This window comes from Mitsuaria chitosanitabida ATCC BAA-476 = NBRC 102408 (genome assembly GCF_001598255.1).
Classification (GTDB): domain Bacteria; phylum Pseudomonadota; class Gammaproteobacteria; order Burkholderiales; family Burkholderiaceae_C; genus Roseateles; species Roseateles chitosanitabidus.
In genome coordinates this window covers 108,120-157,993 of record NZ_BCYP01000017.1, presented here as the reverse complement: position 1 = coordinate 157,993, position 49,874 = coordinate 108,120, and the positions used below count along the sequence as shown (strand labels likewise).

Here is a 49,874-nt window from a genome sequence, read left to right as displayed (position 1 = left end):
GCATCAGCATCAGCATCAGCATCAGCATCAGCATCAGCATCAGCATCAGCATCAGCATCAGCATCAGCATCAGCATCAGCATCAGCATCAGCAGGAGCAGGAGCAGGAGCAGGAGCAGCAGTCTCCATCGTTCCCAGATCGCCCTGTTCAGGGCGATGGCGCCGCGAGCCGATCCACGCATCTCCGCTACGGCGTCGGCATGGCCGCCTTCTTCTACGGCTGTGGCAACACCGCCTCACCCAATCCGTCGACGATGCGCATCGGGCTCCGGCCCGACGGCACGCTGGTGCTGCACCAAGGCGCCGTCGATGCCGGCCAGGGCGCCAACACCGTCATCCCGCAGATCGCCGCCGACGCGCTCGGCGTGCCCATCACGCGGCTGCACATCGTCGGCGCGGACACGCATCTGACGCCGGACTGCGGCCGCACCTCGGCGTCGCGCCAGACCTTCGTGACGGGGCGAGCGACCTTCCTCGCCGGCACCGCCCTTCTGCGCCGCGTGCGCGCGCTGCTGGACGCGCCGGCCGACGCGCCGGTCGTCTTCGGGCCGGGTTGGGTCGGCGTCAAAGGCCCGCCCGATGCCGATGCCGATGCCGATGCCGATGCCGATGCCAATGCCAATGCCGATGCCGATGCCGATGCCAATGCCGATGGTCGACGCCAGTCCCCGGAAGCGGGCGCGGCGCGCGCCGGAGATGGGGCCATCGTGCGCCGCCTGTCGCTGGCCGAGCTCCCCGTCGACGCCCACGGCTACGCCATCGCCGCCGAGGAACGTTTCGATCCGCCCACCGTCGCGCTGAACGCCACCGGACAAGGGCGGCCCTACGCGACCTATGCCTTCGGCGCGCAGATGGCGGAGGTCGAGGTGGATCTGGAGACCGGTCGCGTGCGCGTGCGCCGGGTCGTGGCGGCGCACGACGTGGGCCGCATGGTCAATCCGACCCTGCTCGAGGGCCAGATCGAGGGCGCCGTCGCGCAGGGCGTGGGCCTGGCGCTGATGGAGCAATACCTGCCCGGTCGCAACGACAACCTGCACGACTACCTGATCCCGACCGTGCACGACATGCCCGAGGTCGAGACGGTCTTCGTCGAGGCGCCGACCGCGATCGGCCCCTACGGCGCCAAGGGCATCGGCGAGCCGGCGCTGGTGCCCACCGCCGCGGCCATTCTCAACGCGATCCACCACGCCACCGGCGCCCGCGTGCGCGAGGCCCCGGCCACGCCCGACGCCGTGCTGCGCGCGCTGGCGGCCACGGGTCGCGGCGTGCACGCCCGGTCGACCTCCGCCTGACGAGCCGCCATGCCTCCCACGCCCACGCCCACGCCCACGCCCACGCTTACGCCTACGTCTACGCCGACGTCCCCGGCATTGCCTTCGACTTCGACATTGGAGTCGTCGTCGTCTTCGTCCTCATCCTCGTCGGAGGCGGCGGCGGCGGCGGCTTCGGCTTCGGCTTCGGCTTCGGCTTCGGCTTCGGGTTCGGGTTCGGGTTCGGGTTCGACACCGTCGACCGAGGCGAGCTCGCGAGGCCAAGCCGCCGCGGCCGGACGGCGAGCCTCGCGCCTGCCCTGGCTCGCCCTGCTGCCGGTGGCGCACGCCGTGCTGGGCGTGCTGATCGCCGACCGCGTGCGGCCTTTCATCGCGGGCCTGCCCTTCTTCATGGCCTGGATCCTCTCGGGCACCCTGCTCTGCTCGGTGGTCATGGCCATCGTCTACCGGCTCGATCCCGCCAACCGCGTCGACGAGGAGCCCGGACCATGAACCTCGCCGCTGTCGTGATCCTGCTGCCTCTGGCGCTGTCCATCGGCATCGCGCTGCACGCGCGACGCGGCGTGAAGATGGACCTCGCGCAGTGGAGCGTCGGCGGCCGCGGCTTCTCCGCGCTGCTGGTCTTCGTCCTGATGGCCGGCGAGCTGTACACGACCTTCACCTTCCTCGGCGCCAGCGGCTACGCCTACGGCCACGGCGGCGCCGCGCTCTACATCCTGGTCTACACCTGCCTGGCCTTCGTGATGTCCTACTGGCTGCTGCCGCCGATCTGGCGCCTGGCCCGCCGTCATGGCGCGATGACGCAGCCCGAGGTCTTCGCCAAGGCCTACGACAGCCCCGCGCTCGGCCTGCTGGTCGCCGCGGTCGCGCTGCTGGCGCTGGTGCCCTACCTGGTCGTGCAGATGAAGGGCCTGGGCCTGATCGTCGAGCTCACGTCCTACGGCGCGCTGTCCCCCGACGCCGCCGTGTGGCTGGGCGCGAGCGCCATGACGGTCTACGTGATGCTGTCGGGCATCCACGGCTCGGCGCTGACCGCCGTGGTCAAGGACGTGCTGGTGCTGGCGGTCTGCGTCTTCCTCGGCCTGTACCTGCCGATCCATCACCACGGCGGCATCGGCGCGATGTTCGAGCGCATCGAGGCGGCGCGTCCCGGCTTCCTCGCGCTGGCGGAGCCCGGCCGCAACGGCACCTGGTTCCTGTCGACCGTCGCGCTGTCGGCGCTGGGCATGTATCTCTGGCCGCATGCCTTCAGCGCGGTCTTCACCGCCCGCACCGAACGCAGCTTCCGCAAGAACGCCGTCGTGATGCCGCTCTACGCGCTGGTGATGCTGTTCGCGATGCTCGCCGGCTACGCAGCCGTGCTGAAGGTGCCGGGGCTCACCGGCGGCCAGATCGACCTGGCGCTGCTCAAGCTCTCGCTGCAGACCTTCGATCCCTGGTTCGTCGGCGTGATCGGCGCGGCGGGCATGCTCACCGCGCTGGTGCCGGGCTCGATCATGCTGATCTCGGCCTCGACGCTGCTCGCGCGCAACCTCTACCGGCCGCTGCATCCCGACGCCGACGACGCGCGGCTGGTGCGCGTCTCGCGCCTGGGCGCGCCGCTGCTGACCCTGGTCGCGGTGCTGCTCACGCTCAAGGGCGGCTCCAGCATCGTGGCGCTGCTGCTGATGGGCTTCGGCATCGTGACCCAGCTCGCGCCCGCGCTGCTGTGCGTGCTGATCGGCCGTCCCCGAGCCAACCACCTCGGGGCGATGGCCGGCATCGTCGTGGGCGTGGGCTTCGTCGCGGCGACCGTGGTGACCGGCGCCACCACGCGCACGCTGCTGCCGATGGCGCCCGCCTGGGTGCACGACCTCAACATCGGCCTCGTCGGCCTGGCGCTGAACACCGCGGTGCTGCTGATCGTCAGCCGCCTGACATGGCGCGCTGCACCCATTCCTCGAGCTCTGCCGCATCGATCGGCTTGTCGATGACGCACAGCGCGCCCTGACCCAGCGCGCGTCGCCGCACGGTCTCCGAGGTCAAGGCGGTGATGAACAGCGTGGGCGGCGCGACGCCGTCCCGCTGCAGCCGCGCCAGCAGGCCGATGCCGTCGAGCCGGTCCATCTGGATGTCGCAGACCAGGCAGGCGGTGCGCGGCGCGAGGCCGGCCGCCAGGTAGTCCTCCGCCGACGCGAAGGTGTGGGCCGCCCAGCCGAACGCGCGCACCAGGCTGCCCGTGGCGGCGCGCACGAAAGGGTCGTCATCGACGATGGCCACGATGGCCTCGGGCGCGGCCGCGACAGGACCGCCCCGCGCGGCGGTGCTCGCGGGCGGGTCCGAGGCGGTCATCGGGACCGGGGGATGGATCGACACGGGCGGCGGCTCCGGCGCTCAGACGGTCTCGCGGATCACGCCGAGCGCCTGCATCTTGCGCACCAGCTCCGCCACCGAGCGCGAGCGCATCTTGCGCATGCCCTGCCCGCGGTGGATCTTGGCGGTGATCTCGGCGATGCCCATTTCCCCAGCGATCTGCTTGTTCAGCCGGCCGGTGGCGACATGGCCCAGCACCTCGCGCTCGCGCGGCGTCAGCGCGGCCCAGCAGCCGCGCAGCTCCTCCAGCGAGCGCTCGACGGTCAGGCGCTTCGCGTCGACCTCCAGCGCCGCGATGACCGCGTCGATCATGTCCTGGTCGCGGAAGGGCTTCTCGAGGAAGTCGCGGGCGCCGGCCTTCATCGCCCGCACCGTCATCGACACGTCCCCGTGGCCGGTCATGATGATCACCGGCAGGTGGCCCAGGCCGCGGCCGGCCAGCGACTGCTGGAAGGCCAGGCCGCTCTCGCCGCGCAGGCGCACGTCCAGCACCAGGCAGGACGGACCGGTCACCTTGGGTGCCGCCAGGAAGGCCGCCGTTGAGGGGAAGTCCTTCACCTCCAGCTCCATCGAGCGCAGCAGGCTGGCCAGCGAGCCGCGGAGCAGATCCTCGTCGTCGACGATGAAGACGGTGCGGCGCACCGCCGCGTCCGTCGAGCCGGCGGCATGAGGGGCCGGCTTGCCGGGCTGGGAAAACACTTGCTGCATGACGGACACCTGTTCGCGCTGGCGCGCACGGTAGCACTGCGGGCGACTCCCTGGGGGCCGCCCTATACGAAGAGATGAGCGCGTTATCCGAAGGTGAAGGCATAGGCGCGCGCGCCCCCGCCCAGGAACCGGATCTCGACGCGCCGGTCGCGCTGCACCGCCCGCTGGCGCACCAGCTGATAGAGCCGCGTCGCGTCGACGACGCCGTTGCCCTGCGCGTCGATGTCGACGCCGTGGTCCTCGCCCGGCGGCTGGCCGTCGATCGTCACGAGGATCTTCACCGGACCGCCGTCGGGCGGCGGTCCCATCACCAGATTCATGTCGCGGGCGTGGAAGCGCACGCCGATCGCGCCGTTGACCTCATCGACAGTCGCGTACTCGGGGCCGACGATCCAGTTGCCCGACAGCGACCACTCGTTCGCGTCGAGCCGGCTCATCACGTAGCGCTTGGCGCGATCGCGGGCCAGCGCGCCCGGCGCGGCCATCGCGGTCGCCTGGGCGTAGCCGATGTAGCTCTCCGGCGATTGCAGGTGGTCCAGGTCGGCCGGCATGCCGACGCCGCTCAGGTCGGTCTCGACGGGCATGGGCGTCGCGTCGGCGGGGGCGGCGGCGACAAGACCGCCCTTGCCGCCCGCGGACGGCTTCGCGGCCTTGGCCGGCGCCGCGGCGATGGCGGTCGAGGCCGACGTCGGGGCCGACGGCATCGCCTCGCGCAGCAGGGACTGGATGACCTGCTCGGTCTCGGCGGAACCCTCCTCGCCGAACTGGTGATGCCGGATGCGCCCCTGGGCATCGACGATGTAGAGCGCCGGCCAGAAGCGGTTGCCATAGGCGCGCCAGACCTTGAAGCCGTCGTCCAGCGCGATGGGGTAGTTCAGCTTGAGGTCCTTGACCGCGCGCGAGACGTTGGCCGGATCCTTCTCGAAGGCGAATTCCGGCGAGTGCACGCCCACCACCACCAGGCCCTGCTTCGCATAGCGCTGCGACCAGGCGCGCACATAGGGGAGCACGCGCAGGCAGTTGATGCAGGAGTAGGTCCAGAAGCTCACCACGACGACCTTGCCGCGCTGCGCGCCCAGGTCGATGGGCGGCGAGTTGAGCCAGCCGGTCGCGCCGCTGAGCGCGGGCGCGGGGCCCTCGATCGGCGGCGAGGCGGCCTGGCTGCTGCTGGCGATGCTCGACACCGCCAGCAGGATCAGGGTGAAGGAGCGCCGCGGCCATTCGGCCAGCACGGCGCCGGCGGCAAGGGCGAGGATCAGCGCGCAGGCGCCGAGGGCAAGCAGGGAGAGCGTCATCGCGGGCTCCACGGGAAGATGGGATCAGGACAGGGAAGCGGATGCGGGAGCGGGGCACCGGCCCCACGCCCCGCCCTCTCCCGCCAGCGGGAAAGGGAATCACGCCAGGCCGGCCGGACGTCGGCTGTTGTTCGAGTTCTCGGACGTTCGGCCAGCATGGCGAGGGTCGACCGGCGGTCGTCGTTCAGCTCGACTTGCCCAGCGCCATCACCAGGTGCTGGTAATGGCCGTCGCGCCGGAGCTGCTTGTAGCGGGCCAGCGCCTGCTGGTAACCCGGGCTGCTGCGCGACACGTCGCCTTCGCTGCGATCGTAGGCGGCCAGGCCGGACTCGCGATAGACCTGCAGATCGGCCAGCACCTCGGCGCGGGTCAACGGGCGGTCCATCATGTCCATCATCGTCAGGTGGTCGTAGCGCTCCTGCGCGGCCAGCAGGGAAGCGGACTGGTTGGACTCCTCGCCGTCGCGGCGCTCGGCGTCGGCCAGGCCGGACTGCTGATAGAGCTTCAGGTCGGTCAGGACCTGTGCCCGCGTCAGGGGAGCCTTCGCCACGCCGTCGGCCGGGATGCCGCGCAGCGCCAGGTAGCGCACGCGCGCCGCGCGCCAGGCCGGCGTGCCGATCTCCGATTGCGACTCGTCCGACTCCAGCGCGGCCAGGCCGGAGTCCTGATAGGCCTTCAGGTCGGCGACGACCTGGTCACGGGTGACCGCGGCGGGCGCGGCCGGCTCGGCCAGCGCGACCGACATCACGCCGGCCATCAGGGCGCAGCCCAGCGTGGCCGCGATCAGCAGGCGCTGCGGTTGGAAGCGCCGCGGCGGGAACAGGGGGATTTCATGGTGGTTCATGGTCAAACTCCTTGGGTCAGGGACGCCCGGCGTCCCGGTCCGCTCGCGTCATGACGGCGGCCGGCCGACGGGTCGGCGGATCGCGGTGTCCGGGCCATCCGGGCTCGTGTCCGCGATGGGTTTCACTGGACCAGAGCGCCCCGCGCCGACCAATCCAACCAAACGGCGGATCCGCCCATACGACGGTTTCCACCGCCGTGCCCGCCGTATGCCCCGCCGCCGTCCGTCCGGCGGCCCCGCCTCATCCTTCCTGCTGAGGCGTCGCGCCGAAGCTGGGCAGGCTCAGCGTGACCCGCGTGCCGCCCACGTCGCCCGGCGCGAAGCTCAGGCTGCCCCCATGCGCGTCGACGATGGACTTGCAGATCGCCAGCCCCATGCCCATCCCGTGCGCCTTGGTGGTGAAGAAAGGCTCCAGCACCTGCCGCACCGCGTCGACGGCGATGCCCACGCCGCGGTCCTCGATGAGCACCTCCACCAGGTCGGGCCGCGTGACCGACCACTGCATCGACAGGCGGCGCAGGTCGGTGGGCAGATCGGTCATGGCCTCGGCCCCGTTCATGAGCAGGTTGATCGCGACCTGCTGCAGCTGCACCCGGTCGCCGCGCACCGGGCAGGGCCGGGTCGGACCGGTCACCGACAGCGTCACGCCCAGCTCCGCGAGCGAGCCGCCGACCAGGGTCGCGCACTCGCGCAGCGCGTCGCCCAGGTCCACCTCGGAGAACTGCGGCTCGGCCTTGCGGGCCATGGCGCGCAGGCCCTGGATGATGCTTTTCGCGCGCTTGGCGCTCAGGCTGACATGCGAAATCATGCTCAGCGCCTCGCCGATGTCGGGCTCGGCGCGGCGCAGCCAGCGGCCGGCCGCGCTGGCCGAGGTGTCGATGGCGCTCAGCGGCTGGCCGATCTCGTGGACGATGGAGGCCACCAGCTCGCCCATCGCCTTGAGCCGGCTGGCGCGCGCGAGCTCCTGCAGCGCGTTGCGCAGGCGCTCCTCGGCCTCGGCGCGCTGGCGGTTCTGGTCGACGAGCTCCTCGTACAGCCGCGTGTTCTCGAGCGAGAAGGCCGCCTGCGACGCGATCACCTCCAGCAGCTCGGCCTTGGCCGTCGTGAAGACGCGCGGCGCCAGCGAGTTCTCCAGGTAGAGCACGCCGATCAGGCGCGCGTAGCGCATCATCGGCACGCACAGCAGCGAGCGCGGCCGCGCGCGCTGGACGTAGTCGTCCTGCGCCAGCGCCGGCACATCCCGCGCGTCGTCGTGATGCACCGCGTGCTGGGTGCGCGCCACCGCGTGCGCGATGGCCACGGGCAGCACCTCGCCCGAGAAGGGCGCCGCTTCCTGCGTCACGACGAGCTCCTCGCCGCTCAGCCGCGCCCGGGCGCGCACGATCCACTGCCCGTCGCGCAGCAGCGCCAGCGCGCCGTAGTCGGCGCCGGCGGCCTCCAGCGCGGTGCGCATCGTCGTCTCGACCAGGCGCTCCGGCACGATGTCGCTGGCCAGCGCGTGGGTGATGCGCAGCACCGCCTGCACGTCGAGCTGATGCAGCCGGCTGGTCGGGGCCGAGGGCTGGTCGGCGTCGCGCAGCTCGGGATGGCGCTGCAGCAGCTCGCGCGCCTTGGCGGCCGCGCCCCAGCGCTGCCACGCGGCCAGCGCGTGGCGCAGGTAGGCGCGGCTCTCGATCTCGCGTCGCTGGTCGGCGTGGAAGCCGGCGGCCAGTTCCGCCGCCAGGGCCTCGACCTGCGCGAAGCCGTGGCGGCGCGCCTGGGCGACGGCGCTCGCGTAGAGCTCGGCGGCCTCGGTCACATGACCCAGCGCGCGGGCCTGTTCGGCCAGCACCAGGGCGCGACGGGCGCCGAAGTTCTCGGCGCAATCCGCGGCCCAGGTGTCGAGCGCGGCGACGTGTCGACGCAGCGCGTCTTCCTGCGCCGCGTCACGCTCGCGCACGCGCAGCAGCGCCAGCGCGCCATAGAACGGCAGGTCCGCGTACTCGGCGAACGACCGACCAGCCCGCTGGCAAGCCTCGGCGCGCCGCCGCGCCTCCAGCGCTTCCGCGAGATCCCCGAACAGCAGCCCGAGCTGCAATCGATAGACCCAGTAGGCGAAGTCCACCAGCGTGGTGGGCGCGCCCTCGACCGGCTCGGCCATGCGCTCGGCCTCGACCGCGGACGCCGACCGCGGGGCGGCCGGCTCGCGCGGCGCGTCGCCGTCCTGCAGCACGGCCAGCAGCGAGCGCTGCGCGAGCAATGCGTCCACCACCAGCTTGAAGTTGGCGTCGCGGGCGCGTTGCAGCGCGCGGTCCACGGTCTGCCGCACGTCCTCCAGGAAGTCGCCCGCGAACAGCATGCCGGTCGCCTGGTTGCGTCCGCAGTACAGCGCGAAGGTGTGATCGCCGACGCGGGTCGCGATCTCGAACGCGCGCAGGTGATGCTCGCGCGCGCTGCGGGCCGGCGCGGTCCAGGGCACGACGAAGGTCGCGTAGGTGTGATGCACGCGTTGCTGGTAGCGGCGCAGGCCGTGCGCGTCGATGAGGTGCAGCGCCAGCTCGCCGAACTCGCGGGAGCGGGCGTAGTCGCCGTAGCGCTCGCCCAGCACGCGGATCATGCAGACATAGCCGTTGACCGAGGCGTCGGTGTGACCGTGGGTGACCGCCAGACCGACCATGCGCATCAGCATCAGGTCCTCGAGGTTCTGGTCCGAGTACATCGCCGGCGGCAGCAGGTCCGCGAAGATGTCCACGATGGCGCGGCGCAGCGGATCGGTGTCGGCGGGGATGTCGCGCAGGCCGGCCACGCCGCGCTCGTCCAGCCAGGTGCGCAGGCGGCGGTGCTCCTCGTCGACCTGGGCGTCGCTGGGCCGGCGCGGCAGCAGGATGCCGGCGCGCGCCAGGAAGGCGAAGCCCACGTCCAGCGCCAGATCGAAACGGCCCAGCGTCGTGTAGAGCGCCACGCGCAGCCGCGCGACGTCGGCGCCGAACAGCCCATCGCCCGCCACGCCCTGCAACGCCGCGAGTCGGCCCTCGGCGGCCTCGAGCGCGCCGGTCATGAACTCCGCCTCGCCGCACAGCAGGCTGGCCTCGAGGGCGTCGGCACTGGCCTGCTCGTCGCCGAACCAGTGCAGCGCCCATCCGAGGAACTCCAGCGCCGAGTGATGCGCCGTCGCGGCCTTGGCGCGCCTGCCGGCGTCCAGGTTGATCAGCGCGAAGCGGCGCCGCTCGGCGACGTCGTCCACCGCGGGGGCGGCGAGGTTGACCTGCGTCGCGATCGAGAACACGGGCCGCTCGGCCATCGCGGCCTTGGCCGCGGTGCGGCCGTCGCCGAGCACGACGCCGGTCCCCACGGTCATCAGGCGCCGCGCGATGTCCAGGTGCAGCGCCGCGCGCTGCGCGGTCGGCAGCGCGGCGTGCACGGCCTCGCGCACGTGGTCGTGGACGAAGGCCCAGTGGTCGCGCTCGCTGGCGACGAAGCCGGTGGCGACGGCGGGCGCGAGGCGCTCGGCCAGCGCCGTCTCGTCCAGCCCGGCGGAGAAGGCCAGCAGGCAGTCCGCCGCGCGGTCGCCCAGGCAGGCCAGCGTGTGCAGCAGCGCGCGGGTCGGCTCCGGCAGCGCGGTGAGCTCGCCGGCCAGCAGCTCGCCGACGTCGCGCACGGCGGGATGCGCGGCGATGCGCTCGATCGCCCAGGTCCAGCGCGCCGTGGCGGCGTCGTAGGCCAGCAGCCGCTCGCTGACCAGGCGAGCCAACAGGCGGCGGATGAAGAAGGGATTGCGGCCGGTCCAGGACTCGATCAGCGCGATCAGCTCGCCCAGTTGGTCGGCGTCCTGCTGCAGCGCGCGGGCGACCAGCTCGCGCGCGGCGGCCGTGTCCAGCGGGCGCAGCGACAGATGCAGCGCGTCGGGCTGCTGGAACAGCGGCGTCGCGCGCAGCGGGTGCGCCTCCTGCGACTCCTGCGCCCGCACGGAGCCCAGCACCAGCAGCGGGGCCTGCGCGTGGTCGATCAGCAGGCGCTCCAGCACTTGCAGCGTGTCGACGTCGGCCCATTGCAGGTCGTCGATCAGCAGCACCAGGGGGCGCTCGGGCCGTGCGAAGCAGGCGATCAGCCGCGCCATCGCGCGCAGGACGATCTCGCGCTCGAAGATCAGCGCCGCGTCCGCCAGCGCCGGGGCCTGGGCGTCCTCGGGCAGGGAGAGGATCTGGCGCAGGCCCGGCACCAGGCCCGCCACCGTGGCGCCGACCGGCTCGGTGGCCTGACGCAGGCGGTCGCGCCAGACGTCGAACTCGATGTCCGGGCTGCCCAGCACCAGCTGCAGCAGCGGCTCCAGCGCGCGGGACAGGCAATCGAAGGGCAGACCGCCGCGCGCGGCGGCGCACTTGCCGGTCGCCACCAGCGGCGCCACGCCGCCCGGCGCCGCGCCCATGCGAGCCACGGCCTCGCGCAGCAGCGAGGACTTGCCGATGCCGGGCGCGCCCCAGACCCAGCCCGTCCGCGCGCCGTCGCCCGCGAGCACGCGCTCGTGCAGCAGGCGCAGCTGGGCCAGCTCGTCGCCGCGACCGACGAGGGGGCCGTCGTCGCGCACGGCGGCGATCGCCGCGCCCGCGTCGAGCGCGAAATCAGGGATCCCGCCATGGCGGCGCAGCAACTCGTCGCAGCTGCGCAGGTCGGCGAGCAGGCCGCCGGCGTCGGCATAGCGCTGGTCGGGGGATTTCTCCAGCAATCGCATGACGATCCTCGACAGTTGCGCCGGTAGCTCGGGGCGCGACTCGTGCGGCGGCGCGGGCCGTCGGGTCGCGTGGGCATGGATGCGCGCGGCGGTGTCGACGCCTTCGAAGGGCGGCGCGCCGGTGAGCAGCTCGTGGAAGATGCAGCCGAGCGCGTAGAGATCGGCCCGCGCGTCGACGTCGACGTTCATGCGGGCGCCCAGCTCGGGCGCCATGTAGTCGAAGCAGCTGTCGTCCCAGGCCAGGGTCTCGTCGGCGCGCGCGCCGCGCTCGTCCAGGCGCAGCGCGAAGCCGAAGCCGGTGAGGGTGGCGCGCTCGGCGGGCTCGTCGATGAAGATGCGATCGGGCGACAGCGCGCGATGGATCACGCCGGCCGCATGCATGCCGGCCACCGCGCTGGCGATGGCCCGCGCCAGGCGCAGGAAGTCCGCGGCGGCGAGCGGACCTTGCCCCTCGACGCGCTCGCTCAGCAGGCGGCCGCCGGGGTCGCGCAGGAGCAGCAGCGCGCCCTCCCCGGCCGGCAGCATGGATTCGGGGATGGCGGCCCAGTCCGGATGCAGCGCGGCGCGGAAGGCGTACTCGCGCTGCAGGGTGGCCAGGGTCGCCGGCGCCTCGCTCCCGCGGCCGGCCACGAGCGTGGCGGCCCCGCGCTCCGGATGGACGCGATGCAGGCGCGCGCCCCGGGGGGACAACTCGATGGAAGGCAGGTGGGCGAGGTCGTTCATGGGTACTTCAATGTAGGGAACACTACATGAAATACCATCATAGGAGCCGGCCCCTCGGCGGCGCAAGACGCGGGACCGCCGGGACATCCCTCGAAAGAGTTAGTCCGACCGTTTCGGCAGCCCCGTCCCCTCGGCCGGCGCGAGGGCCGCCCAGGCTGGGCGAGGGCCCGACCGTTTCGCTACATGAGGAGACACGAGGGCCTCAGACCGGCAGCGCGGCGGTGGCGTCGATCTCGAAGAGCATCCCGTCCAACGCCAGCCGCGGCACCGGAATCAGCGTGCAGGCGGGCGTCGGTCGACCACCCCAGCGGCCCTTCAGGGCCTCGCCGATCAGCGCCAGCCTCGCCTCGGAGTGGTCGACGACCAGCACCGTCAGTTTCGCCACGTCGCCGACCCGCGCGTCGGCGGCCGCGAGCGCGGTCTCGAGGTTGTCCAGCGCCTGATGAACCTGGGTCGCGAAGTCCTCGGACAGCAGGCCGTGGACATCCTCGCCGCCCTGGCCCGCGATGTAGACGAGACGGATCGGCCGATCGACCGTGGCCACGTGCGAGTAGCCGTTGGGCGCCGGATCGTAGAGGCCGGCGGGATTGAGAAAGCGCAGCGGGAAAGCCATGTCGTGAGCGGGTGCCGCACAGGGGCGGTCATCGGGTGAAGGAACGGGGCCTACTATCCGACCTCAACTTCACTTGAGGTCAAGACATGACCCCGGATTCCCCTCGCAAGGACGACCGGCTGGGCGTCGGCGAGATGGCGCTGCGCAGCGGACTCGCGGTGTCCACCCTGCACTTCTACGAGCAGCGCGGACTGATCCGCAGCGAGCGCAACGCGGGCAACCAGCGCCGCTATCGGCGCTCGGTGCTGCGGCGGCTGGCGGTGATCAAGGTGGCGCAGCGCATGGGCATCGGCCTGGCGGAGATCGCCGCGGCGCTGGCGGTGCTGCCCGACGGCCGCGAGCCGACGAAGGCGGACTGGCGGCGGATGTCCTCGGTCTGGGCGACGGCGCTGGACGAGCGCATCCGCACGCTCACCCAGCTGCGCACGCAGCTGGACGGCTGCATCGGCTGCGGCTGCCTGTCGCTCAAGGCCTGCCCGCTGAGGAATGACGGGGACAAGCTCTCAGGGGAAGGCCCAGGGCCCCACTTCGAGTGAGCATGCCCATAATGGTCCGTCGTTGGAGGCGTGACCGTGAGGCAATTACCGCCCGTCGTGGATGCCGATGCCTGCAGATCCTGGCTGGCCGCCGAATCGCGCGCCTATGCCGATGACCCCTGCAGCGCCCAGGACCGCCTCGCGCCGACCCAGGCGCTGTTCGAGCGCGTCGTCTCCGGCGACCCCAGTGACTTCGGCGTGGAGCTCGCCTGGTACCTGACGGACCTGTGCGGCGAGCTGTGGCGCTCCGAGCAGATCGAGGCCGTGCTGGACGCGGTCATGTCCTGGGTGGAGGCCGGCTTCGGCGAGAGGGCCGCCGTGCCCGTGATGTCGCTGCGATGCCGCATGCACCTTCGCTTCGGCCGGCTGGAGCCGGCCCTCGTGCTGCTGGACCGCCTGACGCGCCGCGCCGCCGCCAGTCCGCGGGCGGTGGACCAGGCCCACGCCGCGCGCGCGCTGGGCGGAGCCATGTCGATGCAACGCCAGTTCGCGACGGCCATCGTGGCCATGCGGGAAGCGATCTCGCTGTTCCGCGCCTGCGGCGATCGGGGCCGCTGGGTGGACATCTACGCCTCGATCTCCGTCGCCCACCGCAACCTCGGGCAGCGCGCGGAGGAGCAGCAGGTGCTGCGGGAAGGCCTGGCCATCGCGATCGAGCAGCGGCGCTGGATCTCGGCCTGCAACACGGGCTCGTCACTGGCGGAGGAACTGCTCGGCGACGGTCGCGAGGAGGAGGCGACCCTGCTGCTGCACGAGGCCGAGACGCACCTGCGCCTGGCCGGCGCCGGTGGCGAGCGCATCGCCAAGGAACTCTTCGCCGCCCAGGCCGCGCTGGCCTGGCGGCGCGGCGACGCGCCCGCGGCGATCGCGCTGATGCAGCGGGTGGTCGAGGACAGCCGGCGCTTCTCCATGCGCCGGCAGGTGGTGCATCGGCTCAAGCAGGTGGCGCGCTGGCAGCAGCTCAGCGGCGAGTCCGACGCGGCGATCGCGACGCTGCAGGAGGCCCATGCGCTGGAGCTGGAGGACACGCGCGAGAGCAGCCGGATGGACTCCGCCACCGAGCTGCAGCGCATCGAGGTCGCGCACGCGCAGCAGCTGCAGGCCCGCGCCGAGGCGCATGCGTCGGAGCTGGCCGACAAGGCCGCCGCGCTGCAGCAGGCGCTGGACCTGCAACGCCAGATGCAGGCCGAGCTCATCGAGCGCAGCAAGCTCGCCACGCTGGGGCATCTGCTGGCGGGGGTCGCGCATGAGATGAACACGCCGCTGGGATCGGCGCTGACGGTGCTGTCGACGGTGACCGAGCTCAACGCGGGACTGGTGGACCGCCTGACCGAGGGCACCGTGTCGCGGCGCCACTTCACGACGGAACTCGAGCGCTGCCAGGAGAGCGCGGAGCTGGCACGGCGCAATGTCGAGCAAGCCCTGGCCCTGGTGCAGAGCTATCAGCACATCGACGCGCGTCACGCGCAGGAGCCGACGCGTCGCGCGGGACTGCCCTGCCTGATCCGGGCCGCCTGGCAGCGGGCGCTGTCGCCGGGCACGGCCTTGGAACTTCGCTGCGACGCGGCACTCGAGCACGAACTGCCCGCGGAAGCCTTGACCGAGGTGCTGCTCCAGCTGTTCCAGAACGTGGAGCGCCACGCGTATCCGGGCGGTCGCGCCGGCGTGGTGGAGGTCGTCGCGCAGTTGGAGCCGCGCGCGGATGGCGACCATCTGCGGCTGAGCGTCACCGACGCCGGCCGAGGCATTCCGGCCGATCTGTTGCCGCGCGTCTTCGATCCCTACGTCTCGACACAGTTCGGCCGTGGTCGCAGCGGCCTGGGGCTCTTCGTCGCGCAGGTGACCGTGATCCAGCGGCTGCGCGGGCGCATCACGGTGGACTCGACACCCGGTCAGGGGTGCCGCTTCGACATCGAGTTCCCGATCGGCTGATCGACCGCCCCGCCAGCGGCGGCCAGGCAAGGGCAAGGCCGCGCGAAGCCCGCGACAAGACCTCGCGAAGGTGTCTCTTGGAGGTGCATCGCGACCTGGGCCGCGATGGGCGAGTTCCAGACGATCGGTGACCGCGTGGGAATGGGACTTGCCGCAGGCGGGCGTTGTCCCACTCCACCAAGGAATCCTCATGCCGCCGACGCGTCTGCTCCTCGCCTCCGTCTGCCTGTCCCCGCTCGCGCTGCTGCCGCTGAGCGGTCAGGCGCAGGTGACCGTCAAGCCCGACGGGCAGTGGCGATCGCTGCTCACCGCGGGCGCCAGCGTGTCCTCGGGCAACAGCGACTCGACGACGGTCAACCTCAGCGGCGAAGCCGTGAAGGCGACCGACGCCGACAAGCTCTCGCTGAATGCGCGGGCGCAGTACGTCAAGAGCGACGACGCGGACTCCGAGCAACGCTTCGCCTTCGGCAGCCACTACCAGCGCGACCTCAACGCGCGCATCTTCGGCTTCGGCCAGTTCGACGCGCTGCGCGACGAGCCGGCCAACCTGTCGTCACGCTACTCGGTGGGCGGCGGTCTGGGCTATCACGTGATCAAGCGCGACGACCTGACCTTCGACGTCTCCGGCGGTCTGGGCTACACGGCCGAGCGCTACGTGGCACCCGAGATCAAGGACGGTGTCTCGCGCGACCGCTACAACAACACCGAGCTGCTGGTGTCCGAGGAGTCGATGCACAAGATCAGCGACTCCACCACGCTGAAGCAGAAGCTGTCCGTCCTGCCCAACCTGCGCAACAGCGGCGAGTACCGCGCCGTCTTCGACGGCGGCGTGTCGGTGGCGATGACCAAGCGGCTCAGCCTGACCGCCACGGTCTCGCATCGCTACGACAGCGATCCGGGACCGGGCCTGAAGAAGGGCGACACGCTGTTCATCACCGGCGTGTCGTTCCGCGTCGATTGACGCGCCGCGCCGATCGACGCGGCGCCGCCGAGGTCACGGGATCCAGTAGAACGGGTTGGGCATCAGGAAGGCGCGCTCCGCGTGGCCGCCGTCCAGGTCGCTCTGCTGGTCCCCCATGTTGAGGACGATGCGGTAGCCCTGCCCCTCGATCTCCGCGCGCTTGCCGGACTTGTAGGCGGCGACCGTCGCGGGGCCGCCGGTCTCGGGCCGCAGGTAGAGCGCCTGATAGCCGCCCAGTCCGGCCTGCTTCAGGTTGCGCTCGGTGCCCGCGCGCTCGGTGGGCGTGTCGCGGCGGCCGGTGACGAAGAACACCGCCACGCCATGCTTGCGCGCGGCCTCGACCAGCTCGCGCGTGGGCACGATGGCGCCGGCCTTGCCGTCCTTCTCCCAGGCCTCGGACGAGCAGGCATGGCCCTTCTCCATCGAGCAGGGCCCCTTCGGGATGTAGCCGTAGTCGTTGAGCTTCATCTGCGGCAGGTTGTCCAGCGAGGTCTCGTCGATGTCCAGCACGATCGCCAGCTTGCCGGCGCTGGTGTCGCCGACGCGGCTCATCAGGTAAGCGAGCGCGTCGCCGGCCACCTTCGCCTGCGCGAGCTCGTAGCGGGTTCGACCGCTCTCGGCCTTCTCGGTGCCGTACCTGGCGAGCTCCGCCTTGAGCAGGCCGAGGTTGGTCTGCGGCGCGATCGCGCAGTCCGCGCGGGCATAGGCCTCGTTGAGGAATTTCGCCAGCCGCAGCCCGCCCAGGGCGAGCTGCCGATCCAGCACCGGCATCGCGCGGTTGACGTAGGCGTCGTCGACGTCGACGGAGGACTTGCCGTCGGCGTCCTTCTTGATCGCGTCGATCCACACGGCCTGCGCGGCGGCATGGGTCTGCTCGGCCCAGTCCTTGGGCTCGCCGCTCGCGCCCAGCGCGACGATGGCCGGGTCCTTCAGCAGGCCGGCCTCGAGCCGGTCGACGTAGCTGCCCCAGTCGTAGTAGCCGAGCCGGATCAGGCCGGAATCCCAGAAGGCATGCAGGTTGTCGTTGCCGCCACGGTCCTTCTTCGGGCCGAACTCGCAGCCGTCCTTGGGGCAGGTCGTGCCGTGCAGCGTGCCGGCGATGGCCACGCCGTTGGCGCCGCCGAAGTCATCGACCGTGTGCAGCGGCTGGTGGATGTCGCCCAGGAAGTGGATGGCGTAGCGCAGCGCGTCGCGGCGCTGGTCGACGGAGGGCGCGCAGGCCAGCTCGTTGCGCAGCCGGTTCAGCTCCTCGACGATGCAGTCCCCCTTGCCGCTGGAGGCGCAGTGCAGTTCCTTGCTGTAGGTGGCGTCCTTGATCTTGATGTCGACGAAGTGCCAGTTGGAGGTCTCGGGCCGATCCTTGCGCACGCCGTCCGGCCAGGACGCGACGGCGGACATCGAGCCGCCGAGCAGCGTGTCCACCGCGGCGCGCGGGCCGGGATCCAGGCGGCGCTGGGCGATCTCGGCCACGATGGCGTGGCCCTCCTCCCCGAAGGCCTGGCACAGCGGTGAGGAGAGCGCCAGCGCCGCGCTGGCGAGCAGGAACATGAGCCGCTTGAACATGGAACCTCCGTGGCCTCGGGCCGGCGATGGGTGGGGGATGACGAGGCGGCGAGCGTAAGGGACGGCGGGATCGCTCGGCATCCGCGAAGCTGATGTTGTACAAGCGGACGTTTGTCGCTAGCGGCCGCCGGCCGCGGGAGATCTCGCATGCATCGCGTCACCGCCAGCTGCCTCTGCGGCGATGTCCGGGTCGTGGCCACGGGCCGCCCGTACCGCGTCGGCCTCTGCCATTGCATGGACTGCCGCAAGCACCACGGGGCGCTGTTCAACGCGTCGGCGATCTTTCCGCGGGAGGCGGTGACAGTGACCGGCGAGACAGGTGATTACGCGGGCCGGTGCTTCTGCCCGCGCTGCGGGTCCTCGGTCTTCGCGCGCAGTGGGGACGAGGTGGAAGTGCACCTCGGAGCGCTCGACGCGCCCGATCAGTTCACGCCGAGCTACGAGCTGTGGACCGTCCGCCGCGAGGGCTGGCTGCCCGCGTTCCCGTTGAAGCACCGCTACGAGCGCGACCGCGAAGGACAGAGGCGCGACGAGGACTAGCGGCGTCACGGCGCCCGCTCGAGCGAAACGAGCGGGACGACCAGGCGTCGTGGTCGCGCGGGCTCAAGCGGGCGTGTCGATCAGCACTTCCCAGAACGCGAGCGGCGCGCCGCCCCAGTGCCAGAACGAGCAGCCCGGGAAGCCCTGCTCGGCGACCAGGCGCAGGAACTCGCGGGCGCGCTCGGCGCAGGCCGAGGCCGACGCGCAACCGCCATCGCCCTGCCCGATCCAGGCGGCGCCCACGGGCACCAGCGGCTTGTCGAAGCGGCGGTTGTCGTTGACGGCGCGGCCGAGGCGATTCGCCACACTGGGGCTGCCGCCGTAATAGACCTGGGGCGCATTGAACTGCGCCACGTCGACGAAGGTGGCGAACGGGTAGTCGGGGAAGTTGCTGGGAATGTCGTTGCCGCACATGGCGAGCCCGGCGCGGCCGTTCAGCGAGGTGGACAGGGCCTGCGCATAGGTCCTGGCCACGGTCGGTCCGCCGGTGAAATAGCCGGCGCCGCCTTCCGCGTCCATGAGCAGGCCGTCGAGGCCCAGGTTGAGCACGAGCTCCGCCGCGATGGCGGCCTCGGCCTGCGCGTTCTGCGTGGTCTGGCCGTAGGGCACCTGCCAGCCCCAGACGGAGAGTCCCGCGGCGCCCAGCGCCTCGCGCAGCTGCTTGAAGGTCTGCAAGGCGGCAGCGGACTGGACGTTCTCGTGCGGGCCCTTGCCGTCGGCGATCTTGATCCAGACGCCGCTCAGTCGCGCCGCCTTGGCCTTGGCCACGAGGCCAGCGACACCGAGCTCGGTCTTCAGGATGGGCGCCAGGCGCCAGATGAACATGTTGCGGCCGCTGAGCACGTGGGACATCGCGATCTCCGGTGATGGGCCGACCAGTCTGGTCGCCGCGATGTCTTGCGACATCCCACCGGTTGATGACGGCCGTCCCCTCAACGCACGGCGTCACCGTCACCCGGGACGGCCTTCCCGGCCGGCAAGCTCGGCGCCATCGCCCCCACCGTCCCGCGCAGATGCTCGACCACATGCTGCGCGCGCGCCGAGAGCGGCCATTCGGCCCGGTGGATCAGCCAGAGCGTGTCCACCACCGGCGAGCCGCAGTCCAGCACGCGGATCTCGTCCTGGCGCGGGAAGGCGCGTCGCGCATGCTGCGTCAGCACCGTGAAGCCCAGCCCGCGCGCGACCGGCTCCAGCATCAGCCCGATCTGGTTGCTGAAGCCGCGTACCGGCAGGTCCTTGACGCCCGGCGAGCCGGGGAAGTGGCGGCTCAGCAGACGGTTCGCCATGGCCTGGCCGTCCGGGTAGTCGATGAAGCCGATGCGGCGCAGGTCCTCCCAGCACTCGACCTGCTCCCCCGCGGGCATCACCAGCTCCAGCCGCTCCTCGAGGAAGGCGCAGCTCGCGAGCCGCGCGTCGTCCGGCCGCAGCGTCACCAGCCCCAGCTCGAAGCGGTTGTCCAGCACGGCCTGCAGGACCTCGGGATCCGGCGCGAAGCGGTGCCGCACCACCAGCCCCGGCCGTTGCGCCTGCAGGTCCAGCAGCCGCGGATAGATCAGCAGCCCGATGCCCCCCGGCGTGATGATGCCGACCTCCCCCTGGCAGGCGTTCTCGTCCGCGAGCCGGCCGCGCAGGCGCTGGTCGGCCTCGTCGAGCTCGCGCCAGTAGTCCAGCGTCGCCTGGCCGGCCGGGGTCAGCTCGATCGCCCGCGGGCGCCGGATCACCAGCGGTCCGAGCGAGCTTTCCAGATGCCGCACATGCTGGCTGACCGCGGCCTGGGTCAGGTCCAGCGCCTCGGCGGCGCGGGTGAAGCTGCCCAGCCGCGCCAGGGTGGCGAAGCTGCGCAGCCATTGGGGATTCAGCATGGGCGATTTGTCCAGGACATAAGGAAGTCTTATCGCGGCGATAAGGGTGCGTGGCTTTTCATTATGGAACGGACTTCCTAGACTGCCGCCTCCGCAGGTCTTTCCGGCCTGCCACCGATCCCGGCGGTCCGTGTCGACGGGGCCGCCCTTCTTCCCGAAAGTCCCCGATGTCCCAACTGTTCTCTCCGTTCTCCCTCAAGGATGTGGTGCTGCGCAACCGCATCGCCGTGCCGCCGATGTGCCAGTACAGCGCCACCGACGGTCTGGTCAACGACTGGCATCTGGCGCATTACGCCGGCCTGGCCCGTGGCGGCGCCGGCCTGGTGATCGTCGAGGCCACCGGCGTCGCGCCGGAAGGCCGCATCACGCCGGCCTGCCTGGGCCTGTGGAACGACGAGCAGGCCGCCGGCCTGGCGCGCGTCGCGGCGGCCATCTCGGCCCATGGCGCGGTGCCCGGCATCCAGATCGCCCACGCCGGCCGCAAGGCCAGCGCCCACAAGCCCTGGGAAGGGGACGACCACATCGCCGAGGGCGATCCGCGCGGCTGGGCCACGCTGTCGCCCTCGGCGGTGGCGTTCGGCAAGGGCCTGCCGCAGGTGCCCAAGGCCATGGACAAGGACGACATCGCCCGCGTGCAGGCCGACTTCGTCGCCGCCGCGAAGCGCGCCCGCGACGCCGGCTTCCGCTGGCTGGAGCTGCATTTCGCGCACGGCTACCTGGCGCAGAGCTTCTTCTCCGTCCACGCCAACCAGCGCGACGACGAGTTCGGCGGCAATGCCGAGAACCGCGGCCGCTTCCTGCTGGAGACCTTGCGCGCGGTGCGCCAGGTCTGGCCGGAGCACCAGCCGCTGACCGCGCGATTCGGCGTCATCGAGTACGACGGCCGCGACGAGGAGACGCTGGCCGAGGCCATCGGCCTGACCCGCGCGATGAAGGCCGAGGGGCTGGATCTGCTGAGCGTCAGCGTCGGCTTCTCGACGCCGACGGCCAAGGTGCCCTGGGGCCCGGCCTTCCTGGGCCCGATCGCCCGACGCGTGCGCGAGGAAGCGGGCCTGCCGGTCGCCTCGGCCTGGGGCTTCCACACCGCGCAGCTCGCCGAGCGCGCGGTGGCGGACGGTCAGCTGGACCTGGTCATGATCGGCCGGGCGCTGCTGGCGAATCCCCACTGGCCCTACCAGGCCGCGCAGGAGCTGAAGAAGGACCGTCCGACCTGGGTGCTGCCGGCACCGTACGCGCACTGGCTGGAGCGGTATCAGCCGCAGGTGGGCTGAGCAGCGGCTCGTCCAGCCGGGCGAGCCCGTCCCGCACCTTCCGGAACTCCACCGACGATCGCAGCGCCTGCGCGCCGGCCTTCTGCAGCTCGCGCACGTCGAGCGCCTCGATGGTGAAGGCGGTCGGCACGCGCAGCAGGCTGTGGCGGATCTTGTCGTCGGGCACGTCGTGCAGGCTCACGCTGACGATGTGGAGCTCCGCGTCCGCCGAGAACGGGCTGCCCGGCGTGCCGCGCGTGCGCATCAACTCCTCCTGCCAGCGGCGCTCGTCGTCGTTGAGCATCGCCAGGGTGACCTGCGTCTCCCGCGCGCCGGCGCCGAAGACCAGGGTCTCGATCACCTGGCCGGTGGTCGGCACGCGGTCGCTTGAGTCGATGCGCTCGGCCAGGTCGCGCTCCGAGTTCACCGTGATCAGCACCATCCGCCGGATCGATCCCGGCGGCGCGTCCTTGAACGAGGTCGCGATCGACCCGCCCGCCAGCAGCCGGTCCAGCAGCAGCCGCGCGCCGGTGTTGTCGGAGACGCCGCCGTCGACGAGGTGGATGAACGGACGCTCCTTCGCGTCGCGGTAGCTCTGCGCGCTCAGCGCGAGCAGCCGGGTCCGGTAGTCGTCGGCCGCCGTCGCGGTGTGGCGCGGCAGCGGGACCGGCGCGCACTCGCCCGCATGGTTCTGCAGCGTCATCGGCGACAGCAGGATGGGCACCGCCGACGAGGCCGCCACCGCGAAGGACAGCGGCGTGCGGTCCAGGTCCGAGCAGATCAGCCCGAACTGCTCGGGCGTGAAGTCGAAGGGCGTGCCCGTCGTCAGGTCGGTCGCGGTGACCATCAGGTCCGGCGCGTTCGGGCGGCGCCTCAGGTCGCCGAAGCTGCGGCCCTGGTAGAGCTCGTCCAGCCGCTGCGCGAGGATGTGGCTGCGGCCGTACCAGGGCGAGGTCAGGTGGTACAGCCGCGTGGGCGCGAAGGCCTGACGGATCAGGCCGGCCTCGAAGGGCACCATCAGGAAGTCGGGCTCGAAGCGCGTCAGCGTCTCGTCGCCGAAGGCCGCGTAGTGCGCGGCCAGGATGCTGCCGCCGGACACGCCGCTCACCAGGCCCACCTGGTCAAGCAGGGTCGTCGGGTGGCCGTCGATGTTGAAGGTCGTCGCCTTGAGTTCCCGCAGCACGCCCAGCCCGAAGGCCGCGGCCCGCGCGCCGCCGCCCGACAGGGTCACCGCGGCCACCACCGGCCCGGAGGGACGAGGGGGAGCCTGGGGCGCGACGGGCGGCGCGCCGTCCGAGGTCGCGGGCAGGCCGGCGTTCAGCCACGGGCGATAGGACGAGCACCCCGCCAATGCGGCCACGGCGAGAACGGCCGCCGCCACGCGGGCGGTCTGGAACAACTGCTTCACAGGGATCAATCGAGGACTCCGATCCGAGGCGCTCTCGCGCGTCGGCGGCGATTCTCCGATGGAAGTGTGAATGTCGCAGGAGCCCACCGCTCCCGCTTGCACGCCTCATCCGTGCGCCACGTCCAGCAGCTCGATGAGCATGCGCGCCGCGCGCGAGGGGGGCGGGTCGTTGCGATGCAGGCGCACGAAGCGGCAGTCGTAGCCGAGCAGGCCCTCGGAGACGGCCCGCAGCCGGCCGTCCTCGACGAAGGGCCGCGCGTAGTGCCCCGGCAGGAAGCCGACGAAGCAGCCGGTGAGGATCAGCAGCGCCACGCCCTCCTGGTCCGAGGCCGTGGCCTGCCGCACCAGTTGCCTGCGATGCATCAGCCGCATGTTGGGCGACTGGTACCCGAGCGCGGCCAGCGGCTGACGACGCAGGTCGGCCCAGCTCCATCGCTTCGTCGACGAGAACCACGGATGCCCCGGAGCCGCGTACAGGTGCATGGGTTCCGAGAACAGCGGCTGGTACGCGAGGCTGGCCGAGTGCCGATGCTCCGGCACGATGCCCAGCTGGAACTGGCCGTTCAGCACGCCCTGCTCGATGGCCTCGATGCCGCTGACGTGGATGTTGAGGCTCACGTCCGGCGCGGCGCGGTGGAAGCGCTCCAGCGCCTGGCTGATGCGGCTGGCCGGATTGCTGACGGTCTTCTCGAAGACGGCCAGGTGGAGCTCGCCGCCGATGCGGTCGTGGATCTCCTCCAGGCGCGTGCGGAAGTCCGTGGTCGCGGACAGCAGCTGCAGCGCCGCCGCATAGAGCTCGGATCCCTCGGCCGTCAGCGCGAAGCCGGCGCGGCCGCGGCGGCACAGCACCAGGCCCAGGCGTTCCTCCAGGTCCTTGATCTGCCGGCTGATGGTGGGCATGCCCACGTTGAGTTCGAGTTCGGCGCCCGCCATGCCGCCGCACTCCACCACCGACTTGAAGACACGCAGCAGGCGCAGGTCGACGTCGGCGATCTGGCCGGGCAGGTGGGTGGACTTTTGTTTCATGTTCCGGCAAGTCAACATTGATTCGCGATCATCTGCCGCAAGTGTCGAGGATGGCAAGATCAGCGTCGCTCACCACCCACCAGGACGCGCCATGACGGAAAACCCGACCCCGCCGAATCCTCACACCTCGGACGCGCCCCGCCAGACGGGCCCCGGCTGGATGGACGCGCATTGGATGCCCTTCACCGGCAACCGCGAGTTCAAGGCCCATCCGCGCCTGATCACCTCGGCCCAGGGCTGCCACTTCACGACGCAGGACGGCCACCGGCTCTTCGACGGCCTGTCCGGCCTGTGGTGCACGGGGCTGGGCCATGCGCGCCGGGAGATCGTCGAGGCGGTGAGCCGCCAGGTCGCGACACTGGACTATTCGCCCGCCTTCCAGTTCGGCCATCCGCTGTCCTTCGCGCTGGCCAACCGGCTGGTCGAAAAGATGCCCGCGGGGCTGAACCGGGTGTTCTTCACCGGCTCCGGCTCCGAGTCCGCCGACACGGCGCTGAAGATGGCGCGGGCCTACTGGCGCGCCCGCGGACAGGCGAGCAAGACCCGCCTCATCGGCCGCGCCAAGGGCTATCACGGGGTCAACTTCGGAGGGATCTCGGTGGGCGGCATCGTCGGCAACCGCAAGACCTTCGGGCAGGCGGTCGAGGCGGATCACCTGCCCCACACGCAGCCGCCCAACGGCAGCTTCCACAAGGGCATGCCGCCGGCCGAGGGCCCGCACGGCGCGGCCCTGGCCGACGAGCTGCTGCAGCTGATCGCCCTGCACGACGCGAGCAACATCGCCGCGGTGATCGTCGAGCCCTTCTCCGGTTCGGCGGGCGTGGTGATCCCGCCGGTGGGCTATCTGCAGCGGCTGCGCGAGATCTGCACGGCTCACGACATCCTGCTGATCTTCGACGAGGTCATCACCGGGTTCGGGCGCGCCGGCGAATGGACGGGCGCGGCGGCCTTCGGCGTGACGCCGGACATCCTGACCGCGGCCAAGCAGATCACCAACGGCGTGCAGCCGCTGGGCGTGGTCGTCGCCCGGCAGGAGATCCACGACGTGTTCATGGCCCAGGGCGGTCCCGACTACATGCTCGAGTTCCCGCACGGCTACACCTACTCGGCGCACCCGGTGGCCTGCGCGGCGGGCCTGGCGACCCTGGACCTGCTGGAGCGGGACCACGCGCTGGATCGGGTGAAGGCGCTGGCGCCGGTCTTCGAGGCGGCGGTGCACGGGCTGCGCGGCGCCAGGCATGTGCTGGACATCCGCAACTACGGGCTGGCCGCCGGCATCACCGTCGCGCCGCTGCCCGGCGAACCGGCCAAGCGCCCCTACCTGATCGCGATGGACATGTACCGCAAGGGCTTCTACGTCCGCTATGGCGGCGACACGATCCAGCTCGCCCCGCCCTTCGTCAGCACGGAGGCGGAGATCAAGACGCTGCTGGAGGCGCTGGGAGAGAGCTTCGAGGCGACGGCCTGATCAGGCGAGGGCTTCCGCCGCCGTCACCCGCAGCGCGAGCCGCAGGTGGCGCGCGCTGGCGAGCCCGGTGACGACGAGGGTCAGCACCGCGGCGGCGACCGCGGGCATCACCAGCCCGGTGGCGGGGTCGACCCGGTCGACGAAGCCGCGCAGGTAGACGCTGCCCGCGAAGGCGCCCAGCGGCAGACCGATCAGCAGGGCCGCGCCGACAGGCCACAGGAAGTCCCTCGCCAGGCCGACCGCGATCGCCGCGTCGCTGGCGCCGTGGAGCCGGCGCAGGACCAGCTCGGCGCGGCGACGCCGCAGCGAGTCCGCGATCAGCGCATAGCCGCCCAGCATCGCGATTCCCACCGCCAGCAGCGCGATCGCGCCGATCAGGCCGGTCAGGCGCTGCTCCTGCGCATAGGCCGAGGCCAGCAGCTCGTCGACCGCGCGGATCTCGTGGCCGATCCTCGGCCCGTGACGCCGCCAGACGTCCTCGATCGCGCGCTGCAGGGCCGCCAGGTCGTCGCCATGCACCATGAGGTCGCGCTGCGGCGACTCGTCGAGGAGGAAGACCTGCGGCCGCGCCTCGGTGGTGGCGCCCTCCAGCTTCACGTCGCCGACCACCGCGACCACGCGGCGTGGCGCTTCGCCCTCCTGCAGGAAGCCTCCGCCTCCGCGAAGCAGCGCGCCGACCGCGGCGACCGGCGTCGCGAAGCCGAGCGCGCGCGCGGCCTTGGCGTCTATGACCACGCGAGGCTCGCCGTCCATCGGTGCCGGTTCCACGCGCCCCGCGAGCAGCCGCATGCCGAAGGTGTCGACGAAGCCGGCGGACACGGTGGTCACGCGCATCGTCTCCTTGTGCTCGGCATGGCGGTAGATCACCATCTGGCCGCCGTTGTCGACGCCCGGCCGCGCGCTGCTGAAGGCCCAGTGCCGGACGGCCGGCTGCGCGCTCAGCGCGGTGGTGAAGTCGCGCAGGCCGTCGGCGCGATCCGGGTCGACCTTCAACCCCAGCCAGAGCCGTCCCCGCACATCGAAGCCGCGATCCGCATGCAGCAGATGCCATTGCTGTGCCGCGAGCACGCCGCACAGCGCGAGCAGCAGCGCCGCGCCGCCGAGCTGCAAGGCGAGCAGCGCCTGCCGCAGGCGTCGCCCCCACGGTCCCTCGCTGGCGGTGCGGCCCTGCAGCGCGGGAGCCGGCATGCGGCGCAGCGCGGGCCCGGCCGGGGGCAGCCAGACGACGAGCCAGACCAGCCCCAACATGATGGCCAGCCCCGCCCAGGCACGACCTGGCACCGGATCGGCGAGCGGGTGCGACGGCGGCAGGCCGACACCCGAGCCCGCCATCGGCGCGAGCCACCAGGCCACCCCCATCGCGAGCGCGCCGGCGACGATCACGACGATCGCCAGTTCCAGTCCCCACAGCGCGAGCAATTGCCCGTCGCTGGCGCCCAGGCTGCGACGCAGCGCCGTCTCGCGCTGGCGCTGCAGCAAGGCGCCGACCTGCAGGTTGATGAGGTTGAAGACCGCCATCGCCAGCAGCAAGGCGCAGGCCGCGCCGGCGGCGCCGATGCGTTGCCAGCGAGCCACGCGGGCCTCGCCCTCGAACGGCAGCCGCGTCAACGGCAAGCCTCGGAAGTAGGCCGGCTCGCGACCGGTCCGCCATTCAGCCGGCAGTTGCTGATAGCGCGGATCGGCCTGGAAGGCCGCCCGCACCCACGGGCCGACCTGGTCCACCGTGACGCCGGGACGCAGGCGCGCGAACACCCGGCCGGTCATCAGGAAGATGGCGTCGCGGGCTTCGACGTCCATGGTGTTGGCGGCCGACTCGAAGCCCGCCATCGCGTCGCGATCCCAGAGGGGATCGCGCGGATCACGGTCGGGCAGCACGGCGGTCACGGTGGCCGGCCGGCCGTCGAGCTCGATCGTCTTGCCGAGCACCTCGCGGATGGGATGCTCGCCCCACAGCCGCCGCGCCAGGTCGCGCGTGACGGCGACCGCGTCGTGGCGCCGCAGCGTCGCGGCCAGATCGCCCTCGATCGCGCGCATGCCCAGCAACGGCGCCAGATCAGGATCGGCGACCAGCAACTGGATGGGCCGCCGCTCCCCGTTCAAGCGGGAGATGGGCTCCACGATCGCGGCGCGGCTGATCTGGTCCAGGGGGAGCTGGCGCTGCTTGAGCATCGGCCCGAAGGCCACGGGCGAGCTCGTGAACCATGGCGACGTGAAGCCCGGCGGGTTGCCCTTGAAGTCGACGATGACGACGCGCTCCGCGTCGGGCACGTCCGGCGCGGGCTCGGCGAGCGCGATCGCGATCAACGCCACCAGCAGGCAGGCGCAGAGCGCGATCGCCAGCCCGCCGATGGCGACGAAGCTCATCGCGCCACGGCGATGCAGTCCGGCGAGCGCCTCGACCAGCAGCGAGCTCATGCCACCGCCTCGGCCTGCGCGTCGACCAGCACCCGGCCGTCGAGCAGCCGCACGCAACGCGAGGCCAGCGCGGCATGCTCGGCGCTGTGCGTGACCATGACCAGGGTCGTGCCCTCGTCGTTGAGCTCGCGCAGCAGGCGCATCACCTCCTGGCCATGCGCGCTGTCGAGGTTGCCGGTGGGCTCGTCGGCCAACAGCAGCGCCGGCCGGGCCGCGATCGCGCGTGCGATGGCCACGCGCTGCTGCTGGCCGCCGCTGAGCTGGCTGGGATGGTGACGGGCGCGATGGGCCAGCCCCAGCCGGTCCAGCACTTCCGCGACGCGCGTCCGCTGAGCGGCGACCGGCATCGATCCGTAGCGAAGCGCGAGCCGCACGTTGTCCTCGACGCTGAGGTCATCGATCAGGTTGAAGCTCTGGAAGACGAAACCGATGCGCCCGCGGCGCAGCGCGGCCAACTCGCGGGGCGAGCGGGTGGACACGTCCTCGCCCTGCAGGAGGTAGCGCCCCTCGGTCGGGGCGTCGAGCAGACCGAGCAGGCTCAGCAGCGTGGACTTGCCGCAGCCCGACAGACCGACAACGGCGACGTACTCGCCGGCCTCGATGCACAGGTCGACGGCGTCGAGCGCGGTGGTCTCGACATCGCCGCTGCGGTGGCGTTTGGTGATGCGTTGCAGATCGATCATGGGAGGCACGGTCGTTGAGGTCATGGGAAGTCGGGGGGCGCCTGGGCCGGCGCCTACGGCAATGCCAGCACGTCGGCGTCCGAGGGTGGTTGGGAGATGAGCACCTGGTCGCCGGGGCGCAGGCCGGCCAGCACCTCGACGCGTCCGGCGGCTCGGCCGCCGAGGCGCACCTCGCGGCGGAACAGCCGGTCGCCCTGGCGCACGTACAGCCGCGCCTGCACACCAGGCCCGTCGGGCAGCGACATCGCCTGGCGCGGCGCGGTGAAGGCGAGCTTCAGATCCAGCGCCTGCCCGGGCCTCAGCGCGGCCGCCGCAGCGGGATCGCGCCAGCGCAGCAGCGCGCGGACCTTGCCGTCCTGCACCTGCGGCAGCGTCTGGACGAGCTCCAGCGGGCCGCGCTCGCTGTCCGCGCGCAGCCCGGGCCGCAGCCGCGAAAGGTAGAACTCGTCGATGTCGGCGACCACGCGCAGACCGCCGTCGGGATCGTCGATGCGGCCGAGGCGGTCGCCGGCCCGCACGCTCGCGCCCACCTGCAGCTGGAATCCGCTGATCTGGCCCGCGATCGGCGCGCGCTGGAGCAGCCGCTCCTGGGCGCGCTCCAGGAGGCGCAGGCCGCCTTGGAGCCGCAGCACGGCGCGGTCCATCTCGGCGAGCGACTGCGCTCGGATCTCAGCCTCCGCGCGCTGGTCCTCGCGCGCCTGTGACAAGAGCGTCGTCGCGAGCCGTCGAGCACGGTCGGCCTGCTCGAGCGCGGCGGGCGAGATGAAGCCCGCGTCGGCCAGCGCGCGCTGCCGCTGCCATTCGGCCTGAGCCTGCTCGACGCCGGACGCCAGCTGGGCGAGCTCCCGGCGGCTCTGCGCGAGGCTGGTCGCCTGCGCACTGCGCTGCGCTGACGCGTTGGCCATCTGCTGCGCGACCTCGGCCCCGCGCTGCAGCAGCAGCTGCTCGCGCTCGGGGCTGTCGAGGCGGTACAGCGGAGCGCCCGCCTCGACGACCTCGCCGTCGCGGGCGAGCACGGCCTCGACGCGCCCGGACTCGGTGGCGTCCAGCTGCACCGACCGCATCGGCTCGACGCGACCGCGCAGGGCGAGCTCATCGCGGAACTCGCCCTGGGCGACGGCGGCGAACTGCGGCGTCAGCGCCACGGCCGGCGCCGGCCCGCGCCACGCCCACGCGAGTCCGCCACCGACCAGGACCGTGACAACCGCCGCCGCCGCCGCGACGATGCGCGGCCGGCGGGAACGCGCCGGCGCGGGGCGATCCATGGCGGCGCCGCTGGGCGCGATCGACGGGGGCAAGGGCAGCACGGTCATGAGGGGACGGAGCATCGATGGCCCGGCGGGCATGCGCCAGCCCCCTGTCCGCTTCCGGACACCCCTCTGGCGGCGCCTCGCGCGCGCCTGCGATGATCCGCGCCGTGATCGACCGCCCTGCCTTCCCCCCGTCCACGCCCGACGCCTCGCAGCCGCACGGCGGCATCGTCGTGCTGGACGACGATCCGGACGTCGGCCTGTCGGCGCAGTTGCTGCTGCAACGTCGCGTCGCCCCGGTGCACTGCCTGCGCCGGCCCGCCGAGCTGCGGCCCGCGCTGGATCGGCTGAGGCCCGCGGTACTGCTGCTCGACATGAACTTCGGCCCCGGACGCACAGCCGGCGAGCAAGGCCTGACCTTGCTGGCGGAAACGGTGGCGATGCCCGCGCCTCCGATCGTCATCGTGATGACGGCCTACGCGGAGATCGAGCTCGCGGTGCAGGCGCTGCGGCGCGGCGCCTGGGACTTCATCACGAAGCCGTGGGACAACGCGAAGCTGGTCGCGACCTGCCACGAGGCGATGAAGCGGTCGGCGATCAGCGCGGGGCAGGAGTCGGTGGATCCGCGGCATGGCGGCTCCTCTTCGGGAACCGCCTCACGTCCGGGCGCCGCGGCGGAAGCCGCCTCGCGTTCAACCGCGCCCGATGGCGCCATCCACTCGCTCGCGCGGCAGGAGCGCGCGGCGCTCGTCGACGCGATGGCGGCCTCGCACGGCAATCTCAGCGAGGCCGCGCGCCGGCTGGGCCTGTCGCGCGCGGCGCTCTACCGGCGACTGGACAAGCATGGCTTATGAGCGCCTGAGACTCGGCGCGGCCGCGCTGCTGTGGGCCGGCGCGGGCGCCGTGGCGCATGCGGCGGACGACGCGCGCGGGTGGACGGCGGTCGCGGCGCTGGCGGTCGCGGGCGCCGCGACCGCATGGCCGCTCGGCCGCACGCGAAGCGCGTCGCCCTCGTCATGGCCCTCCGAGCCGCCGCCGTCCTCAGCGCAGGCCCCCTCGATCCATCGGCTCCAGGCGCGGCTCGACCACCTGCCCGTCGCGGCCTGGGTGCTCACCCACGACCGCCTGCAGGCGCTGAGCAGCCGGGCGCATCGACTCGCCTCGCCCGCGGGCGTCCGAGACCGGGCGGCGCTCGAAGCCCTGTTGCGCGGTACGCGCGGCGACAGCGGGCGCGCCGACGACGGCGCCGTCGTCCTCGACACCGAGCGCGGCGAGGAGCGCTGGCTGCTGCGCCGCCAAGCGCTGTCCAACGACGGCCAGGCGGAAACGCTGATCGCGTTGATCCCGCTGGAGCACGAGCTGGAGCTGGAGTCTCTCGACGCCTGGCGCCAGTTGGTGCAGGTGCTGACGCACGAGATCATGAACTCGCTGACGCCGATCCGCAGCCTGAGCGGGACGGCGGTGGAGTTGCTGGACGATCCGGCGATCGGGAGCGATGCGTCCCTGCGTGCGGATCTGCGTCAGGCGGTGCATGCGGTGGCGCTGAGGGCGCAGAGCCTTGCCGATTTCGTCGCGACCTATCGCGAGGTCAGCCGGTGGCCGGCACCGCGGCTGGCGCCGGTCGATCTGGAGGCGCTGTTCGCTCGCCTCCGGCAATCGGTCGCGGCGGACTGGGCGGCCCGCGGGGGCGAGGCGCGGTTCGAGACCGCGCACACGGGTCTGCGACTGATGGCCGACGAAGGGCAGCTGGAGCAGGCCCTCATCGCGCTGATCGCGAACGCCGCGCAGGCGACGGCGGCGGTCCCGGCGCCGCGCCTGTGGGTCGAGGGGCGGCAAGGCCGCGGCGGACGCTTGCACCTCTCGGTGCGGGACAACGGCCCGGGCGTCGAGGCCGGCCTCGAACGGCGGATCTTCCTGCCGTTCTTCACCACCCGCGCCGGAGGACAGGGCATCGGCCTCACGGTGGTGAGGCAGCTCGTGCATGGCATGGGCGGTCGCGTGCGCCATGTCATACCGATGGCGGGCGGGGCGTCGTTCGTGCTGGTGTTCTGACTCGCGGGCCTCACTGCAGGCCCAGGTCCGCCCAGCGTCGCGCCCGGATCGCGATGGACAAGTACCGCAAGGGCTCCTACGTCCGCTACGGCGGCGACACGATCCATCTCGCCCCGCCCTTCGTCAGCAGTACGGAGGCGGAGATCAAGACGCTGCTGGATGCGTTGGGGGAGAGCTTCGCGTCAGCGGAGAGATCGGATGGGGGCATCCACTGCCGACACCCTCAACGCGAGGGCGGACAAGGCACCGGGCTCACGATGGTGTAGCAACTCGAGGACCGGATGTGGCGAGTGCGGCCCGGCAGACTCATCAAGGGTGGGACGCTATTCGTATCCTGCCTTAAAGGCGTGTGTCAGCTTTTCGACTCGAAGCGCTGCCCGAAATTCAATTGCGACTCATAGCGTTATTCGATTCGCGCAGCAGCAACGCTTGAGCCAATCAGAAAATCACAGGAGAACTCGAGGACCGTCAAGCTGTAATGGATTGCAGTTTATTTCAGGTGGAAACTGGGCATCATTGGCGCCGCGCAATTGACAGCGCCCCAATCATGCTTCAAATCAAGTACTCACTCTGCAAATACCTCACGGCTTTCGGAGTCGCGATGACATGCTCATTCAACGCAAACGCCTATGTTGAATGCGCGCTATCGCCGGCCTCGGTCTATGCCGACAATGGATCCATCTGGATCACTTGGAACTCCGGCGGGTCGGGTATGGCGCCATTGACGGACGCCGCTGCCAAGTTTTACTTTGCTACGGGGTTAACCGCCGTTTCCACTGGGAAGATTGTGCGCGCTCGGTTTGCCGACGGCACCTCTTGCACGGCGTCCGGGGCCCAGCTTATCGGCCTGTGGCTCGGCTAACTTCGGGGACGAAGATGCGTCGACTGCTAGTCCACATTGCGATCCTGTTTGCATCGATCGGCGCCGCTGAACTGGCGCATGCACAGGCCGCATATGGTTGCCAATACAACAGCTACACCAGCATTGGCAAAAGCAATTATGTTGTTGGCGACAGGACGCCCATTCAACTGTCAGCAGGCATGCTGGTGAATGCAACCGTCGCCAATGCCCAATGCCTACCGTCCGCCGCCTCCCTCACCACCGAGATCTATTTACAACCAATCAATTTGAAACTGGGGGCGATTTCAGTTGCTCTGATTTCGCAACCCAATCTCCGCACCTACGAGATGCGAGGCTCTGCCACTTATTCGATGCCCGACCTTCCACCTGGGGAATATGTGGTGGAATCAAAACTAGTAAGCGGACTGGGGGTGGCTAACTACTTCGCTAGATTGAAGGTAGCGCAGGCAACTGACCCATATGCAGCGGCCAAGAGCGTTGTACCAGGCATCGTCTCGTCGCTTCTTCTCGATTAGGCTCGCCTTGCATCAAGCAAAAAGCGCCTGACGCCGATTCCGAGATGCGCCCGGGACTATCAGAGTCCCGGGCGCGTCTTCTCACTCGACCGTCACCGACTTGGCAAGGTTGCGAGGCTTGTCCACGTCCGTCCCCCGAGCGCAGGCCGTGTGATACGCCAGCAGCTGCAGCGGCACGGTGTGCAGGATCGGGCTCAGCGCGCCGTAGTGCTCCGGCATGCGGATCACATGCAGGCCCGGCTCGCTCTCGATCTTCGTGTCGCCGTCGGCGAAGACGAACAGCTCCCCGCCCCGCGCGCGCACTTCCTGCATGTTGCTCTTGAGCTTTTCCAGCAGCGTGTCGTTCGGCGCCACCGTCACCACCGGCATCTGCGCCGTCACCAGCGCCAGCGGGCCGTGCTTGAGCTCGCCCGCCGGATACGCCTCGGCGTGGATGTAGCTGATCTCCTTGAGCTTGAGCGCGCCTTCCAGCGCGATCGGGTAATGCAGCCCGCGGCCCAGGAACAGCGCGTTCTCCTTGCGCGCGAAGTCCTCGCTCCAGGCGATGACCTGCGGCTCCAGCGCCAGCACCGCCTGCACCGCCACCGGCAGGTGTCGCAGCGCCTTCAGGTGTTCGGCCTCTTGCGCGTCCGTCAGGTGCCCGCGCGTCTGCGCCAGCGCCAGCGTCAGCAGGAACAGCCCCACCAGCTGCGTCGTGAACGCCTTCGTCGACGCGACGCCGATCTCCGCGCCGGCCCGCGTGATGTAGGCCAGCGAGCACTCCCGCACCATCGCGCTCGTCGACACATTGCACACCGTCAGCGTGTGCTTCATGCCCAGCGAGCGCGCATGCTTCAGCGCCGCCAGCGTGTCCGCCGTCTCGCCGCTCTGGCTGATCGTCACCACCAGCGTGCGCGGATTCGGCACGCTGTCGCGATAGCGGTACTCGCTCGCGATCTCCACGCTGGTGGGGATCTTGGCGATGCTCTCCAGCCAGTACTTCGCCGTCGAACCCGCGTAGTAGCTGGTCCCGCACGCGAGGATCAGCACCGAGTCGATCTCCTTGAACACGCGGTACGCGCCGTCGCCGAACAGCTCCGGGCTGATGCCCGTCACCGCGTCCAGCGTGTTGGCGATCGCCACCGGCTGCTCGAAGATCTCCTTCTGCATGTAATGGCGGTACGGGCCCAGCTCCGCCGCGCCGCTGTGCGCGTGCACGGTCTTCACTTCGCGCTCGACATTCTGGAAGCGACCGGTCGCCGCATCGCGGCGGCTGATCCAGTAGCGGCCCAGCTGCAGGTCGACCACGTCGCCCTCTTCCAGATAGACGATCTGGTCCGTCACGCCCGCCAGCGCCATCGCGTCCGAGGCCAGGAAATGCGCGCCGGCGACCTCGTCGCGGCCCACGCCCAGCACCAGCGGCGAGCCCTCGCGGGCGCCGATCACGCGGTGGGGTTCGTCGCGATGGAACACCGCGATCGCGTAGGCGCCACGCAGCTGCGGGATCGCGGTCTGCACCGCTTCCAGCAGGTCGCCGTGGTAGTGGAAGTCCACCAGGTGCGCGATGACCTCGGTGTCGGTCTGGCTGTGGAACACATAGCCGCGCGACTTCAGCTCGGCCCGCAGTTCGTCGTGGTTCTCGATGATGCCGTTGTGGACCAGCGCGACACGGCCGGGCTGCAGATGCGCGTCGGCACCGGGACCGTGCGAGAAGTGCGGATGCGCGTTGTGCACCGCCGGCGCGCCGTGCGTCGCCCAGCGCGTGTGCGCGATGCCGGTGCCCGCCGCCACGCCGTCCTGCGCGGCAAGCTCCTGCAGCTCCGACACCCGCGAGGTGCTGCGCGCCCGGCGCAGCTGGCCGTCCTGGTGGACCGCCACGCCGCAGGAGTCATACCCGCGGTACTCGAGCCGCTTCAGGCCCTCGATCAGGATGGGAACGATGTCCTTCTGGCTCACAGCGCCGACGATGCCGCACATGGTTTGCTCTCCCCGGTGGTCCGGTTGAAATTTGCGAATGGCGGAATGCTAGGCATCTCGCCGAGGCGAATGCTTTCGATATTGAGTCAATGATGAAAGAATCCACCATCGGATTCACGATGTGATGGATCCTTTCATGATTGATCTATTTATGGCACCTTCCATCGATCTCGACCCCATCGACTTGCGGGTGCTGGACCTGCTTCAGCAGGACGCGTCGCTGTCCAACCAGGCGCTGGCCGATCGCGCGCATGTGTCGCCAGCGACTTGCCTGCGCCGCGTGCGGCGACTGGTCGAGGCCGGGGTGATCGAGAAGCGGGTGGCCATCCTGTCGCCGGAGAAGCTCGGCGCGGGACTGTCCGCGCTGGTCGAGATCACGCTGGACCGCCAGGGCGCCGAGCACCTGGACGCCTTCGAGCTCATCGCCGTCGCGGCGCCCGAGGTCCAGCAGTGCTGGCGCGTCGCGCCAGGGCCGGACTTCGTGCTGGTGCTGCAGGTGCCGGACATGCCGGCCTATCACGCGCTGGTGCAGCGGCTCTTCACGCAGCAGGCCAACGTCCGCAACGTGAAGGCCTTCTTCAGCGTGAAACGGGCCAAGTTTGAGCCGCGGCTGAGCCTGCCGGCGGCGAGGGGGTGAGGCGCGCGGAAGACCCTCACCCCTGCCCTCTCCCGCAAGCGGGAGAGGGAGTAAGACGGGCTCAGCGTTCTCCGTTTGCGGGAGCGGGAGCGGGAGCGGGAGCGGGAGGAGGCAAGACGGGCGGGCTCAGCGCTTGAGGATCAGCAGGCCCTTGAGGTACTCGCCCTCGGGGAAGTAGAGCGTCTGCGGATGGTCGGGCGTCGCGCCGACGCGATCCAGGATCAGGCCGTCGACGCCCGCGTCCATCCCGGCGCCGGCCACGATCTTGTGGAACAGCTCCGGACCGATCCCGCCCGAGCACGAGAAGGTGAACAGCAGACCGCCCGGCTTGAGCAGCATCAGCCCCAGCCGGTTGATGTCCTTGTAGGCGCGGGAGGCCCGGTCCGCATGCGCCGCGGTCGGGGCGAACTTGGGGGGGTCCAGCACGATCGCGTCGAAGCGGCGCCCCTGTTTGAGCATGTCACGCAGCGTGTGGTTGACGTCCGCGTCCAGCGCCGTGTGATGCGCCGCGTCGTAGCCATTGAGCGCCACATGCGCCGTCGCGCGTGCCAGCGCGGGGCCCGACGAGTCCACGCTGATGACTTCGGTCGCGCCGCCGGCCAGCGCCGCGACGGAAAAGCCACCCGTGTAGCTGAAGCAGTTCAGCACGGACTGGCAGCCGTAATGGCGCACGACCTCGGCGAACTTCTTGCGGTTGTCGCTCTGGTCCAGGTAGTAGCCGGTCTTGTGGCCTTCGGCCACGTCGACGCTGAGCTTCCAGCCGTTCTCGGCGATGACGACCTCGGTGCCGCCCTCGCCGCGCAACCAGCCGGTCACCGGCGCCAGGCCCTCGAGTGGCCGCACATTGGCGTCGGAGCGCTCGTACAGGCGCGTCAGGCCGGTGGCGGCGAGCAGCAGGTCCGCGATGGTCTGCTTCCAGCGCTCCGCGCCGGCCGACAGGAACTGCGCGCTGAGCAGGTCGTCGTAGCGGTCGACGATCAGCCCCGGCAGGCCGTCGGCCTCGCCGTGGATCAGGCGGATCGCGTTGGACGTGATCGGCATGCGGGCGCGCAGCGCGACGGCCGCGTCGATGCGGCGCTTGAAGAAGGCCTCGTCGATGCGTTCCTTCTCGTCGAAGGTCCAGGCCCGCGCGCGGATCTTGGACTCGGGACTGAACGAGGCCCAGCAGAGGAACTCGCCGGTGGAGGACTCGACGCGCACGGTCTCGCCCGGATCGGCCTTGCCCTTCTGGATCGAGCCCTCGAACACCCAGGGGTGCCGGCGCAGCAGCGAGCGGTCCTTGCCCTCGCGGAGACGGATTGATTTCATGGGGGCGGATTGTCCTTGAGCGCGAGGATCAGTCGTCGCCCAGGCCCAGCACCTGGTGCGGAATCGGCGGCCAGGTGCCGCTCTTTCGACGTTCCTCGAACCAGCGGTGCATGGCGGAGTCCTGCACCGCGTACTCGCCGCGGGCGGACTTCCACACCAGCGCCGGCGTCCGCTGCCGGAGCGATTCGAGCGCCCGCTGGGCCATGCTGAGGGAGACCGGCTGCGCGAGCAGCTCGCCGTAGAAGCGCAAGGCCTCGGCATCGAAGGGGCGGAAGCGGCTGCCCTGCTCCAGCATCCGCCAGAGCACCACCTGCTCGATCGGCTTGAGCCCGAGGAAGTCCGACTCCATCTGGTCGGCGTCCTTGCGCAGGCGCTCGGCGGAGGCGCCGAGCAAGGCGTGCTCGAAGCTCTCCTTCGCGCCGAAGAACGGGCTCAACACCTCGCCCAGCACCGTCATGAAGAGCTGCGGCCGATGCCCGATGGCCTCGAACGCATGCTGCAAGGTCGCTTGATCGACGGGCGCCAGCGACGGGCGCTGCGCCTCGATCACCGAGGCCACGTACGCGATGAAGTCGGCCCCCAACGGCGGCATGCGCTGGACCTGCGAGCCGAAGAACGGCGCGGCGCTGGAGTTGACCAGCCGCATCAGCTTGTCCCGATCCGACCCGGACATCACCAGCATCAGATTGACCGCGTCGCGGCTGTTCAGCTGGTCCCGCGCCGATTTCAGCGAGGTCATCGCCGCCTCGCCTCGTTCGCTGGTGAGCGCATGCTGGGCTTCATCGACGATCAAGGCGATCGGCTTGCCCGCGGTCTCATGCAGCGCGCGCAAGGCGTCGACCAGGGTCAGCCCGTCCAGGCGGCCGATCTTGCTGGTGTCGACCTGCAACCATCCCGCCAGGCTCAGCTTGTCCAGGCCCGCCCTCTTCGCGGTGCGGGCGACGACGCCGAGCTGCGGCTGCAGCGCGCGCCCGATCGCGTCCGCGATCACCGTGGCCGGGTCCCGGCCCGTGTCGCCCCACAGGTCCGTGTAGACCACCACCACCCCTTCCGCCTCGAGCGCGGGCTTGAGGTCGCTCTGCAGGAAGGTCGACTTGCCGGTGCGGCGAGGCCCCGACAGGAACAGCCCGTTGTGGGCGTCGCCGAACAAGGTCCTGCCCATCAGCGCCGGGACCATCTGCTGGGCCAGGTCGGTTCGAGGGAAGGAGATCATCGTTTTATCGGCCAATTATCGCGAAAGCGATAATTTATCGACCAGGCCGATAAAACTCAATAATCGCGCCCATCCGAGACCGTCCGAGACCGTCCGAGACCGTCTGAAGACGGCCGTGGCGGCGCGCCGCGGCCGCTCAGCGCTTCGCCGCCGGCCCCAGCGTCCCGAAGGCCCAGCCGATGTTCAGGCTGACCAGCGGCGTCGAGTGCTTGTCGCCGCCCAGCGCCTTCCACTGGCCGACGCCGAGCTTGACCCGCAGCCGGTCGGCCTTGCCGGTCCCTTCCCACTGCGCCCAGAGCTCGCCCTGCGTGACCGCGCCGCCGCCCACGGACACACCGCCGCCGCCGGCCGCGCCGACCAGCGCCTCCGCGCCCACGCGCACGCCGTTCCACTTCGGCGAGTGCGCGCCCAGACCGAACATGCCGTACGAGAACGCGCCCGCCTTGCCCAGCGCCGCGCTGCCCGCCTGCGCCGTGCCGTACCAGGGGCCGCCGAAGTCGCGCGTCATGCCCAGTCCCAGACCCGTCACGCTCGCGCGCGAGCCGTCCTTGAAGACGAATTCCTTGAAACGCGGCATCGCGATGTACCAGCTCTGCGCGCGGATCGTGCCGGCCTCCAGCGGCGGGCTGCTCAGCATGCGCGAGGCTTTCTCCAGCGGCAGCGCCAGCGAGCCCCGCACCTGGAAGGAGTCGTAATGCCCCCAGGGCGCCTTCATGTAGCCCGCGTCCAGCCGCAGCGTCGGACCCCAGGGCGTGATCCAGCGCATCGTCGGGCCGACCCGCACCAGCCAGCCGCCGCCCGTGTCCATGTCGCCGCCACCGCCCAGGCCCACCGACACCTGGCCGCCGACGCGCAGGCGCTCGCTGCCGATGCCCCAGTCCTGGCCCGCGTTGGCCAGGATCTCCATGTAGCCGTCATGACCGCCCGAGGCCGCGCCCGAGGCCTCCAGCCCCCACCACGACGCGCCGTTGCCGAAGTACTGCCGCAGGTCCGCGCCGGCCTTGCCCTTGCGCCCCGTCAGCGGCACGCCGCCGCGGGTGCGGCTGCCCGTGCGCGGCTTCTCCGCGCCCACGCTCAGCGCGATCTCGTCGAAGCCCATGCCCGTGCGGTCGCCCGTGCGGCCGTCCATGCCGGAGGTGCTCGGATCGAAGCTCAGGAAGCGGTCCATGCGCCCCAGCGTCAGCATGACGCTGGTGTCCTTGATGTTGCCGCTGCCGTTCGGGAAGGCCGTGTGCGCGACGCCCGCGCCCAGGTACCAGTTGCCGAACTCGCGCCGCACCGACAGCTCCGGCCGGATCATCAGACCGCCGCCGGGGCGGATCTTGTCCGAGCTCACGCCGCCGCCGGCGCCCGCGTACACGCTGGCGGCCACATGCCACTCCGGCGCGATGCGGATGCGGCGCTGCAGGTTGAAGCCGACGGTGAACAGGCCGCCGAACTCGCCCTTGGCGGCACCGTACGCGGCCGGCCCCAGGCCCCAGTCCTCGTTGATCGCGACCATGTAGTTCAGACCCAGCAGCGCCGTCTTCTCCCCCGTGGGCATCTTCAGCGGCGTCCAGTTCATCTCGAAGGCTGCCGGGCGGCTGTCCGTCGCGGTGATGACGCGGCGATCGTCCGAACGCACCGTCACCAGCGCCGGCCGGGATGGGTCCTCGAGGGTCGAGGTCGCCGTGGCGGCGGACGGGCCCGACGACTGCGCCTGGGCCACGCCCGCGGCCAGCAGCGCCGAGCACAGCAGCAGCGGGCGAGACGGGAAGGTCATCGAGGCCCGCTGCGCGGCGACGGGCGCCGGGCGGAACTGGGCGCCGCGGATGCGCTGGCCTGCGTGGGCGGACGTCGAGCGGGCGCGAGCCGGAACGGGCGGGAGGGGGGAGGAGGAACGGGCCATCGGAGACAAGTCGGTTATTTCTTCTTGGCGCGCGGATGCGCCGCGTCATAGACCTTGGCGAGGTGCTGGAAGTCCAGCCGCGTGTAGATCTGCGTCGTGCTGATGTTGGCGTGGCCCAGCAGTTCCTGGACCCCGCGCAGGTCGCCGCTGCTCTGCAGCAGGTGCGAGGCGAAGGAGTGGCGCAGCATGTGCGGATGCACGTGCGTCGGCATGCCGGCCGCGAGCGCGCGCTGCTTGAGCCGCTTGCGCGCCTGGTCGGCCGTCAGCCGCGCGCCGCGCGGGCCGACCAGCAGGGCGGGCTCGCCCTCGGCCGCCCAGAGCGGACGCTGCGCCAGCCACTGCCGGATCGCCGCCAGCGCGGGCGCGCCCAGCGGCACGGCGCGCCGCTTCGAGCCCTTGCCCAGCACCTGCGCCTCGGCCGCGTCGGGCACGATCCAGCCGGCCGACTGCGGGTGATGCCGCAGGTCCAGCCCGACCAGCTCCGACACCCGCAGCCCGCTGCCGTAGAGCAGCTCCACGATGCAGGCGGCCAGCGCCTCGGCGACCGGATCCTGGTCCTGGTGGTGATCGGCCAGGCGCACGGCGTCGTCGACGCCCAGCGCCTTTGGAAGCGGCTTGCCCTGCTTGGGCGCGCGCAGGTCGGTGATGGGGTTGGCGTCGACCTTGCCGTCCTGGCCCAGCCAGCGGTACCAGCCCCGCCAAGCCGACAGGATCAGCGCCAGGCTGCGCGGCCCGAGCCGCTCGCCGTGCAGCTTCGCCAGGAAGCGCCGCGCCTGATGCGTGCTCAGCCGCATCAGGTCCAGGTCCTCGGCCGCGGCGAACGCGGTCAGGCGCCGCAGCGCATCCGTGTAGAGGATCAGCGTGCGCTCCGCCAGCCGGCGTTGCACGCGCAGGAAGTCCAGGTAGCGCTGCTGCTCGTCAGTCAGCGAGACCGGCGGCATGCGGATCGGCGTCCAGCAGGCGCGACAGCGCGGCGCTCGCGATCTCGCCGACACGGGCCAGGAACTCCGTCCCCATCTCGGCGGTGTAGCGCGTCGGGTCCGGCGAGCCCAGCACCAGCAGCCCGAAGGCCTGGCTGGGGGCGCCCGCCGTCAGCGGCACCAGCGCCAGCGAGGCCACGTCGTCCTCCAGCCAGCGCGCCGCCTCGAAGCCCGAATTGATGCCGCAATATGGTTGGTTCAGGCTGCCCACGAAGGTCTTCACGTCGGTGCTGACCTCGGACGCGAACGAGGCCAGCGCATGGCCCGGGTCCACGTTCCACAGGCGCAGGCCGGCCTGCGGGATCAGGAACTGGTGGCGCAGCTCGCGCAGCAGGACTTCCGGGAGCTGGCTGTCGTCGCGCGTCAGCATCAGCGCCAGCGTCCAGCGGTGCAGCCGGTCGGAGATCGCGACGTTCTCCTGACCGTTGCGGATCATCTCGACGATCTTGTGCTCCAGGCCGCGGATCTTGTCGCGCAGCAGCTCCGCTTGGCGCTCCTGCAGCGAGACCGCGCGCTGGCCGTGCGGATGGGAGATCCGCACGTTGGCCAGCAGCTCGGCGTGACGTTCGAAGAACGCCGGGTCATTCGCCAGGTAGTCGGCGATGTCTTGTTCGGTGATGCCTTCGATGCCGCTCACAGTTCGATCTCTCCTTCAAATACGGTCTGGGCCGGACCGGTCATGTAGACGTGGGCGCCCAGGCCCTCGCCGCCCGGGACCATGCCCGTCCATTCGATGCGCAGGTCGCCGCCGCGGGCGTGCACCTCCACCACCGGATCCAGCCAGCCCAGCCGGATCCCCGCGACCACCGCCGCGCAGGCGCCGGTGCCGCAGGCCAGGGTCTCGCCGCTGCCGCGCTCGAAGACGCGCAGCTTCACTTCCGAGCGGCTCAGCACCTGCAGGAAGCCGGCGTTGACCTTGCGCGGGAAGCGCTCATGGGCCTCGACCAGCGGGCCCACGATGCCCACCGGGGCGTGGTCCACGTCCTGGACGCGCTGCACCGCATGCGGGTTGCCCATCGAGAGCACCGCCACGTCCGCGGTGATGCCGTCGCCCAGTTCCAGCGGCCAGAGCTCGAAGCCGTTCTCGAGCCTCGGGGTGGCGCCGGCGGCGTCGAAGGGGATGTCCTCCAACGCGAAGACCGGCGCGCCCATGTCGACGGTCACGCGGCCGTCGTCCTGCAGGCGCAGCTCCAGCAGCGCGTTGACGGTCTGGACGCGGATGGTGCGCTTGTCCGTCAGGCCCTTGTCGACGACGTAGCGCACGAAGCAGCGCGAGCCGTTGCCGCACTGCTCCACCTCGCTGCCGTCGGCATTGAAGATGCGATAGCCGAAGTCCACGCCGGGCGCGGGCGAGCCCTCGATCACCAGCACCTGGTCGCAGCCCACGCCGAAGCGGCGGTCGGCGACGCGGCGGAGCTGGTCCGGCGTCAGCGACATCGGATGCCGCGTCGCGTCCAGCACGACGAAGTCGTTGCCGGCGCCATGCATCTTGGTGAAGCGCAGTTTCATGGGGTCGGATTATCGGGAATACAGGGAGGGCTCGCCCTCCGGTCGGGTCTTGAATCGCTTGTGGACCCAGAAGTACTGGGCCGGATTCTCACGGATGCGGGCCTCCAGCCAGTGATGGAAATGCAGCGCGTCGGCTTCAAGGTCGCCGCTGGGGTAGTTCTCCAGCGGTTCGTGCGCGTAGACCACGATGCCTTCGCCCTTGGGCAGCATCGTGACGATCACCGGCTGCACGACCATCTTCATGGTCTGCGCGATCTTGGCCGGGGCCAGCAGCGTGTTGGCCGGCACGCCGAAGAAGGGGATGAAGGCCGAGTCCTTGGGACCGAAATCCATGTCCGGCAGGTTCAGGAAGGAGTACCCGTCCCGGATGCAGCGCAGCACGCTGCGCACGCCGTCGTGGCGGTCGACCAGCTTGGTCGTGCCGAAGCGCGAGCGCGCCTTGCGCAGCGCCTCGTCGAAGAGCTTGTTGCTCTGACGCTGATAGATGCTGGCGCCGGGACGGGCCTGGTTGAGCATCAGCGCCGGGCCGATCCAGTCCAGGCCCACGAAGTGCGGCATCAGCCACATCACCGGGCGGTCCACCTGCTCGGAGAGCTTGATGTTGCCCTCGATGCGCATCAGGCGCAGCAGCCGCTTGTCCGAGGCGTACCAGAGCAGCCCGCGCTCCAGCAGCGAGCGGCCCAGCCAGCCGAAGTGCTCCCGCACCAGGGCGTCGCGCTCGGCCAGCGGCTTGTCGGGGAAGCAGAGCTCCACGTTGCGCAACGCCACGCGCCGGCGCGAACCCGCCAGGCGGTGCAGCAGGCCGCCCAGCCCCCAGCCCAGGGCGGCCAGCCAGCGCAGCGGCAACCAGTGCAGAAGCCACAGCAAGCCGATCAATGCATATGTCGCGAGTGTTCCCATCAACCGTCCGCCGCCCTTCCCAGGCTGTCTGTTCCTATAATGCGCCCCTGTCGCCGAGTTAATTTGGACAACTTGCGGGGCGACTCATAAATCCCGCTAAAGCGTTCGCCGCCTGACTCCCAGACACGGCAACGCCCGTAGAACCACAGGAGTTTAAATTGGCGAGCGATTTCCTCTTCACCTCGGAATCCGTCTCCGAAGGTCATCCGGACAAGGTGGCCGACCAGATTTCCGACGCCATCCTCGACGCGATCCTGGCACAGGACCCGCGCTCGCGCGTGGCCGCCGAGACGCTGTGCAACACCGGACTGGTGGTGCTGGCCGGCGAGATCACCACGAACGCCCACGTCGACTACATCCAGGTCGCCCGCGACACGATCAAGCGCATCGGCTACGACAACACCGAGTACGGCATCGACTACAAGGGTTGCGCGGTGCTGGTCGCCTACGACAAGCAGAGCAACGACATCGCGCAAGGGGTGGATCAGGCGTCCGACGACCACCTGAACACCGGCGCCGGTGACCAGGGCCTGATGTTCGGCTACGCCTGTGACGAGACGCCGGAGCTGATGCCGGCCCCGATCTACTACGCCCACCGCCTCGTCGAGCGCCAGGCCCAGCTGCGCAAGGACGGCCGCCTCCCCTTCCTCCGCCCCGACGCGAAGAGCCAGGTCACGATGCGCTACGTCGACGGCAAGCCGCACAGCATCGACACCGTCGTGCTGTCGACGCAGCACTCGCCCGAGATGTCGCTGGGCGACAAGATGAAGCCCGAGTTCTACGAGGCCGTCATCGAGGAGATCATCAAGCCGGTGCTCCCCAAGGAGTGGCTGCAGGACACGAAGTACCTGGTCAACCCGACCGGCCGCTTCGTCATCGGCGGCCCGCAGGGCGACTGCGGCCTGACCGGCCGCAAGATCATCGTCGACACCTATGGCGGCGCCTGCCCGCACGGCGGCGGCGCGTTCTCCGGCAAGGATCCGACCAAGGTCGACCGCTCGGCCGCCTACGCCGCGCGCTACGTGGCCAAGAACATCGTGGCCGCCGGCCTGGCCAAGCAGTGCCAGATCCAGGTCGCCTACGCCATCGGCGTCGCGCGTCCGATGAACATCACGGTCTACACCGAAGGCACGGGCGTGATCGCCGACGAGAAGATCGAAGCGCTGGTCCGCGAGCATTTCGACCTGCGTCCCAAGGGCATCATCCAGATGCTGGACCTGCTGCGTCCGATCTACGGCAAGACCGCGGCCTACGGCCACTTCGGCCGCGAGGAGCCAGAGTTCAGCTGGGAGCGCACCGACAAGGCCGCCGCGCTGCGCGCCTCGGCCGGCCTGTGAGCCGTCGTTGACGGTTCGGCATTGACCGGACGCCCAGAGGGTGGCTGACGAGGAAACCCTTTCGCGCCCCCGGTCATTTGCCGCACACCGGCCAACTTGATCCCGCAAATCAGGGTCGCCTCGGGCGACCCTGTTTGCTTTCCGACAGCTTCGCGCGGGCAGAATGGCCCGATGCAATCCCCGCCCTCCACGCCGACCCCGCTCACCATCCTGATCGTCGACGACCAGAACGCCACGCGCGTCGCGCTGACGGCGGAACTGGATCGCAGCGGTCATCGCGTGCTGGAGGCCGACAGCGCCGAATGGGCGCTGGAGCTGTTCCGCCGCTACCGGCCGGACCTGGTGCTGCTGGACGTGGAGATGCCCGGCCACGACGGCTACTGGACCGCCCGCGAGATGCGCGCGGCCGAGCCGGGCGGCTGGACGCCAATCATCTTCCTCTCCCAGTTCAAGCAGGACGAGGACGTCTGGAAGGGCATCGAGGCCGGCGGCGACGACTACCTGATCAAGCCCGTGTCCGCCATGATCCTGCACGCCAAGCTGCGCGCGATGCAGCGCCTGGCGCAGATGCGGACGCGGCTGGTGCAGATGTCCGAGGAGCTGCGCGCCGCCAACGCCCAGCTGGAGGAGCTCTCCAGCGTGGACGCCCTGACCGGCCTGATGAACCGCCGCGCCCTGGACGCGCGGCTGCAGCAGGAGCTGGAGCAGGCGCGCCGCGACGGCAAGCCGCTGACGCTGATGTTGTGCGACGTCGACCACTTCAAGCGCTACAACGACGCGGCCGGCCACGTGGCCGGCGACGCCTGTCTGCGGCGCGTCGGCCAGTTGCTCAAGGAGACCTGCCGGCGGCCGAGCGATTGCGCGGGCCGCTACGGCGGCGAGGAGTTCGCGCTGATCCTGCCCAACACGCCGCGCTCCGGCGCGATGACCTATGCACGGGCGCTGATGCGCACCATGGAGCTGGCGGCCATCCCGCATCCGGACTCGCCCACGGACAGCATGATCACGCTGTCGGGCGGCATCACGACCTGCCTGCCCGACGAGAGCACCAGCGCCGAGGGCCTGATCATCCGGGCCGACGACGCGCTCTACAACGCCAAGTCCACCGGCCGCAACCGCTTCTTCAGCTACGAGATGCAGATGGACACCGCCGAGCAGCGGCGGCGCGCCTCGGCGGCCCCGGGCGCCGCGCCGTCCGAGCCGGGCCCGGGCAACGCTTGACCGGGTGCAAGTCGCCGGGTCCGGGGACGCCCCCACCCTCCCCGACTTGAGGCATACCCGGAGCCCCGCCGACGGGGGCCGGCTCGCATAATCGGCTCCGGCACGCCTTGCTGCCGCTGATCGATGAAGCCTGGCCATGGACCTGTCCGCCTCGCTGCCGCCTCTTCGCATCCTGGTCGTGGACGACCAGCCGAGCACGCGCCAATTCCTGTGCAGCCAGCTCCAGGCCATCGGTCACCGCACGCTGGAGGCCGACTGCGGCGACAGCGCGCTGGCCCAGTTCGACGGCCAGCACCCGGACCTGGTGCTGCTGGACGTGGAGATGCCCGATCACGACGGCTACTGGGTCGCCAGCCAGATGCGGGCGCACGAGAACGGCGGCTGGACGCCGATCATCTTTCTGTCCAGCCGCGACCGCGATCAGGACCTGTGGCAGGGCATCGAGTCCGGTGGCGACGACTACCTGGTCAAGCCGGTCTCCAACACGGTGCTGCAGGCCAAGCTGCGCGCCATGCAACGGCTGCGACGCATGCAGGCGCGATTGCAGGAAGTCTCGGACGAGCTGCGGCACAGCAACGAGCGGCTGGAGAAGCTGTCCGGCGAGGACCCGCTCACGCGGCTGATGAACCGGCGCGCCTTCGACGCGCGGCTGGAACAGGAGATCGCCTGCGCGCGCCGGGACCAGCAGCCGCTGACGCTGGTGCTGTGCGACATCGACCACTTCAAGCGCTACAACGACAGCTTCGGCCATCTGGCGGGCGACGCCTGCCTGCAGCGGGTGGCGCAGCTGCTCAAGGAGACCTGCCGGCGCCCGCGCGATTGCGCCGCGCGCTACGGCGGCGAGGAGTTCGCGCTGATCCTGCCGGGCACGCCGCGCTCGGGCGCCATGACCTTCGCGCGCGCGGTGATGCGGACCCTGCGCAACTGCAACATGCTGCACCCGGACTCGGTCGAGTCCTACGTCACGCTGTCCGGCGGCATCACCACCTGCGTGCCGGGCGAGGACACCTCGGTGGAGGGCCTGCTCAGGCGTTCCGACGACGCGCTGTACACCGCGAAGTCACGCGGCCGCAACCGCTTCTTCAGCTTCGAGATGCAGATGGACACCGTCGAGCAGGCGCCCAGCGGCTTCGCGCCGCTGTGAGCGCGATCGCCGGCGCCGTCCGCGTCCGCGTTCACGGCTCGCGGCCTGGCGCCCTCGCGCCCGGCGCGGCGACGCCCTGCTGCCAGAACCCGTCGGCGGACGCGGTTAGCGTTCAGCCTTTCCTTCCCCGCCTCGTCGCATGCCCGTGATCGACCAGGACGCCCTGCGGCGTCACGCCATCTCCCGCACCTTCTTCAAGCCGACGACGCTGCTGAAGGCGATCCAGCGGCTGGGCTTCGTGCAGGCGGACCCGATCCGCGCGCCCGCGCGGGCGCAGGACCTGATCCTCATGCACCGGGTGAAGGACTATCGCGCCGGCCAGCTGGAATCGCGCTACGCGCGACTGGCGGTCGAGGAGGATTGCCTCGTCAACTATGGGTTCCTGCCGCGCGAGGTGCTCGCGCTGCTCCATCCCCGCGAGGCCCGTCGCGTCTGGGACGCGGACATGAACGCCCGCGCGGCCGAGGTCCTCGCGTTCATCCGGGCGCGCGGCCGCACCCATCCGCAGGACGTGCTGAAGGCTTTCAGCCACGGTCGGGTCGAGGGCTACTGGGGCGGCGAGCTGAACGCGAGCACGCACCTGCTGGACGGCATGCACTATCGCGGCCTGCTGCGCGTGGCGCGGCGCGCCTCGGGCACCCGCGTCTATGAGGCCGTCGAGCACCTGATCCAGGACGACAGTCCCGAGGCACGCCATGCGCGCGCCGCCGCGCTGCTGGACATGATCGTGGCGCTCTATGCGCCGCTGCCGGCCCCGAGCCTGGGCTATCTCACCAGCCTGCTGGGCTACGGGGCGCCGCATCTGAAGACGGAGGCGCGAGCCGTGCTCAAGGAGGCGAAGTCGCGCTGGGCGCATGCCAAGGTCGATGGAGAAGTCTGGTACTGGCCGGCGGACGAGAACCCGGCCTCGCGCGCCCACAAGGTCGAGCCGGATCGGGTGCGCTTCCTCGCCCCCTTCGATCCGCTGGTCTGGGACCGGCGCCGCTTCGAGCGGCTCTGGGGCTGGGCCTATCGCTTCGAGGCCTACACGCCGCCGGCGAAGCGGACCATGGGCCACTACGCCCTGCCCTTGCTCTGGGGCGAGCAGGTCATCGGCTGGGCCAACCTGAAGGTCGAGCACGGGACGCTGGTGCCCGATCTCGGCTTCATCGGGAAGCGGCCGCGCGACGCGGCCTTCCGCACGGCCCTGGACGAGGCCTGCTTCGACATGGCGGCCTTCCTCGGGCTGGAGGGCTGACGCCGCCGGCGCGCGGCCACGGGCTCGCGCCCGGCGGCGTTGCACCATTCGACCGTCCAGTCGCTCAGCCGACGCGCCGTTCAGGCGTTCAGGCGTTCAGGCGTTCAGGCGCTCAGGCGTTCACCAACGCCATCGAGACCTCGGGGTACCGTTGGCCGGCGACGGGATGGTGGTCGACGACCGCCTGCAGTTCCTCCCGGAGCACGTCGCTGAGGCGCACTCTGGCGGCCATCGCGTTCTCCTCGAGGCGCGCGATCGAGCGGGTGCCCGGGATGGGCATCACGTCCGGACCGCGGTCCAGCAGCCAGGCGAGCGCGAGTTGCGCTGGCGTGAGGCCATGATCCCGCGCCAGATCCACGATGGCATCGGCCAGCGCGAGGTTCTGGGCCAGGTGGCCGTCCTGGAAGCGCGGATTGACGCGGCGCCAGTCGTTGGCGGCCAACTGATCGGCGCTGCGGATGGCGCCGGTCAGGAAGCCGCGGCCCAGCGGGCTGTAGGGCACGAGCGCGATGCCCAGCTCGCGGCAGGTCGGCAGCACCTCGGCCTCCACGTCGCGCGTCCAGAGCGAGTACTCGGACTGCACGGCCGCGATCGGATGCACCTTGTGGGCGCGCCGGATCGTCTCGGCCGAGGCCTCGGACAGACCGATGTGCCGGACCTTCCCGGCGCGGACCAGCTCCGCCATGGCACCGACCGTCTCCTCGATCGGCACGGCCTTGTCGACCCGATGCAGGTAGTAGAGGTCGATGTGGTTCACTCCGAGGCGGCGCAGGCTGGCGTCGCAGGAGGCGTGGACGTGGGCGGGCGTGCCGTTGACGCCGGCCGACAGGCCGTCGGCGTTGCGGACGATGCCGAACTTGGTCGCCAGCACCACCTCGCGGCGGCGGTTGGCGAGCAGGCCCGACAGCAGCCGCTCGTTGGCGCCGTTCCCATAGATGTCGGAGGTGTCGAGGAAGTTCATCCCCAGGTCCAGCGCCCGATGGAGCACCGCCATGGACGTGGCCTCGTCGGCCGGGCCGTAGAAGTCGGACATCCCCATGCAGCCGAGTCCGAGCGCCGAGACCTCGGGCCCGTGGGCACCGAGGCGACGGCGCGGGAGCTGGGGCAGGTTGTTGAGGGGTTCCTTGGACATGATGGTCATGATGGGCACTCCTTCTGATGTGATGCGATCGCGGGCGCCGACCGGGGCCGACCGTCGGCGAGGGTGGGCGCCGCGATGTCCGTCACTGTAGAAATTCACCCCCCACCGGAACCAGCGCAAAGCTCGCCCGTCCTTGCCCAATCCTCCGGAAGCCCGTTTCCAGGCCCCTCGCGCGCTGGCGGCGGGCGCGAGGCACTTGCACAATCGACCGCATGGTTGCCCCCACCCCCATTCCCTTGGCAGAAGGATTCCCCGACGCGCTGCAGGCCCTGCGGGCGCAGATGGTGGACCTGACCTTGCGGCACACCGACGGCGACGGCTCGCGCCCGACGGCCATCCCCTGTCTGCAGCTGATCAAGGCCAGTTGCACCGCCCCGCGCACCGCGCCGGCGCTGTACGAGCCGGGCCTGGTGATCGTGCTGCAGGGGCGCAAGAAGGTGGAGCTCGGCCACGAGACCCTGTATTACGACCCGCTGCATTTCCTGCTCGTCTCGATGACGATGCTGCCCAAGGGCCAGGTGATCGACGCGACGCCGGAGAAGCCCTATCTGTGCGTGCGGGTGAGCT

At 70.9% G+C, this 49,874-nt stretch carries 43 protein-coding genes and 1 pseudogene (1 of these 44 only partly in view); 20 read left to right on the top strand and 24 right to left on the bottom strand.

The window, feature by feature from the left end; all coding sequences use genetic code 11:
* Positions 1–181: hypothetical protein (locus MCHT01_RS26205; protein ID WP_067065362.1), on the bottom strand; the 181-nt coding region annotated here is incomplete at its 3' end.
* 18 nt (positions 182–199) lie between these two features.
* Between MCHT01_RS26205 and MCHT01_RS27360 the strand changes: the two genes are divergently transcribed.
* The 3 genes from MCHT01_RS27360 to MCHT01_RS10885 all read left to right on the top strand — a co-directional run bounded on the left by MCHT01_RS27360 (position 200) and on the right by MCHT01_RS10885 (position 3,243).
* Entirely contained in the window at positions 200–1,291 is a 1,092-nt protein-coding gene (locus tag MCHT01_RS27360; protein ID WP_067065361.1) for a xanthine dehydrogenase family protein molybdopterin-binding subunit, read from the top strand.
* 273 nt (positions 1,292–1,564) lie between these two features.
* Complete coding sequence (locus MCHT01_RS27980; RefSeq protein ID WP_067065375.1) at positions 1,565–1,762, top strand: DUF3311 domain-containing protein; 198 nt, start codon at positions 1,565–1,567, stop codon at positions 1,760–1,762.
* Positions 1,759–3,243, top strand: coding sequence for a sodium:solute symporter family protein (locus MCHT01_RS10885; protein ID WP_067065360.1), 1,485 nt, complete (start codon positions 1,759–1,761; stop codon positions 3,241–3,243). Before MCHT01_RS27980 ends, MCHT01_RS10885 begins: the two co-directional genes overlap by 4 nt.
* Here the strand turns inward: MCHT01_RS10885 and MCHT01_RS10880 are convergent.
* The 6 genes from MCHT01_RS10880 to MCHT01_RS10855 form a co-directional block, all read right to left on the bottom strand.
* The gene (locus MCHT01_RS10880; protein WP_084452388.1) at positions 3,176–3,601 is read right to left on the bottom strand and encodes a response regulator transcription factor; all 426 of its coding nucleotides are present in this window, start codon (positions 3,599–3,601) and stop codon (positions 3,176–3,178) included. The two genes, MCHT01_RS10885 and MCHT01_RS10880, sit on opposite strands and share 68 nt — an antisense overlap.
* A 42-nt stretch (positions 3,602–3,643) precedes the next feature.
* Positions 3,644–4,330 (bottom strand): response regulator transcription factor, encoded by a 687-nt coding sequence (locus tag MCHT01_RS10875; RefSeq protein ID WP_084452387.1) that lies wholly within the window; start codon positions 4,328–4,330, stop codon positions 3,644–3,646.
* Between the two features lie 83 nt (positions 4,331–4,413).
* Entirely contained in the window at positions 4,414–5,625 is a 1,212-nt protein-coding gene (locus tag MCHT01_RS10870) for a thioredoxin family protein (protein ID WP_067065359.1), read from the bottom strand.
* Between the two features lie 184 nt (positions 5,626–5,809).
* Positions 5,810–6,469, bottom strand: coding sequence for a hypothetical protein (locus tag MCHT01_RS10865; RefSeq protein ID WP_067065358.1), 660 nt, complete (start codon positions 6,467–6,469; stop codon positions 5,810–5,812).
* A 241-nt stretch (positions 6,470–6,710) separates the two neighbouring features.
* On the bottom strand, positions 6,711–11,900 hold the full coding sequence (locus MCHT01_RS10860) for a trifunctional serine/threonine-protein kinase/ATP-binding protein/sensor histidine kinase (RefSeq protein ID WP_067065357.1): 5,190 nt from the start codon (positions 11,898–11,900) through the stop codon (positions 6,711–6,713).
* Positions 11,901–12,102: 202 nt separating this feature from the next.
* Complete coding sequence (locus tag MCHT01_RS10855; RefSeq protein WP_067065356.1) at positions 12,103–12,513, bottom strand: RidA family protein; 411 nt, start codon at positions 12,511–12,513, stop codon at positions 12,103–12,105.
* An 86-nt stretch (positions 12,514–12,599) separates the two neighbouring features.
* Here MCHT01_RS10855 and soxR point away from each other — a divergent pair, with 86 nt between their 5' ends.
* The 3 genes from soxR (at position 12,600) to MCHT01_RS10840 (ending at position 15,942) form a co-directional block, all read left to right on the top strand.
* Positions 12,600–13,049 (top strand): redox-sensitive transcriptional activator SoxR, encoded by a 450-nt coding sequence (gene soxR, locus MCHT01_RS10850; RefSeq protein ID WP_067065355.1) that lies wholly within the window; start codon positions 12,600–12,602, stop codon positions 13,047–13,049.
* 57 nt (positions 13,050–13,106) lie between these two features.
* A complete protein-coding gene (locus MCHT01_RS10845) occupies positions 13,107–14,981 on the top strand; it encodes a sensor histidine kinase (protein WP_067065354.1) in 1,875 nt (624 codons plus the stop codon).
* Between the two features lie 190 nt (positions 14,982–15,171).
* On the top strand, positions 15,172–15,942 hold the full coding sequence (locus MCHT01_RS10840; protein WP_067065353.1) for a DUF481 domain-containing protein: 771 nt from the start codon (positions 15,172–15,174) through the stop codon (positions 15,940–15,942).
* 33 nt (positions 15,943–15,975) lie between these two features.
* Here the strand turns inward: MCHT01_RS10840 and MCHT01_RS10835 are convergent, their stop codons facing one another.
* Positions 15,976–17,505 carry a S1/P1 nuclease gene (locus MCHT01_RS10835; RefSeq protein WP_067065352.1) on the bottom strand — a complete coding sequence of 510 codons (1,530 nt, stop codon included), beginning with the start codon at positions 17,503–17,505 and terminating at the stop codon, positions 15,976–15,978.
* 147 nt (positions 17,506–17,652) lie between these two features.
* Between MCHT01_RS10835 and MCHT01_RS10830 the strand changes: the two genes are divergently transcribed.
* On the top strand, positions 17,653–18,045 hold the full coding sequence (locus MCHT01_RS10830; RefSeq protein ID WP_067065351.1) for a GFA family protein: 393 nt from the start codon (positions 17,653–17,655) through the stop codon (positions 18,043–18,045).
* A gap of 63 nt (positions 18,046–18,108) precedes the next feature.
* On the opposite strand, the gene MCHT01_RS10825 is transcribed toward MCHT01_RS10830, so the two are convergent.
* Together MCHT01_RS10825 and MCHT01_RS10820 are read right to left on the bottom strand one after the other, a co-directional pair.
* Positions 18,109–18,897 (bottom strand): hypothetical protein, encoded by a 789-nt coding sequence (locus MCHT01_RS10825; protein ID WP_067065350.1) that lies wholly within the window; start codon positions 18,895–18,897, stop codon positions 18,109–18,111.
* Positions 18,898–18,977: 80 nt separating this feature from the next.
* Entirely contained in the window at positions 18,978–19,907 is a 930-nt protein-coding gene (locus MCHT01_RS10820) for a LysR family transcriptional regulator (RefSeq protein ID WP_067065349.1), read from the bottom strand.
* A gap of 167 nt (positions 19,908–20,074) precedes the next feature.
* On the opposite strand from MCHT01_RS10820, the gene MCHT01_RS10815 reads away from it, so the two are divergent.
* Entirely contained in the window at positions 20,075–21,178 is a 1,104-nt protein-coding gene (locus tag MCHT01_RS10815; RefSeq protein WP_067065348.1) for an NADH:flavin oxidoreductase/NADH oxidase, read from the top strand.
* Between the two features lie 505 nt (positions 21,179–21,683).
* Here the strand turns inward: MCHT01_RS10815 and MCHT01_RS27355 are convergent.
* Positions 21,684–22,388, bottom strand: a pseudogene (locus tag MCHT01_RS27355) (patatin-like phospholipase family protein); the annotation flags it as partial.
* Positions 22,389–22,670: 282 nt separating this feature from the next.
* Positions 22,671–23,591 carry a LysR family transcriptional regulator gene (locus MCHT01_RS10810; protein WP_067065347.1) on the bottom strand — a complete coding sequence of 307 codons (921 nt, stop codon included), beginning with the start codon at positions 23,589–23,591 and terminating at the stop codon, positions 22,671–22,673.
* Between the two features lie 160 nt (positions 23,592–23,751).
* On the opposite strand from MCHT01_RS10810, the gene aptA reads away from it, so the two are divergent.
* Positions 23,752–25,059, top strand: coding sequence for an omega-aminotransferase AptA (aptA, locus tag MCHT01_RS10805; RefSeq protein ID WP_245643223.1), 1,308 nt, complete (start codon positions 23,752–23,754; stop codon positions 25,057–25,059).
* On the opposite strand, the gene MCHT01_RS10800 is transcribed toward aptA, so the two are convergent.
* Genes MCHT01_RS10800 through MCHT01_RS10790 form a run of 3 tightly spaced genes read right to left on the bottom strand, consistent with a single transcriptional unit; the run spans position 25,060 to position 29,485 of the window.
* A complete protein-coding gene (locus tag MCHT01_RS10800) occupies positions 25,060–27,474 on the bottom strand; it encodes an FtsX-like permease family protein (RefSeq protein ID WP_067065345.1) in 2,415 nt (804 codons plus the stop codon).
* Entirely contained in the window at positions 27,471–28,157 is a 687-nt protein-coding gene (locus MCHT01_RS10795) for an ABC transporter ATP-binding protein (RefSeq protein WP_067065344.1), read from the bottom strand. Before MCHT01_RS10795 ends, MCHT01_RS10800 begins: the two co-directional genes overlap by 4 nt.
* Positions 28,158–28,210: 53 nt before the next feature.
* On the bottom strand, positions 28,211–29,485 hold the full coding sequence (locus tag MCHT01_RS10790; RefSeq protein ID WP_169806120.1) for an efflux RND transporter periplasmic adaptor subunit: 1,275 nt from the start codon (positions 29,483–29,485) through the stop codon (positions 28,211–28,213).
* 89 nt (positions 29,486–29,574) lie between these two features.
* Between MCHT01_RS10790 and MCHT01_RS27135 the strand changes: the two genes are divergently transcribed.
* The 5 genes from MCHT01_RS27135 (at position 29,575) to MCHT01_RS26195 (ending at position 32,836) form a co-directional block, all read left to right on the top strand.
* Positions 29,575–30,261 (top strand): response regulator, encoded by a 687-nt coding sequence (locus tag MCHT01_RS27135; protein WP_218017890.1) that lies wholly within the window; start codon positions 29,575–29,577, stop codon positions 30,259–30,261.
* A gap of 49 nt (positions 30,262–30,310) precedes the next feature.
* A complete protein-coding gene (locus MCHT01_RS10780) occupies positions 30,311–31,459 on the top strand; it encodes a sensor histidine kinase (protein ID WP_169806119.1) in 1,149 nt (382 codons plus the stop codon).
* A gap of 53 nt (positions 31,460–31,512) precedes the next feature.
* Positions 31,513–31,725, top strand: coding sequence for a hypothetical protein (locus MCHT01_RS10775; protein WP_067065340.1), 213 nt, complete (start codon positions 31,513–31,515; stop codon positions 31,723–31,725).
* Between the two features lie 281 nt (positions 31,726–32,006).
* Positions 32,007–32,321 (top strand): hypothetical protein, encoded by a 315-nt coding sequence (locus MCHT01_RS27130; protein ID WP_218017889.1) that lies wholly within the window; start codon positions 32,007–32,009, stop codon positions 32,319–32,321.
* Between the two features lie 14 nt (positions 32,322–32,335).
* Positions 32,336–32,836: a hypothetical protein gene (locus MCHT01_RS26195; RefSeq protein ID WP_148661485.1), complete on the top strand. Its 501-nt coding sequence runs from the start codon at positions 32,336–32,338 to the stop codon at positions 32,834–32,836.
* An 81-nt stretch (positions 32,837–32,917) separates the two neighbouring features.
* On the opposite strand, the gene glmS is transcribed toward MCHT01_RS26195, so the two are convergent.
* On the bottom strand, positions 32,918–34,792 hold the full coding sequence (gene glmS / locus MCHT01_RS10770; RefSeq protein ID WP_067065339.1) for a glutamine--fructose-6-phosphate transaminase (isomerizing): 1,875 nt from the start codon (positions 34,790–34,792) through the stop codon (positions 32,918–32,920).
* A 136-nt stretch (positions 34,793–34,928) separates the two neighbouring features.
* Between glmS and MCHT01_RS10765 the strand changes: the two genes are divergently transcribed.
* Complete coding sequence (locus tag MCHT01_RS10765; protein WP_245643220.1) at positions 34,929–35,429, top strand: Lrp/AsnC family transcriptional regulator; 501 nt, start codon at positions 34,929–34,931, stop codon at positions 35,427–35,429.
* A gap of 126 nt (positions 35,430–35,555) precedes the next feature.
* Here the strand turns inward: MCHT01_RS10765 and MCHT01_RS10760 are convergent, their stop codons facing one another.
* From MCHT01_RS10760 to MCHT01_RS10730, 7 genes are all read right to left on the bottom strand, one after another.
* Positions 35,556–36,737, bottom strand: a complete 1,182-nt coding sequence (locus tag MCHT01_RS10760) for a class I SAM-dependent rRNA methyltransferase (protein ID WP_067065337.1) — start codon at positions 36,735–36,737, stop codon at positions 35,556–35,558.
* A gap of 28 nt (positions 36,738–36,765) precedes the next feature.
* Positions 36,766–37,950 (bottom strand): AAA family ATPase, encoded by a 1,185-nt coding sequence (locus MCHT01_RS10755; protein ID WP_067065336.1) that lies wholly within the window; start codon positions 37,948–37,950, stop codon positions 36,766–36,768.
* 136 nt (positions 37,951–38,086) lie between these two features.
* Positions 38,087–39,712 carry a hypothetical protein gene (locus MCHT01_RS10750; RefSeq protein ID WP_148661484.1) on the bottom strand — a complete coding sequence of 542 codons (1,626 nt, stop codon included), beginning with the start codon at positions 39,710–39,712 and terminating at the stop codon, positions 38,087–38,089.
* Between the two features lie 140 nt (positions 39,713–39,852).
* Entirely contained in the window at positions 39,853–40,779 is a 927-nt protein-coding gene (locus tag MCHT01_RS10745) for a tyrosine recombinase XerC (protein WP_067065334.1), read from the bottom strand.
* Entirely contained in the window at positions 40,757–41,455 is a 699-nt protein-coding gene (locus tag MCHT01_RS10740; protein ID WP_067065372.1) for a DUF484 family protein, read from the bottom strand. The genes MCHT01_RS10745 and MCHT01_RS10740 overlap by 23 nt, the downstream gene beginning before the upstream one ends.
* Entirely contained in the window at positions 41,452–42,327 is an 876-nt protein-coding gene (dapF, locus tag MCHT01_RS10735) for a diaminopimelate epimerase (protein ID WP_067065333.1), read from the bottom strand. Before dapF ends, MCHT01_RS10740 begins: the two co-directional genes overlap by 4 nt.
* Before the next feature lie 9 nt (positions 42,328–42,336).
* Positions 42,337–43,227 carry an LpxL/LpxP family acyltransferase gene (locus MCHT01_RS10730; protein WP_067065332.1) on the bottom strand — a complete coding sequence of 297 codons (891 nt, stop codon included), beginning with the start codon at positions 43,225–43,227 and terminating at the stop codon, positions 42,337–42,339.
* Positions 43,228–43,385: 158 nt separating this feature from the next.
* Here MCHT01_RS10730 and metK point away from each other — a divergent pair, with 158 nt between their 5' ends.
* The 4 genes from metK to MCHT01_RS10710 all read left to right on the top strand — a co-directional run bounded on the left by metK (position 43,386) and on the right by MCHT01_RS10710 (position 48,166).
* On the top strand, positions 43,386–44,564 hold the full coding sequence (metK, locus tag MCHT01_RS10725) for a methionine adenosyltransferase (RefSeq protein WP_067065331.1): 1,179 nt from the start codon (positions 43,386–43,388) through the stop codon (positions 44,562–44,564).
* Positions 44,565–44,735: 171 nt separating this feature from the next.
* Positions 44,736–45,785, top strand: coding sequence for a GGDEF domain-containing response regulator (locus MCHT01_RS10720; RefSeq protein WP_067065330.1), 1,050 nt, complete (start codon positions 44,736–44,738; stop codon positions 45,783–45,785).
* A 136-nt stretch (positions 45,786–45,921) separates the two neighbouring features.
* On the top strand, positions 45,922–46,929 hold the full coding sequence (locus MCHT01_RS10715; RefSeq protein WP_067065329.1) for a GGDEF domain-containing response regulator: 1,008 nt from the start codon (positions 45,922–45,924) through the stop codon (positions 46,927–46,929).
* Positions 46,930–47,068: 139 nt separating this feature from the next.
* Positions 47,069–48,166 carry a DNA glycosylase AlkZ-like family protein gene (locus MCHT01_RS10710; protein WP_067065328.1) on the top strand — a complete coding sequence of 366 codons (1,098 nt, stop codon included), beginning with the start codon at positions 47,069–47,071 and terminating at the stop codon, positions 48,164–48,166.
* Positions 48,167–48,278: 112 nt separating this feature from the next.
* On the opposite strand, the gene MCHT01_RS10705 is transcribed toward MCHT01_RS10710, so the two are convergent.
* Positions 48,279–49,307, bottom strand: a complete 1,029-nt coding sequence (locus MCHT01_RS10705; protein WP_245643219.1) for an aldo/keto reductase — start codon at positions 49,305–49,307, stop codon at positions 48,279–48,281.
* A gap of 212 nt (positions 49,308–49,519) precedes the next feature.
* On the opposite strand from MCHT01_RS10705, the gene MCHT01_RS10700 reads away from it, so the two are divergent.
* Positions 49,520–49,874 carry the 5' portion of an AraC family transcriptional regulator gene (locus tag MCHT01_RS10700; RefSeq protein WP_084452380.1) on the top strand. The gene runs 587 nt beyond the window's last position, so 355 of the gene's 942 nt are visible here — the first part of the coding sequence; the start codon lies at positions 49,520–49,522; its stop codon lies beyond the right edge, outside the window.

Bases quoted from the DNA above. Each gene is read 5' to 3' on its own strand.
- MCHT01_RS10880 (WP_084452388.1), bottom strand. From the start codon at position 3,601: ATGACCGCCTCGGACCCGCCCGCGAGCACCGCCGCGCGGGGCGGTCCT.
- MCHT01_RS10835 (WP_067065352.1), bottom strand. From the start codon at position 17,505: ATGTTCAAGCGGCTCATGTTCCTGCTCGCCAGCGCGGCGCTGGCGCTC.
- MCHT01_RS10865 (WP_067065358.1), bottom strand. From the start codon at position 6,469: ATGAACCACCATGAAATCCCCCTGTTCCCGCCGCGGCGCTTCCAACCG.
- soxR (WP_067065355.1), top strand. From the start codon at position 12,600: ATGACCCCGGATTCCCCTCGCAAGGACGACCGGCTGGGCGTCGGCGAG.
- MCHT01_RS10710 (WP_067065328.1), top strand. From the start codon at position 47,069: ATGCCCGTGATCGACCAGGACGCCCTGCGGCGTCACGCCATCTCCCGC.
- MCHT01_RS10715 (WP_067065329.1), top strand. From the start codon at position 45,922: ATGGACCTGTCCGCCTCGCTGCCGCCTCTTCGCATCCTGGTCGTGGAC.
- aptA (WP_245643223.1), top strand. From the start codon at position 23,752: ATGGACGCGCATTGGATGCCCTTCACCGGCAACCGCGAGTTCAAGGCC.
- MCHT01_RS10860 (WP_067065357.1), bottom strand. From the start codon at position 11,900: ATGAACGACCTCGCCCACCTGCCTTCCATCGAGTTGTCCCCCCGGGGC.
- MCHT01_RS10760 (WP_067065337.1), bottom strand. From the start codon at position 36,737: ATGAAATCAATCCGTCTCCGCGAGGGCAAGGACCGCTCGCTGCTGCGC.
- MCHT01_RS10795 (WP_067065344.1), bottom strand. From the start codon at position 28,157: ATGATCGATCTGCAACGCATCACCAAACGCCACCGCAGCGGCGATGTC.
- MCHT01_RS10755 (WP_067065336.1), bottom strand. From the start codon at position 37,950: ATGATCTCCTTCCCTCGAACCGACCTGGCCCAGCAGATGGTCCCGGCG.
- dapF (WP_067065333.1), bottom strand. From the start codon at position 42,327: ATGAAACTGCGCTTCACCAAGATGCATGGCGCCGGCAACGACTTCGTC.
- MCHT01_RS10875 (WP_084452387.1), bottom strand. From the start codon at position 4,330: ATGCAGCAAGTGTTTTCCCAGCCCGGCAAGCCGGCCCCTCATGCCGCC.
- MCHT01_RS10745 (WP_067065334.1), bottom strand. From the start codon at position 40,779: ATGCCGCCGGTCTCGCTGACTGACGAGCAGCAGCGCTACCTGGACTTC.
- MCHT01_RS10800 (WP_067065345.1), bottom strand. From the start codon at position 27,474: ATGAGCTCGCTGCTGGTCGAGGCGCTCGCCGGACTGCATCGCCGTGGC.
- MCHT01_RS27360 (WP_067065361.1), top strand. From the start codon at position 200: ATGGCCGCCTTCTTCTACGGCTGTGGCAACACCGCCTCACCCAATCCG.
- MCHT01_RS10750 (WP_148661484.1), bottom strand. From the start codon at position 39,712: ATGACCTTCCCGTCTCGCCCGCTGCTGCTGTGCTCGGCGCTGCTGGCC.
- glmS (WP_067065339.1), bottom strand. From the start codon at position 34,792: ATGTGCGGCATCGTCGGCGCTGTGAGCCAGAAGGACATCGTTCCCATC.
- MCHT01_RS10810 (WP_067065347.1), bottom strand. From the start codon at position 23,591: ATGAAACAAAAGTCCACCCACCTGCCCGGCCAGATCGCCGACGTCGAC.
- MCHT01_RS10815 (WP_067065348.1), top strand. From the start codon at position 20,075: ATGTCCCAACTGTTCTCTCCGTTCTCCCTCAAGGATGTGGTGCTGCGC.
- MCHT01_RS10870 (WP_067065359.1), bottom strand. From the start codon at position 5,625: ATGACGCTCTCCCTGCTTGCCCTCGGCGCCTGCGCGCTGATCCTCGCC.
- MCHT01_RS10730 (WP_067065332.1), bottom strand. From the start codon at position 43,227: ATGGGAACACTCGCGACATATGCATTGATCGGCTTGCTGTGGCTTCTG.
- MCHT01_RS10765 (WP_245643220.1), top strand. From the start codon at position 34,929: ATGATTGATCTATTTATGGCACCTTCCATCGATCTCGACCCCATCGAC.
- MCHT01_RS10885 (WP_067065360.1), top strand. From the start codon at position 1,759: ATGAACCTCGCCGCTGTCGTGATCCTGCTGCCTCTGGCGCTGTCCATC.
- MCHT01_RS27130 (WP_218017889.1), top strand. From the start codon at position 32,007: ATGCTTCAAATCAAGTACTCACTCTGCAAATACCTCACGGCTTTCGGA.
- MCHT01_RS10825 (WP_067065350.1), bottom strand. From the start codon at position 18,897: ATGTCCCACGTGCTCAGCGGCCGCAACATGTTCATCTGGCGCCTGGCG.
- MCHT01_RS10775 (WP_067065340.1), top strand. From the start codon at position 31,513: ATGGACAAGTACCGCAAGGGCTCCTACGTCCGCTACGGCGGCGACACG.
- MCHT01_RS26195 (WP_148661485.1), top strand. From the start codon at position 32,336: ATGCGTCGACTGCTAGTCCACATTGCGATCCTGTTTGCATCGATCGGC.
- MCHT01_RS10855 (WP_067065356.1), bottom strand. From the start codon at position 12,513: ATGGCTTTCCCGCTGCGCTTTCTCAATCCCGCCGGCCTCTACGATCCG.
- MCHT01_RS10820 (WP_067065349.1), bottom strand. From the start codon at position 19,907: ATGCTGAATCCCCAATGGCTGCGCAGCTTCGCCACCCTGGCGCGGCTG.
- MCHT01_RS10705 (WP_245643219.1), bottom strand. From the start codon at position 49,307: ATGACCATCATGTCCAAGGAACCCCTCAACAACCTGCCCCAGCTCCCG.
- MCHT01_RS10720 (WP_067065330.1), top strand. From the start codon at position 44,736: ATGCAATCCCCGCCCTCCACGCCGACCCCGCTCACCATCCTGATCGTC.
- MCHT01_RS10830 (WP_067065351.1), top strand. From the start codon at position 17,653: ATGCATCGCGTCACCGCCAGCTGCCTCTGCGGCGATGTCCGGGTCGTG.
- MCHT01_RS10840 (WP_067065353.1), top strand. From the start codon at position 15,172: ATGCCGCCGACGCGTCTGCTCCTCGCCTCCGTCTGCCTGTCCCCGCTC.
- MCHT01_RS10790 (WP_169806120.1), bottom strand. From the start codon at position 29,485: ATGCTCCGTCCCCTCATGACCGTGCTGCCCTTGCCCCCGTCGATCGCG.